53 protein-coding genes and 2 pseudogenes (2 of these 55 cut by a window edge) are annotated in these 56731 nt (G+C 70.3%); 26 read left to right on the plus strand and 29 right to left on the minus strand.

Annotation, left to right across the window (positions count from 1 at the left end; all coding sequences use genetic code 11):
• Together OG385_RS30150 and OG385_RS30155 are read right to left on the minus strand one after the other, a co-directional pair.
• Window positions 1–534, minus strand: the 5' portion of a protein-coding gene (locus OG385_RS30150; RefSeq protein WP_266859466.1) for an endonuclease. Its footprint begins 150 nt before the window's first position; the window shows 534 of its 684 coding nt (coding positions 1–534); its start codon is at window positions 532–534; its stop codon lies beyond the left edge, outside the window.
• Window positions 535–746: 212 nt separating this feature from the next.
• Window positions 747–1373 (minus strand): TetR/AcrR family transcriptional regulator, encoded by a 627-nt coding sequence (locus tag OG385_RS30155; RefSeq protein ID WP_266859468.1) that lies wholly within the window; start codon window positions 1371–1373, stop codon window positions 747–749.
• A gap of 99 nt (window positions 1374–1472) precedes the next feature.
• On the opposite strand from OG385_RS30155, the gene OG385_RS30160 reads away from it, so the two are divergent.
• The 3 genes from OG385_RS30160 to OG385_RS30170 all read left to right on the plus strand — a co-directional run bounded on the left by OG385_RS30160 (window position 1473) and on the right by OG385_RS30170 (window position 5813).
• Entirely contained in the window at window positions 1473–2126 is a 654-nt protein-coding gene (locus tag OG385_RS30160) for a CatB-related O-acetyltransferase (protein WP_266859470.1), read from the plus strand.
• Between the two features lie 58 nt (window positions 2127–2184).
• On the plus strand, window positions 2185–3381 hold the full coding sequence (locus OG385_RS30165; RefSeq protein ID WP_323183877.1) for a macrolide family glycosyltransferase: 1197 nt from the start codon (window positions 2185–2187) through the stop codon (window positions 3379–3381).
• 191 nt (window positions 3382–3572) lie between these two features.
• Window positions 3573–5813: a serine/threonine-protein kinase gene (locus OG385_RS30170; protein WP_266859472.1), complete on the plus strand. Its 2241-nt coding sequence runs from the start codon at window positions 3573–3575 to the stop codon at window positions 5811–5813.
• Window positions 5814–5859: 46 nt separating this feature from the next.
• On the opposite strand, the gene OG385_RS30175 is transcribed toward OG385_RS30170, so the two are convergent.
• Window positions 5860–8622, minus strand: a complete 2763-nt coding sequence (locus OG385_RS30175; RefSeq protein ID WP_266859474.1) for a SpoIIE family protein phosphatase/ATP-binding protein — start codon at window positions 8620–8622, stop codon at window positions 5860–5862.
• A 323-nt stretch (window positions 8623–8945) separates the two neighbouring features.
• Between OG385_RS30175 and OG385_RS30180 the strand changes: the two genes are divergently transcribed.
• Both OG385_RS30180 and OG385_RS30185 read left to right on the plus strand, forming a co-directional pair.
• Window positions 8946–9566 carry a TetR/AcrR family transcriptional regulator gene (locus tag OG385_RS30180; RefSeq protein WP_266859476.1) on the plus strand — a complete coding sequence of 207 codons (621 nt, stop codon included), beginning with the start codon at window positions 8946–8948 and terminating at the stop codon, window positions 9564–9566.
• Window positions 9567–9602: 36 nt separating this feature from the next.
• Window positions 9603–11261 (plus strand): acyl-CoA dehydrogenase family protein, encoded by a 1659-nt coding sequence (locus tag OG385_RS30185; RefSeq protein WP_266859478.1) that lies wholly within the window; start codon window positions 9603–9605, stop codon window positions 11259–11261.
• A 114-nt stretch (window positions 11262–11375) separates the two neighbouring features.
• On the opposite strand, the gene OG385_RS30190 is transcribed toward OG385_RS30185, so the two are convergent.
• The 3 genes from OG385_RS30190 to OG385_RS30200 form a co-directional block, all read right to left on the minus strand.
• Complete coding sequence (locus tag OG385_RS30190; protein WP_266859480.1) at window positions 11376–11801, minus strand: DUF202 domain-containing protein; 426 nt, start codon at window positions 11799–11801, stop codon at window positions 11376–11378.
• A 236-nt stretch (window positions 11802–12037) separates the two neighbouring features.
• Window positions 12038–12319: a LapA family protein gene (locus tag OG385_RS30195; RefSeq protein WP_266859482.1), complete on the minus strand. Its 282-nt coding sequence runs from the start codon at window positions 12317–12319 to the stop codon at window positions 12038–12040.
• A gap of 87 nt (window positions 12320–12406) precedes the next feature.
• The gene (locus tag OG385_RS30200; RefSeq protein WP_266859484.1) at window positions 12407–13684 is read right to left on the minus strand and encodes a DUF2254 domain-containing protein; all 1278 of its coding nucleotides are present in this window, start codon (window positions 13682–13684) and stop codon (window positions 12407–12409) included.
• 681 nt (window positions 13685–14365) lie between these two features.
• Here OG385_RS30200 and OG385_RS30205 point away from each other — a divergent pair.
• From OG385_RS30205 to OG385_RS30215, 3 genes and pseudogenes are all read left to right on the plus strand, one after another.
• Window positions 14366–15580: a cation:proton antiporter gene (locus tag OG385_RS30205; protein WP_266859486.1), complete on the plus strand. Its 1215-nt coding sequence runs from the start codon at window positions 14366–14368 to the stop codon at window positions 15578–15580.
• Window positions 15581–15802: 222 nt separating this feature from the next.
• On the plus strand, window positions 15803–16609 hold the full coding sequence (locus OG385_RS30210; protein ID WP_266859488.1) for a class I SAM-dependent methyltransferase: 807 nt from the start codon (window positions 15803–15805) through the stop codon (window positions 16607–16609).
• A pseudogene (locus OG385_RS30215) lies at window positions 16606–17043 on the plus strand (phosphotransferase); the annotation flags it as partial. The gene OG385_RS30210 and the pseudogene OG385_RS30215, both read left to right, overlap by 4 nt.
• Before the next feature lie 79 nt (window positions 17044–17122).
• Here the strand turns inward: OG385_RS30215 and OG385_RS30220 are convergent.
• Window positions 17123–17257: pseudogene (locus OG385_RS30220) on the minus strand (LysR family transcriptional regulator); the annotation flags it as partial.
• A gap of 227 nt (window positions 17258–17484) precedes the next feature.
• Between OG385_RS30220 and OG385_RS30225 the strand changes: the two are divergent.
• Both OG385_RS30225 and OG385_RS30230 read left to right on the plus strand, forming a co-directional pair.
• On the plus strand, window positions 17485–18675 hold the full coding sequence (locus OG385_RS30225) for a mandelate racemase/muconate lactonizing enzyme family protein (protein WP_266859490.1): 1191 nt from the start codon (window positions 17485–17487) through the stop codon (window positions 18673–18675).
• Between the two features lie 530 nt (window positions 18676–19205).
• Window positions 19206–20336, plus strand: a complete 1131-nt coding sequence (locus OG385_RS30230; RefSeq protein ID WP_266859492.1) for an LCP family protein — start codon at window positions 19206–19208, stop codon at window positions 20334–20336.
• Between the two features lie 10 nt (window positions 20337–20346).
• On the opposite strand, the gene catC is transcribed toward OG385_RS30230, so the two are convergent.
• From catC to OG385_RS30300, 14 genes are all read right to left on the minus strand, one after another.
• Window positions 20347–20646: a muconolactone Delta-isomerase gene (catC, locus tag OG385_RS30235; RefSeq protein WP_266859494.1), complete on the minus strand. Its 300-nt coding sequence runs from the start codon at window positions 20644–20646 to the stop codon at window positions 20347–20349.
• Window positions 20647–20689: 43 nt separating this feature from the next.
• The gene (gene catA, locus OG385_RS30240) at window positions 20690–21571 is read right to left on the minus strand and encodes a catechol 1,2-dioxygenase (protein ID WP_266859496.1); all 882 of its coding nucleotides are present in this window, start codon (window positions 21569–21571) and stop codon (window positions 20690–20692) included.
• A 61-nt stretch (window positions 21572–21632) separates the two neighbouring features.
• Window positions 21633–22736 (minus strand): mandelate racemase/muconate lactonizing enzyme family protein, encoded by a 1104-nt coding sequence (locus tag OG385_RS30245; protein ID WP_266859498.1) that lies wholly within the window; start codon window positions 22734–22736, stop codon window positions 21633–21635.
• A gap of 135 nt (window positions 22737–22871) precedes the next feature.
• Complete coding sequence (locus OG385_RS30250; RefSeq protein WP_266859500.1) at window positions 22872–23414, minus strand: flavin reductase; 543 nt, start codon at window positions 23412–23414, stop codon at window positions 22872–22874.
• Window positions 23415–23469: 55 nt separating this feature from the next.
• Window positions 23470–24423 (minus strand): PDR/VanB family oxidoreductase, encoded by a 954-nt coding sequence (locus OG385_RS30255; RefSeq protein ID WP_266859501.1) that lies wholly within the window; start codon window positions 24421–24423, stop codon window positions 23470–23472.
• A 41-nt stretch (window positions 24424–24464) separates the two neighbouring features.
• Entirely contained in the window at window positions 24465–25244 is a 780-nt protein-coding gene (locus OG385_RS30260; RefSeq protein ID WP_266859503.1) for an SDR family NAD(P)-dependent oxidoreductase, read from the minus strand.
• On the minus strand, window positions 25241–25765 hold the full coding sequence (locus OG385_RS30265) for an aromatic-ring-hydroxylating dioxygenase subunit beta (protein WP_266859505.1): 525 nt from the start codon (window positions 25763–25765) through the stop codon (window positions 25241–25243). Before OG385_RS30265 ends, OG385_RS30260 begins: the two co-directional genes overlap by 4 nt.
• Complete coding sequence (locus tag OG385_RS30270) at window positions 25755–27020, minus strand: aromatic ring-hydroxylating dioxygenase subunit alpha (protein WP_266859507.1); 1266 nt, start codon at window positions 27018–27020, stop codon at window positions 25755–25757. Before OG385_RS30270 ends, OG385_RS30265 begins: the two co-directional genes overlap by 11 nt.
• A complete protein-coding gene (locus OG385_RS30275) occupies window positions 27017–27388 on the minus strand; it encodes a hypothetical protein (protein ID WP_266859509.1) in 372 nt (123 codons plus the stop codon). Before OG385_RS30275 ends, OG385_RS30270 begins: the two co-directional genes overlap by 4 nt.
• 80 nt (window positions 27389–27468) lie before the next feature.
• Window positions 27469–28599, minus strand: coding sequence for an acyl-CoA dehydrogenase family protein (locus OG385_RS30280; protein WP_266859511.1), 1131 nt, complete (start codon window positions 28597–28599; stop codon window positions 27469–27471).
• Window positions 28600–28737: 138 nt separating this feature from the next.
• On the minus strand, window positions 28738–30216 hold the full coding sequence (locus OG385_RS30285) for a PAS domain S-box protein (protein ID WP_266859513.1): 1479 nt from the start codon (window positions 30214–30216) through the stop codon (window positions 28738–28740).
• 20 nt (window positions 30217–30236) lie between these two features.
• Window positions 30237–30533 (minus strand): hypothetical protein, encoded by a 297-nt coding sequence (locus OG385_RS30290; RefSeq protein ID WP_266859515.1) that lies wholly within the window; start codon window positions 30531–30533, stop codon window positions 30237–30239.
• 78 nt (window positions 30534–30611) lie between these two features.
• Window positions 30612–31265 (minus strand): response regulator transcription factor, encoded by a 654-nt coding sequence (locus OG385_RS30295; RefSeq protein ID WP_266859517.1) that lies wholly within the window; start codon window positions 31263–31265, stop codon window positions 30612–30614.
• Between the two features lie 169 nt (window positions 31266–31434).
• Complete coding sequence (locus OG385_RS30300) at window positions 31435–32178, minus strand: GntR family transcriptional regulator (RefSeq protein ID WP_266859519.1); 744 nt, start codon at window positions 32176–32178, stop codon at window positions 31435–31437.
• A 214-nt stretch (window positions 32179–32392) separates the two neighbouring features.
• On the opposite strand from OG385_RS30300, the gene OG385_RS30305 reads away from it, so the two are divergent.
• From OG385_RS30305 to OG385_RS30325, 5 genes are all read left to right on the plus strand, one after another.
• On the plus strand, window positions 32393–33712 hold the full coding sequence (locus tag OG385_RS30305) for an amidohydrolase family protein (RefSeq protein WP_266859520.1): 1320 nt from the start codon (window positions 32393–32395) through the stop codon (window positions 33710–33712).
• A complete protein-coding gene (locus OG385_RS30310; RefSeq protein ID WP_266859522.1) occupies window positions 33709–35211 on the plus strand; it encodes an APC family permease in 1503 nt (500 codons plus the stop codon). The genes OG385_RS30305 and OG385_RS30310 overlap by 4 nt, the downstream gene beginning before the upstream one ends.
• 302 nt (window positions 35212–35513) lie before the next feature.
• On the plus strand, window positions 35514–36779 hold the full coding sequence (locus tag OG385_RS30315) for an amidase (protein WP_266859524.1): 1266 nt from the start codon (window positions 35514–35516) through the stop codon (window positions 36777–36779).
• A 36-nt stretch (window positions 36780–36815) separates the two neighbouring features.
• Entirely contained in the window at window positions 36816–37397 is a 582-nt protein-coding gene (locus OG385_RS30320; protein WP_266859526.1) for a nuclear transport factor 2 family protein, read from the plus strand.
• A 38-nt stretch (window positions 37398–37435) separates the two neighbouring features.
• A complete protein-coding gene (locus OG385_RS30325) occupies window positions 37436–37984 on the plus strand; it encodes a GNAT family N-acetyltransferase (RefSeq protein ID WP_266859528.1) in 549 nt (182 codons plus the stop codon).
• 281 nt (window positions 37985–38265) lie between these two features.
• Here the strand turns inward: OG385_RS30325 and OG385_RS30330 are convergent, their stop codons facing one another.
• The gene (locus tag OG385_RS30330) at window positions 38266–38496 is read right to left on the minus strand and encodes a hypothetical protein (RefSeq protein ID WP_266859530.1); all 231 of its coding nucleotides are present in this window, start codon (window positions 38494–38496) and stop codon (window positions 38266–38268) included.
• On the opposite strand from OG385_RS30330, the gene OG385_RS30335 reads away from it, so the two are divergent.
• From OG385_RS30335 to OG385_RS30370, 8 genes are all read left to right on the plus strand, one after another.
• On the plus strand, window positions 38495–40060 hold the full coding sequence (locus OG385_RS30335; protein WP_266859532.1) for an NAD(P)/FAD-dependent oxidoreductase: 1566 nt from the start codon (window positions 38495–38497) through the stop codon (window positions 40058–40060). The genes OG385_RS30330 and OG385_RS30335 overlap by 2 nt on opposite strands.
• A 10-nt stretch (window positions 40061–40070) precedes the next feature.
• A complete protein-coding gene (locus OG385_RS30340) occupies window positions 40071–40541 on the plus strand; it encodes a RidA family protein (protein ID WP_266859534.1) in 471 nt (156 codons plus the stop codon).
• A complete protein-coding gene (locus OG385_RS30345) occupies window positions 40538–41212 on the plus strand; it encodes a DUF1028 domain-containing protein (protein ID WP_266859536.1) in 675 nt (224 codons plus the stop codon). Before OG385_RS30340 ends, OG385_RS30345 begins: the two co-directional genes overlap by 4 nt.
• Window positions 41212–42357: a M20 family metallopeptidase gene (locus tag OG385_RS30350; RefSeq protein WP_266859538.1), complete on the plus strand. Its 1146-nt coding sequence runs from the start codon at window positions 41212–41214 to the stop codon at window positions 42355–42357. Before OG385_RS30345 ends, OG385_RS30350 begins: the two co-directional genes overlap by 1 nt.
• Window positions 42354–42560, plus strand: a complete 207-nt coding sequence (locus OG385_RS30355; RefSeq protein WP_266859539.1) for a hypothetical protein — start codon at window positions 42354–42356, stop codon at window positions 42558–42560. Before OG385_RS30350 ends, OG385_RS30355 begins: the two co-directional genes overlap by 4 nt.
• 81 nt (window positions 42561–42641) lie before the next feature.
• Window positions 42642–44018: an MFS transporter gene (locus OG385_RS30360; protein ID WP_266859541.1), complete on the plus strand. Its 1377-nt coding sequence runs from the start codon at window positions 42642–42644 to the stop codon at window positions 44016–44018.
• 81 nt (window positions 44019–44099) lie between these two features.
• Complete coding sequence (locus tag OG385_RS30365; protein WP_266859543.1) at window positions 44100–45029, plus strand: LysR family transcriptional regulator; 930 nt, start codon at window positions 44100–44102, stop codon at window positions 45027–45029.
• A 96-nt stretch (window positions 45030–45125) separates the two neighbouring features.
• Complete coding sequence (locus OG385_RS30370) at window positions 45126–45665, plus strand: hypothetical protein (RefSeq protein WP_266859545.1); 540 nt, start codon at window positions 45126–45128, stop codon at window positions 45663–45665.
• Window positions 45666–45705: 40 nt separating this feature from the next.
• Here the strand turns inward: OG385_RS30370 and OG385_RS30375 are convergent, their stop codons facing one another.
• The 3 genes from OG385_RS30375 to OG385_RS30385 form a co-directional block, all read right to left on the minus strand.
• Window positions 45706–48108, minus strand: coding sequence for a SpoIIE family protein phosphatase (locus tag OG385_RS30375; RefSeq protein ID WP_266859547.1), 2403 nt, complete (start codon window positions 48106–48108; stop codon window positions 45706–45708).
• Window positions 48109–48275: 167 nt separating this feature from the next.
• Window positions 48276–49451, minus strand: coding sequence for an RNA polymerase sigma factor (locus OG385_RS30380; protein WP_266859549.1), 1176 nt, complete (start codon window positions 49449–49451; stop codon window positions 48276–48278).
• Complete coding sequence (locus tag OG385_RS30385) at window positions 49448–49855, minus strand: YciI family protein (protein WP_266859551.1); 408 nt, start codon at window positions 49853–49855, stop codon at window positions 49448–49450. The genes OG385_RS30380 and OG385_RS30385 overlap by 4 nt, the downstream gene beginning before the upstream one ends.
• Window positions 49856–50039: 184 nt before the next feature.
• Here OG385_RS30385 and OG385_RS30390 point away from each other — a divergent pair, with 184 nt between their 5' ends.
• Together OG385_RS30390 and OG385_RS30395 are read left to right on the plus strand one after the other, a co-directional pair.
• Window positions 50040–50381 carry an iron chaperone gene (locus tag OG385_RS30390; RefSeq protein ID WP_266859553.1) on the plus strand — a complete coding sequence of 114 codons (342 nt, stop codon included), beginning with the start codon at window positions 50040–50042 and terminating at the stop codon, window positions 50379–50381.
• Between the two features lie 240 nt (window positions 50382–50621).
• Complete coding sequence (locus OG385_RS30395) at window positions 50622–52091, plus strand: sulfatase-like hydrolase/transferase (protein WP_266859555.1); 1470 nt, start codon at window positions 50622–50624, stop codon at window positions 52089–52091.
• Window positions 52092–52248: 157 nt separating this feature from the next.
• Here OG385_RS30395 and OG385_RS30400 read toward each other — a convergent pair whose 3' ends face one another.
• Both OG385_RS30400 and OG385_RS30405 read right to left on the minus strand, forming a co-directional pair.
• Window positions 52249–53055: a VOC family protein gene (locus tag OG385_RS30400; RefSeq protein WP_266859557.1), complete on the minus strand. Its 807-nt coding sequence runs from the start codon at window positions 53053–53055 to the stop codon at window positions 52249–52251.
• Between the two features lie 244 nt (window positions 53056–53299).
• The gene (locus OG385_RS30405) at window positions 53300–54289 is read right to left on the minus strand and encodes a phosphatidylserine/phosphatidylglycerophosphate/cardiolipin synthase family protein (RefSeq protein ID WP_266859559.1); all 990 of its coding nucleotides are present in this window, start codon (window positions 54287–54289) and stop codon (window positions 53300–53302) included.
• Window positions 54290–54615: 326 nt separating this feature from the next.
• Between OG385_RS30405 and OG385_RS30410 the strand changes: the two genes are divergently transcribed.
• A complete protein-coding gene (locus OG385_RS30410) occupies window positions 54616–55563 on the plus strand; it encodes a LysR family transcriptional regulator (protein ID WP_266859561.1) in 948 nt (315 codons plus the stop codon).
• A 105-nt stretch (window positions 55564–55668) separates the two neighbouring features.
• Here the strand turns inward: OG385_RS30410 and OG385_RS30415 are convergent, their stop codons facing one another.
• Complete coding sequence (locus OG385_RS30415; RefSeq protein ID WP_266859563.1) at window positions 55669–56424, minus strand: SDR family NAD(P)-dependent oxidoreductase; 756 nt, start codon at window positions 56422–56424, stop codon at window positions 55669–55671.
• Window positions 56421–56731 carry the 3' portion of a hypothetical protein gene (locus tag OG385_RS30420; protein WP_266859564.1) on the minus strand. Its footprint extends 7 nt past the window's final position, so 311 of the gene's 318 nt are visible here — the last part of the coding sequence; its start codon lies off the right edge, out of view; it ends in the stop codon at window positions 56421–56423. The genes OG385_RS30415 and OG385_RS30420 overlap by 4 nt, the downstream gene beginning before the upstream one ends.

Here is a 56731-nt window from a genome sequence, read left to right on the forward strand (position 1 = left end):
GGGCAACCCGAGGCGCTCCGCCCCCTGGACCGCCTTTCCGTCGAGATAGGGCTCCAGCTCGGTCCAGATCCCCTGGACCTCACGCAGGAAGATGGCCGCGCCGGCCGGGCCGATCCCGGGCAGCTCCTGGAGGAGTTCCTTCATGCGTTCCGGATCGCCATCGGCTTTCTTGCGCAGACGCCTCAGGTCGCCGCCGTAGTGCTCGTGGAGAAATTCCGCGCTCCTGCCGAGGGTGGTGGACGTGCTCTCGTCGTACCGCCTGTAGTGGCCGGCGCCCAGTGCGTCCACACGCTGCTGCCAGGTGGCGTCCTGCATCCGGCGGGGGGTGCGCATGTCCGCCTCGAACAGTTCGTGGGCCGCGTCGACGGCGACCGAGGCCCGGATACGGGCGCTGAGGAGAGAAGCGAGGACCAGCAGCTGATAGAGCGGCTGGGGAGTGTCCCGGAGCCGGATTCCCGCCTGTGCGGCGTAGGTCTGTCCATGGGTGTCGAGCAGTGCGCGGGCCGTTTCGCGGCGCGTGGCCGTGGCGCTCATGGTGACGTCCTCCCTGAGCGAATGGTGTGGTGCCGTGCTTCGGACTCCGTTACTACTGAATTGTCCCAAAGCGGACGGGCAGGTGCATCCGGCCTCCGCGGACTCTCGTGGCGCCCCAGCGGCTCCCCGGTGTCCGAACCGCGGCGGCAGGACCGTGATCCAGGTGTTGTCGCGCTCGTGATGGCACTTGAGCTCGCCTCCCGTCCCCTCGATCACACGCTCTCTTCCCGACGGACGGAGAAGGCGCCCGCGGCAGCCGCCAGGACTGCCGCCTCCGCGGCCCGTTCCGGGAGTTGCGGGTCCTGATCGGCACGCAGAAGCACCAGCTGGTGGTAGAGGGGCGCCGTGGCGGCGATCAGCAGGCTCCGCGCGTCCGTGTGCTGTGCGGGGAGTTCACCGCGCTCGATGGCCCGCTCGACGAGGATCTCGCACTGGGCGTACCGGTCCGTCCACAACTGCGTCTGGGCCCGCGCGGCCTGTGCGGAGTGGAACGAGGCGGCCATCAGGGCGACGGCGAACGACGGCTGTACGACCAGGGATTCCTGGATCTCCTGGTTGAGGGCCGTCAGATCGCCGCGCAGCGAGCCGGTGTCCGGCGGCTGCCAGTCGATCTCGCCGGCGGCGTCGATGACGTCGACGAGCAGGCCGCCCACATCGCGCCAGCGCCGGTAGACCGTGGCGCGGTGCACTCCGGCCCGCGTCGCGACCCCCTCCATCGTGAGTCCTTCGTGACCGCGTTCGGTGAGTTCGGCGCGCACCGCATCGAGAACCTGGGCGCGGATGCGGGCGGTGCGACCGCCCGGGCGGCGGTCCGACGTCGTGTCCAGTGGGTCTGTCATCGGCAATCAGTATCCGGTTGATCAAGGCGGCAGGGCTGTGCCAGCATCTTAACGCGACAGTCGTCGCGCTAGGCTCACCAGAGAGGAACCGCCTCCACGATGCCGCCCGTTCCTGCCGACCCCACCGTGCTCCACCCGATGCCCGAGCACCCGCGCGTGGTTCTGCTCAAACCGCTGGTGAAGTCGCCGCTGATCGAGGTCGGTGACTTCTCCTACTACGACGATCCGGACGACCCGACCGCGTTCGAGACCCGCAACGTCCTGTACCACTACGGTCCCGAGCGGCTTTCCATCGGCAAGTACTGCGCGCTGGGGACGGGCACCCGGTTCATCATGAACGGCGCCAACCACCGCATGGACGGCCCTTCCACCTTCCCGTTCCCCACCATGGGGGGCTCCTGGGCCGAGCACTTCGACCTGATCACCAACCTGCCCGGCCGGGGCGACACGGTCGTCGGCAATGACGTGTGGTTCGGCCACGGCGCCACGGTCATGCCCGGTGTACGCATCGGCCACGGCGCGATCATCGCCGCCGGCGCCGTGGTCACCGCCGACGTCCCCGATTACGGCATCGTCGGCGGCAACCCCGCCCGGCTCATCCGCACCCGCTACGACGCCGCGGACATTGCCCGGCTCCTCGCCGTGGCGTGGTGGGACTGGCCTGTGCAGCACATCACCGAGCAGGTACGGACGATCATGTCGGGGACCGTCACCGACCTGGAGGAGGCCGCCGCGCGGATCGACCAGCCCTGACACCGCGTCCTCGCCACACCGCCCGCACCCGTCCCGCGCCAGAAACGAGTGATCGCCCATGTCCCGACGCCGCGTCCATATCGCGATGGTCGGCATCCCCGTCGTCAGCCATGTTCTGCCCAGCCTCGCGCTCATCCGTGAGCTGGTGGCCCGCGGGCACCGGGTCACCTACGCCAACGACCCGTTCATGGCCGACCGGATCGAGTCCGCCGGCGCGGAGCTGGTGCCCTGCACCTCCACGTTGCCCGTCGCCGGCAACGACTGGCCCGCCGATCCCATCGCCGCGGCGAGCCTCTTCCTCGACGACGCCGTCCAGGCGCTCCCGCAACTGCGCGCCGCCTACGACGACGATCCGGCCGATCTGTACCTCTACGACATCGGCGCCTATGCCGCGCGCGCCCTCGCCGAAGTGCAGGGCCGTCCCCTCATGCAGCTGTCCCCGACGTTCGTCGGCTGGGACGGCTACCAGGAGGAAGTCGCGGTGCATCTGCGGAAGCTGCCGGGCGCCGAGGCGTACCGGGACAGGTTCGCACGGTGGCTCGCCGGCTGCGGTGCGACCACCACGGACGTGGACACGTTCTCCGGCCCGCCCGCCCGAGCGCTCGCCCTGATCCCGCGAGCGATGCAGCCGCACGCCGATCGGGTCGACACCGGCGCGGTGACCTTCGTCGGCCCCTGCTTCGACAGCCGAGCGGACACGGACGGCTGGACCCGCCCGGCGACCGCCGACAACGTGTTGCTGATCTCGCTCGGCTCGGCGTACACGCGCCGGCCCGAGTTCTACCGCCAGTGCATCGCGGCCTTCGGCGACCTGCCCGGCTGGCACGTCGTACTCCAGATCGGCAAGTACACCGACCCCGAGGAGCTCGGCACCATCCCGCCCAACGTCGAGGTGCACTCCTGGGTCCCGCAGCGGGCGGTCCTGGAACAGGCCGACGCCTTCATCACCCACGCCGGCATGGGCGGCTGCGGTGAAGGGCTCCTCGCCGGCGTTCCCATGATCGCTGTGCCGCAGGGGGCCGAGCAGTTCATGAACGCCGACCGGCTCGTGGAACTCGGCGTCGCCCGGCGTGTGGACACAGCTGACGCCACCGCCGAGACCCTTCGCGCGGCGCTGAACGGCCTGGTCACGGATCCGGAACGCGTTGCCCGGTCCAAGCAGTTGCAGACCGCTGCCCGGGCCGAGGGCGGCACCCCGCGCGCTGCTGACCTCATCGAGAAGATGCCGGCCGCCGCCGGGGGCCCCGCGCTCTGAGCACTGCCGCTTCGCTTCCCCGCCCGGCACCGCGCCGTCCTCGTCCGGGATGTGCGGTACGGGAGCGGCTCCCGGCTCCCTGTTCGTCACCCGCATTGCTCTTCCGTACTGCCCAGCGGCTAGTTTGTGTGCAGGACAGGTACGCAGGCCCGTGGTGGCAGAGGTGCACGGGGGACGGGAGGTCGGGAAGAGTGTCGCTGCGCGGAGGTGACCCAGCCGAGATCGGCGGCTATCCGCTGGAGGCGCGGCTCGGCTCGGGTGGCATGGGCACGGTCTTTCTGGCCCGTACGAGCTCGGGGCGACCTGTCGCGATCAAACTCATCCACCAGCAGTTCGCGGGGGACGACGAGTTCCGCATCCGTTTCCGGCAGGAGGTGGCCGCGGCGAGGCGGGTGAGCGGCGCGTTCACCGCCGCCGTGGTCGACGCAGCGCCTGAGGCCGAGCAGCCGTGGATGGCGACGACCTATATCGAGGGGCACACGCTCGCCCAGCGCATCGCCGCTGACGGCCCGCTGGACGGAGCGGAGCTGCGGAGGCTCGCCATCGGGCTGGCGGAGGCGCTGCGCGACATCCACCGGGTCGGCGTCGTCCACCGTGACCTGAAGCCCTCGAACGTCGTGCTCTCGCCCGAGGGCCCGCGCGTCATCGACTTCGGCATTTCGCGCGCCGTGGACCAGCAGACACTGACAATGACCGGGCGGGTCATCGGTACGCCGCCCTTCATGTCGCCGGAGCAGTTGCAGGCGCCGCGTGGTGTGGGACCGCGGTCCGATGTCTTCTCGCTGGGGACGCTGCTGGTGTACGCGGCGACGGGGCAAGGGCCCTTCGACGCGGACAGTCCGTACATGACGGCGTATCAGGTGGTGCACGAGGAGCCGTCGCTGGACGCCGTCCCGGGCGCTTTGCGCGCGGTCGTCGAGCCATGCCTGGCCAAGGAGCCCGAGGGGCGCCCCTCGGCGGACGAACTCCTCGTACTGTTGCGGGACCTGCCGGCCGATCTCGGTGGGACCGACGCGAACGGGGTCGGCGCGGGCTGCACCCGCGATGTGAACACCCAGCATCACCTCGCGACGCCGGCCGCCCCGGCGTCGGCCGCACCGACCACCGCCCCGGCCGGTCCCGATACAGGGAGCACCGCGATCGGCCGCGGTCTGCGTCGCCGTTGGCGTCCTGTGCTCGCGACGGCGGTCGCGGTGGCAGCGATCGGCGGGGGAGTCACCGCACTCCAGGCGGGCGGCTTCGGGGGGAACAGCGGCGGAGACAAGGGCAACAGCGTCGCTGCGGCGCCGGGTGGCGCACTCCCGGACGGATTCCAGCCGTGGCGCAGGACCGTGCAGGGCGGCCGCAAGGACATTCCTGACGAGCTGCGTTGCGTCGCGCGCGGCGACGCGCTGTTCTGCGGGGGCGGCGGTGTCGTCGCGACCCGTCTCAGGGCCCGGGACGGCTCGCGGGTGTGGACGGCGAAGAGCCCGGGCGTCCCCGTCGAGGGCATGCACCTGGTGGGCGCCACCGACGACACGGTGCTCGGTTACCGCTTCGCCGCCCAGAACGCCCCGCAGGGCCCTCCCAACGAGGTGGTGGCGCTCGACGCGAACAGCGGCCGGGAGCTGTGGTCCGTGCCGTCCGGCGCCGAGTCGCAGGCCGTCACCGGCCGGTCGCAGGATGCCCTTGTGATCGGCTCATCCGTCGTGACGGTCGACTCTTCCAACTCCCGCTTGGAGGCCCGGGACGCGCACAGCGGCGCGGTCGCCTGGCGGACATCGTTCCCCGCGGGTACGCGGTGCGCTCCCGTCCCGCTGGGCCCACAGCTCCTCGCGATGTGCGCCCCCGACACGGAGGTGAACAACCTGGAGGTGCGCCACTCCACCCTGTACGTGGTGGACCGCGCCTCGGGGACACTGGGCAGGCCCATCGCGGTCAACGGCCCCGCCGTGCCGATGGGCGCCGCCAACGGCAGGCTCGTACTCCTTCACGAGCACATGGAGGGAACGGCGATGGCCGGCTACGACGGGGTGGCGCGGGTCGACCCGGCCTCGCGGAAGGTCACGTACTCCCGGCTGCCCAGGACTTACGCGGGGACGCCCGGCATGGCGGACGGCACCGTCTACGTGAGCGGGCAGATCGGTCTCGTCACGGCGCTCGACCCCGAGACCGGCCGGAAGAAGTGGTCGCGCCAGACCGGCGTGGAGGGTGCTTCGGGCCCCGTGGCGGGGGCCGGGGCGCTGTATTTCAGCTCGGCCACCGGCCGGGTCGTCGCGCTGTCACCGCGCGGTGGCGAACCCCTGTGGACAACAGATCCGCGGGCCGACGGTTTGACGGGCGAGCAGGGCGCAAGCCCGCGCGTGACCCTTGCGGGGCGTGCGGTGGTCGTGGCCGCGGCCAAGAACACTCTGTTCGCCTTCGACACGCAGAGGCCGCCGAAGTCGGGCTGACCCGGGTGGCACCGGTCGCCGGTGCCGCCCATGCCGTCGAGCACCGTCACGGACTCTCGTCATCGCCGAGGTCATCGGGCGGTACCCCGTGTTCGAGGAAGAGGTCGGCGAGGTCGAGGTTCACTTCCCCGGTGCCGTTGTGCAGAGCCTGTTCGGTCCAGATGACCTTGCCGGTCGGGGTGTACCGAGTGCCCCAGTGCTGCGCGAGTCTGGCAACCAGGAACAGTCCGCGGCCGCCCTCATCAGTGGACTTCGCCTGGCGCAGGTGCGGGGACGTGCTGGAACCGTCCGAGACCTCGCAGATCAGGGTGCGGTCCCGCAGCAGCCGTACCCGTACCGGAGGCGTGCCGTACCGGATGGCGTTCGTGATCAGCTCCGACAGGATGAGTTCGGTGGTGAAGGCGATCTCGTCCAGCCCCCAGTCCGCCAGCTGCCGGCTGGCGTCGTTGCGCACGGACGCGACCGCCGCCGGATCGGACGGCACCTCCCACTCGGCCACCTGTCCCGGGCCCAGCAGACGGGTGCGGGCCACCAGCAGCGCGACGTCGTCGCTGGGCTGCGGCAGCAGGACGGAGTCGATGACCGCCTGGCAGGTCTGCTCCGGGCCCCGCCCGGGGTGCCCGGTCAGGGCTTCCCGCAGCAGGTCCAGACCCGTGTCGACGTCCCGGTCGCGGTCCTCCACGAGCCCGTCGGTGTACAGCACCAGCTGGCTGCCCTCGGCAAGGGACAGTTCGGCGATCTCGAACGGCTGGCCGCCGAGCCCGAGCGGCGGGGAGAGCGGCACATCCGGGAACGTGACCGTGCCGTCCGGATGCACCAGTGCGGGCCCGAGGTGGCCCGCCCGGGCCACCCGGCAGTGGCCGGCCACCGGGTCGTAGACGGCGTACAGGCAGGTCGCCCCGGTCACCCCGGGCCATTCGTCGCCTGTGCCCTCGTCGGCGTCGATCCGGACGACCAACTCGTCCAGGTATCCCAGCAGTTCGTCGGGCGCCAGGTCCAGGGCCGAGAAGTTGTGCACCGCGGTCCGTAGCCGGCCCATGGTGGCCGCGGCGTGCAGCCCGTGCCCGACCACGTCGCCCACCACCAGAGCCACCCGGGCCCCGGGCAGGGGGATGACGTCGAACCAGTCCCCGCCCACGCCGGTCTGGGCGGGCAGATAACGGTGGGCGGCTTCCACCGCCGTCTGCCCGGACAGCCCACGCGGCAGCAGGCTGCGCTGCAGAGCGACGGCCACGCCGTGCTCCCGGGTGAAGCGACGGGCGTTGTCCAGACACACGGCTGCCCGGGCGGCCAGCTCCTCGGCGAAGGACAGATCGTCCGCCTCGAACGGCTGCGCCTGCTCCGAGCGCCAGAAGCAGGCCCTGCCCAGCACCGTCCCGCGGGCCAGCAGCGGCACCGCGATCAGCGAATGGAGGCCGTGGTCGAGGATCATCGCCGCACGCTCGGGATCGTGGGTTCGCCAGTCCTGCTCGGTACGCAGATCGGCGATCAGGCCCCCTCGATCCGGGGCCGGCCCCTCCGTCTGCTGTGTCGTGGGGATCAACTGCACCACATCGCCGACCGGGGCCACCGGCGCGTCGGCCCGTACCCCGCGCAGGGCCACCCGGTGCATCTCCGTGCTTGCCCACCCCAGCTCCTGCCCCTGCACCACGGCATCGGCCAGGTCGACGGTGACGAGGTCCGCGAACCGCGGCATCGTCACCTCCGCCAGTTCCTCCGCCGTGCGCTTCGCGTCCAAGGTGGTCCCGATCCGTACCCCCGCCTCGTACAGAAGCGTCAGCCGGCCCCGTGCCATCTCCGCCCGCCCCGTCAGCGCCGCAAGCTCCGTGGTGTCCCGCAGCGTTGCCACATACATCGCCGGCCGTCCGCCGCCGTCCGCCGCCGGCCGCACATTGACGCCCAGCAACCGGTCCCCTGCCCGGTGCACCTCGTCGCTCGCCGGCCGCAGCGAGCCGAGCAGCTCCGCCACAGCCGGTGCCAGCCCCAACTCCGCGACGGGTCGCCCCTCCGCGTCCGCGGGCAGCTCCAGCAAGCGCCGCGCCTCGTCGTTGGCCAGCAGCAGCCGCCCGTCCTGGTCGACGATCACCACGCCCTCCCGCACCGCGTGCAGCACCGCGTCATGGTGCTCGTACATCCGCGTCATCTCCGCCGGCCCCAGCCCGTGGGTCTGCCGCCGCAGCCGACGCGACACCAGCACCGAGCTGCCTGCCGCCAACACCAGTACCCCCGCCGCCGCGCCCAGCAGCACCGGCAGCTGGCGGTTCGCCGCGCTCTCCACGTCCGCCACCGTGATCGCGACCGACACCAGGCCCACGACCTTCCCGTCGGGTCGCATGACGGGGACGATCGAGTCCACGGCGGGGCCCTGGCTCGCGGTGAAGGTCCGGGTGAAGGCGCCGTGCGTGATGGCTGACTTGTACGGGCCGACGACATGCTTGCCGATCAGTTTCGGGTCGGGATGGGTGTAGCGGATCCCTGTCGTGCTGAACACCACGACGAAGTCGATGTCGGTCGACTTACGGACTTTCTCGGCCCGCGGCTGCAGGATCGCGGTCGGATTGGCGCTGGTCAACGCCGCTGCCGTGCCGGGTGCCTGTGCGAAGGCCTGGGCCACGTCGAGCGTCCGGTGGCGGGCGTCCATCGTGCGGTTGCGCCGGACCTGCAGCGCGAGCGCCACCACCGCGGCCACGATCAGCACCGCCACGACGACCACCTGCAGGACGAACATCTGGCCCGCGACGCTGCGTACACCCGGCAGCGAGAAACGGCGCCCCCGCGAGGACCCGAACGACGCCTTGCGCTCACCCATGGGCCGGTCCTGCCGATCGTTTCTTCGAGAATCCGGAGGGTTGCTCCGTCCGTCGGGCGGTGGCCCGGACGGGCCCACAGACGGAATAACCCATAAGACCAAGAATCAGCCGTAATGTCTCCTTACCCAATTCCTTGGCCGGTCGGCCGTTCCCCCGGACGGCGCACGCCCGGTCGTGCGGGCCTGTGCCCCGGGTGAGGGGCGGCGCCGGCTGGGCGGACCGGGCTGCCCTGCGGGGTGCTGGGGTGCGGCACGTCTCCTGCCGGGTGGTGCCGGTGGTGGTGGCCATGGCGGGAAACTCTGAATGGTGGTTCACTTCTTTCATGGCCTACCGCAAGACCACCGCCGAAATCGACCGGCTCCAAGCCGCCAGAGAGCACCTCGTCGCATGTGCCACCTCGGTGGTCACGGAAGTGGGCTGGTCACAGGCGTCGGTGACCGCCGTCGCCGATGCGGCGGGCATCGCGGCCGGTTCGGTGTACCAGCACTTCCCGTCCAAGGGGGCGCTCGCCGTCGAGGTGTTCCGACGCGCCGCGGGACGTGAGGTGGAAGTCCTGGGCGAGGTGCTCCAGGGGCCGGGAACACCCGCCGAGCGGCTCAGCCGAGGCATCCAGGTCTTCGCCCGCCGCGCCCTGGAGAACCGCGGACTGGCATACGCGCTGCTCGCCGCACCCGCCGAACCGGCGGTCGGGGCCGAGCGCCTCGACTTCCGGCGCCGCTACCGGGCGCTGTTCGCCGAGGTCGTCCACGAGGGCATCGCGAACGGCCTGTTGCCCGCGCAGAACGGCGAGATCACGGCGGCAGCGCTCACCGGGGCGATCGGTGAGGTGCTCGTCGACCCGCTCGGCCACCACGACGAGAAGGCCACCGAGGAACTCCTCGCCGAACTCACCGCCATGGCGTTGCGCTGCGCGGGCGTCCCGGTCGACGCACAGCAGCCCTGAGCCGATCCGCGTACGTACGCACCCGGAGGGAAAACCGTGTCCACGACCGCCGCTCCCCGCAGCCGTCCCACCGCCCCCACCCACGAAGTGACCAATCAGCCGCCGCCGCTGACCGGTCACGACGCCGCCCAGGACGCCGTGCTGCTGGAAGGCATGTGCCGTGAGGGTGCGCCGTGGCACACCGCGGACCTCCACGACCTCGGCCGCTTCGTCGCGGGCGAGGAAGCCCAGGGCTGGGCCGACCAGGCCAACCGCCATGAACCGGTGCTGCACACTCACGACCGCTACGGCCACCGTATCGACGAGGTGGAGTTCCACCCCGCCTACCACCACCTGATGGACGCCTCCGTGGGCGCGGGCCTGGCCGGCGCGGCCTGGGCCGACGAGCGCCCGGGCGCCCATGTGGCCCGCGCCGCGGGGTTCATGCTGATGACGATGGTGGAGCCGGGGCACCTGTGCCCGGTCTCCATGACGTACGCGGTGGTCCCGGCGCTGCGCCACTCTCCCGGCCTCGCCGCCACGTACGAGCCCCTCCTCACCAGCCGCGTCTACGATCCCGGGCTGCGTACCCCCGCAGGCAAGCGAGGGCTGCTCGCCGGGATGGGCATGACGGAGAAGCAGGGCGGCACCGACGTGCGCGCCAACACCACATCGGCCACCGAAGAGCCCGACGGGACCTGGCGGTTGCGCGGTCACAAGTGGTTCACCAGCGCACCGATGAACGACCTCTTCCTGGTGCTGGCCCAGGCGCCCGGCGGGCTGTCCTGCTTCCTCGTGCCACGCGTGCTGCCGGACGGCAGCCGCAACACCTTCCGCATCCAGCGGCTCAAGGACAAACTCGGCAACCGTGCCAACGCCAGCAGCGAGCCCGAGTTCGACGACACGGTGGCCTGGCTCGTCGGCCCCGAGGGCAAGGGCGTACGCACCATCATCGACATGGTGACCTCGACGCGCCTCGACTGCGTCCTCGGATCCGCTGCGGGCACTCGTGCCGCGCTGGCCCAGGCCGCCCACCATGCCCGCCACCGCGCTGTGTTCGGCGCCAAGTTGATCGACCAGCCGCTGATGCGCAATGTGATCGGCGACCTCGCGGTGGAGTCCGAGGCCGCCACCACACTCGCCCTTCGCCTTGCCGGGGCGGCCGACCGGGGGCGGAGCGGCGACGCCCGGGAACGGGCGTTCCTGCGGCTCGCCACGGCAGTCGGCAAGTACTGGGTGTGCAAACGGCAGCCCGCAGCGGTCGCCGAGGCGCTGGAATGCCTTGGTGGCAACGGATATGACGAGGCATCCGGTATGCCGCGTCTCTACCGCGAGGCCCCGCTCAACGGCATCTGGGAGGGTTCGGGCAACGTCAACGCCCTTGACATGCTGCGAGCGCTGGCGCGTGAGTCCGAGTCCGTCGACGCCTTCCGTACCGAGATCGAGGCGGCCTCGGGCGCCGACCGGCGACTGGACGCCGCCTGGCAGGAGCTGCGCGGTCAACTCGTCCTCACCGAGGACGCCCCACTGCGGGCCCGCCGTCTGATCGAACGCGCGGCGCTCGTGCTCCAGGGATCGCTCCTCGTCCGCCACGCGCCGGCCGCTGTCGCCGACGCCTTCTGCGCGTCCCGGCTGGCCGGGGACCGGGGGCTGGCGTTCGGGACCCTTCCGCCGGACACGGATTTCGCGGGAGTGCTGGAGCGTCTCCCTGTCTGACCGCGGACTCGGGGACCCCGCAGGGCGTGGCCAACGACGTCCGGCTGCCGGTCTGGGAGCCCCACAACATCTGATCGCACGGGAGGGATCCCGTCCCACTGTTCACGCACTCGGTCAGTAGGGGCCGACGGCGACCACGGCGACGACGAGTGCCGCCAGCATCAGGAGCGCCAGCGCGAGGAAGGCGGGAAGTTCCGAGTGGCCGAACGCCTCACGGCGCCGCATGCTGGCCTGTCGCCGCCGCCACTGCCGGTAGCCGATGAGCGTCGAGCCCACGGACAGGGCGACCAGGTAGCTTGCCAGCGCCAGCCGCAGGGCGGTGGGGGAGATACGGACCAGTTGGAGGACGCCGAGTGCTCCGGCCAGGAGGGCCAGGGCGGCGCGCAGCCAGGAAAGCAGGGTGCGCTCGTTGGCCAGGGTGGCCCGGTAGTCCGGCTCCTCCCCGCTCTCCCACCAGCGCCCGGTGGCCGTGGCCGGCCGGTGGCCGTCCGCGCCGCCGTCCGGGTCGTCGGAGCCGGGAGTTCTGTCCGGCGCTGTCACCGGGCGGTGCCGTGGAGGCAGCCGGTGGCCTGCCGGGGACCCGTTCCCGTGCGGCCGCAAAGTACCGCGCACCCCTCTGGAAGGCCGGGATTCCTGGGCATGGGGATCTCCCTCGCAGCGATATGTCTCCGGGGCGGCCGCTGACAGAGGCGCGGGCCGCCCTCCCGCAAGTCCACAAGTGCGCAAGTCCGCAAGTCGGGCAGTCCGGCAGTCCGGCAGTCCGGCAGTCCGGCAGTTCAGTACCGCGCGCGCCGCCTCCTGCGGTTGCGGTTGTAGACCAGCAGGGCCCCGGCGAGGAGGCCGATCACGAACATGATCAGCAGCGCCGCGTACAGAGGCATGGTGACGACGGGAACCAGCAGCCGGATCTTCACCTGCCGGGTGTTCTCGGCGATGAGAGTGATCGCGACCGCGGTCAGCAGCAGGGCGAGGACGCGCGTAGGCGTCAGGGCCTGGCGCCACCGTGAGGCACGGCCGGTCGAGGCGCGCGGGGCGTCTGGAGCCTGGTGTCCGCTCATCTCGCCAGGATCGTCCCCGGGGGCACGGGATGCCGATTCGGAGTGAGCCATTCGGGTGGCGGGCGGCCTGTGCGTGCACCGGGCGGATCACGGATCCGACGGATCAGCGGCGAGGATTCCGCCCAGTCCCTGCCGGTCGGGGCGGGCCACGATGCGCTTCAGGAGAGGATCCGTGAGGGTCGCGGCCGCCAGCCGGTCCAGAGCATCCGAGCGTTCGGTCAGGGCCGGTTGGCGGTGGGCCGGTGCCGTGGCCAGCAGGCGCTGGAGAAGGGCGTGCAGGCGCCGCACCGTCTGGGGATTCGAGGCGCCGTAGAGAAGTGTCTCATCGAGTGCGAGGGAGAGGAGGCCGGCCCAGTCCGGGGCAGGGCAGAAGACGCGGGGTGTGCCTTTGGCGTCGGTCAGCCAGGCCGGGCCGAGGGGCCTGCCCGCCAGCCGCAGCAGGCTGTCCTCGATCTGGTCGAGTGCCTGCACTGCCGTGGTCGGGTCGTTGACGGCAGGGGAGAGCGCCCGGATCGCGATGTCGGCCAGGAGCCGGAACCCGTATCCGGTGTCCTGCTCGACGGTACGGTTCGGGCCGTAGTGGAAACACGCGGTGACGCGTCTGACGGTCCGGCGGCCGCAGTCCGTGCCGCCCGCCTCCAGATAGGCGACCGTTTCGCCGGACCTGATGAAGTCGCCCACGGGGTGTACGAGGACGACACGGACCCCGTGGCGAGCAGCGATCCGGGTGAGGACGGTCTCGTCGATGGAGAAGATGACAGCCGGACGGCCGCTGTGGACGATGACGGGCGCGCCCTCGCGGCCCTGGGGCGACGGGTACTGAGCCGCGTCCGCCCGCCCGGCGGGACGGGCCTGAGCGGGAGAGGCCCGGGTGGGAGAGGCCCGGGTGGGAGAGGCCTGAGCGGGGCAGGTCTGGTCGATGACCGTCCGAAGCCGCCGGCCGACCGCACGGGCGAGACCGCCGCCCGTCACGGCGTGCCGGAGCGAGGACAGCAGGTAGAGGACAACCGTGGCGTCGATGAGGACGAGAGCGATCGCCACGGTCACGCTCACCCGCGGGACGCTGCGCCCATGGACATGGCTCAAGGCGACGAGGGCGTACAGGGCGGTCCCGATCAGCAGACCGAACAGGACCAGATAGCGGCTGAAGTGGCCGAGCGCCCCGACCAGTCGGGGAGACATCGTCTGCACCGTCTGCACCACCAGAGTGATGGCGGTGACGACGAACCCCGCGAGTGTGATCATGCCGCCTGCGATCGCGGCGAGAGTCGCCTGCGCCGTGGAGGCGTCGAAGCCCAGGCCCGGTGTGGGCAGGTTCCGGTCCCACTCCGGCAGCACCCAGCCCAGCAGCGCTCCACCGCCCACCAGGAGCAGCGCCGCTCCTTGACTGCGGACACGACGAGCGCGGTGGGCGGCCCCGCCGCGCCGGGGCGGGCGCGTCCTCGCCTCCGGCGTCACAGCACGGCCGTGACCGCGGCGCACGTCGCCTCCCCGGTCCGAAGGGCCTTGACGGGTACCGATGGGGCCTCGACGGGTCGCAGTGGCTCCGAGCGGAGCACCTGCCGTTCGGACATAGGCATCCTTGGTCCTCATCTGCGCCGGGATCTCGATCGTCACGCGACGCGGGCGGCGCCGCGAGTCGGCCGCGCCGCGTGACACCCCGTCCACATCCCCGGGACCTCGCCCCGCCCGCTGACCTCCGTCCGCCCCGCCGGCCGCCGGCCCGCCCCTCCGATGGGCTATCCCCGCTCGTGACGCCCCGCTCGCGGGATGAGGGTGGGCAGCACCGGCCGTACCAGGTGTGCGGCCCGCCGTGTCCACGCCCTGCCAGGGAGGCCGTTGTTGTCCACCTCCGAAGCAAAGCCGGGCCGGCCGGGCATCGCCGAGGCGGTCCCGGCGGTGCGGAAGCACGCTCCCTCCTCCGACACGCAGGGCCCGCCCCTCTGCGACACGCGTGGCCCGGACGACGCGAGCTACGGCTGCACGGGTCCAGCCCGATCGGTCCGGCACGGTATGCCGGGCCGGGTCTGACCGCCGCCCGGATCCGTGTCACACCCCGGCACGCTGGTCCTGATCATGGCCGCCGCGGTGCTCGCCCCGCTGCTGGCCAACGTGGCAGCGCGACGTCTCGCCGTGCCGCTCGTCATCTTCGAGATCGCGCTCGGCATTCTCATCGGCCCCGACGCCCTCGGCTGGACGCATTCGGACCAGGTCATCGACACCCTGTCGAACCTGGGGCTGTCCATGCTGATCTTCCTCGCCGGTTACGAGATCGACTTCGCGGCGGTGCGGGGCAGGACCCTGCACCGGGCTGCCGGAGCCTGGCTGTCCTCGCTGGCCGTCGCCATCGCGGTGGCCTTCCTGCTCAGCGGTGACGACGTGTACAAGGCGTTCGTGATCGGCACGTCACTGACCAGCACAGCCCTGGGCACGGTCCTGCCGATGCTCAAGGACGAGGGGGACCTGCACGGCCGCTTCGGCACGGTGGTGACGGCCTTCGGAGCGGTGGGCGAGTTCGGCCCGGTCGTCGCCACCGCTCTGCTGCTCAGCGGCCGTAAACCCGGGGTGTCGGCCGCCCTCCTGATCGTCTTCGCGGCCGTCACGGCCGCGGCCCTCTTCTGGGCGCTGCGCCCCAGGCCGCCCTGGTTCTCCCGGCTGATCGACAAGACCCTGCACAACAGTGCCCAGTTCGCCGTCCGTTTCGTCATGTTCCTGCTGGCCGGGATGCTGGCCCTGGCGTCGGCATTCGGACTCGACATCCTGCTGGGCGCGTTCGCGGCGGGCATCCTGGCCCGCCTGGTCCTGCAGGGCGCCGCCCCCCACAGCAGCGCCGAAGTCCTGGGCAAGGTGGAGGCCATGGGCTTCGGATTCCTCGTACCGTTGTTCTACGTGGTGACCGGCATCAACTTCGACCTCCATGCCCTGCTCCACGACGTCCGTTCACTGGTACTGCTGCCGGTCTTCCTGCTCCTGTTCCTCCTCATCCGGGGAGGACCCGTATACCTGCTCGCCCCCCGCGACCTCGACCGCCGCGGCAGGAGGGCGCTCACCCTGTTCGCGGCGACCTGCCTCCCCCTTGTGGTCGCCATCACCACCATCGGCGTCAGCCAGAAGCTCGTCACCTCGGCCGTGGCGGCGGCTCTGGTCGGCGCCGCGATGATCTCGGTGCTGGTATTCCCGCTGCTGGCCAGGCGCGTTCGCGCGGGCAGCGACGCTGCACAGCCGGGTCCCCTGGACGCCGAGGAGTCGGAGGCGTGGTAACGGCTCTGCCGGCAGCTGATGTTGAGACGTACGGGGCCCCTGAGGCCGGGTCCGGATTCAAAGAGCCTTTCCGTACGGTCGGGAGCGCGGGCCGGCGCCGCATCCGAGGCGGCGGCCCTCAACTGCGCGGCCACACACGGAAAGGTCTGGTTGCCGGCTCGTCAGGTCGGTTACTGTCCGGTCCTGGCCGTGATCCGACGGGTCTGAGGGGTTGGTGTTGCAGTGACCGGATTCGATGAGACCGGGCGCTCGATCTGGTCGGGGCGGGCAGTCGCGTACGCGGAGTCCTTCGCGGCGGTGTGCGCGCATCCGGTCGATGAGCTGCTGGATGCCGTCGGGGCCGGTCCCGACACCGATCTGCTGGATGTGGGTACCGGGTCGGGGAACGTCGCCGCGGGGGCGAGCGCGAGAGGTGCCCGGGTCACAGCTGTTGATGCCGAGCCGGGGATGGTGGAGTTGGCCGCGAAGGCTGTGCCGCTGGCCGATGTCGGTGTCGCCGAGCTGCCCGCTCTTCCTTTCGCTGATGATGCCTTCGATGCGGTGACCGCCAACTTCGTTCTGGACCATGTCGGTTGGCCGCAGCGTGCGCTGGCCGAGCTGGGCCGGGTGAGCCGGCCGGGCGGCCGGATCGCGGTGACGGTGTGGTCCGTGCCGGCCGGGCCCGGGCAGGCACTGCTGGGACGAGCGATGGAGGCCGCCGGTGTGCAGCGACCTGTCCACCGGCCGGTCCTGGCGCCCGAGACCGACTTCCCACGCACTGAGCAGGGGCTTGAGGACTTGCTGCTGGCCGCCGGACTCTCCAGGCCCTCCTGCCGGACCATCGCCTGGAACCATCGGACATCCGCGCAGGAGTGGTGGCACGGCGCGGCGTCGGGTGTCGGCTTCACCGGTCACCTCATCGCCGCCCAACCGCCCCGCACCAGAGCGGAGATCAAGCGGCATTTCGATCGTCTCAGCGGAGAGTTCACCGGTCCGGACGGCCGGCTCGCGCTGCCGCACAGGGCACTGCTCGCCGGCGGAACAGGATGACCATGCACGATGATCAAGTGGACGTGACCACGGCAACGGTTGCGACCCTGATCCAGGAACAGTTCCCCCGGTGGAGCGGCAAGGAGATCCGACTCCTGCGGTCGGCTGGGACGGTCAACGCCATCTTCCGCATCGGGAACGACCTCTCGGCACGTTTCCCGCTGCGCCTGGCCGATGCCGCCGATGTGCTGACGGTTCTGCAGCGGGAAGCCCTGGCGAGCACGGAGCTGGCGCAGGTGTCCCGGTTCCCTGCTCCGGAACCCGTCGCCCTGGGAGAGCCCGGAGCGGGCTACCCCATGCCGTGGTCGGTCCAGACATGGCTGCCGGGCACGGTCGCATCGGATGCCGACCCGAGTGGGTCGGAAGCCTTCGCACAGGTCTCTCCGGCGGCACCTGGCGTACGGCGAGAGTGGCATGCTCGGCCTGGCGCACGATGCGGCGCGCCTCCGAGAGGAAGGCCCGGCCTGCGGGCATCAGCCGCACCGTTCGGTTGGTGCGGTCCAGCAGCCTCACACCCAGCTCGTTCTCCAGCAGCTGGATCTGCCGGCTCAGCGGCGGCTGGGTCATGCTCAGTCGCTCCGCGGCGCGGGTGAAGTGCAGTTCCTCAGCCACGGCCACGAAACACGACAGCTGAGTCAGCGTGAACAATGTTGCTCTCCTTGAATGGTCACATCCAAAACTTATGGTGGACGTGGATCAATCGTGACCGTAGCGTCGAACGTATTCGGCACGGCGGCACGGCGGCACGGCGGCACGGCGGCACGGCGGCACGGCGCACCGACACGATCCGGCATCGGCGGGAAGCCAGGGAAGAGAGAACGCACCGCGTCCCCACCATCCCAACCATCCCAACCGCACCGACCCAGGGACACGAAGTGGCGACCACGACGAACACGACACCCCGAGCCGCGCACGCCGCGCACTCCGTGGGCGCAGCCACCCTCGACCGCATCGCGTGGCTACGTCTCTCGTCGGTGACCCTGCCGCTGTCCACGCCGATCAGCGACGCGAAGGTCCTGACTGGACGTCAGGAGCCGATGACGGAGGTCGCCTTCCTCTTCGTGGAGGTCGCCACTGAGCAGGGGCACGAGGGCATCGGCTTCAGCTACTCCAAGCGGGCAGGCGGCCCTGGCCAGTTCGCGCACGCCCGCGAGATCGCCGAGACCCTGATCGGTGAGGACCCCAGCGACATCGGCAAGATCTGGACCAAGCTGGTGTGGGCCGGAGCGTCAGTGGGACGCAGCGGTCTGGCCACCCAGGCGATCGCCGCCTTCGACGTCGCGCTGTGGGACCTCAAGGCCAAGCGGGCCGGTCTGCCGCTGGCCAAGCTGCTCGGCGCCCACCGCGACTCCGTGCGCTGTTACAACACCTCCGGCGGCTTCCTGCACACGCCGACCGGGCAGGTCCTGGACAACGCCACCGCATCCCTGGACAGCGGCATCGGCGGCATCAAGATCAAGGTCGGTCACCCCGACGGCACATACGACCTGGCCCGTCTCACTGCGGTGCGCGAGCACATCGGCGACGAGGTGCCGCTCATGGCCGATGCCAACCAGCAGTGGGACCGGCCCACCGCACAGCGCATGGGCCGCGCCATGGAGAAGTTCAACCTGGTCTGGATCGAGGAGCCTCTCGACGCCTACGACGCCCAGGGCCACGCCGCGCTCGCCGCCTCCCTGGACACTCCCGTCGCCACCGGCGAGATGCTGGCCAGCGTCGCTGATCATGTCGAGCTGATCCGGCAGAACGCCGCCGACGTCATCCAGCCCGATGCCCCCCGCATCGGGGGTATCACCCAGTTCCTCAAGCTCGCCGTTCTCGCCGAGCACCACCAGCTGCAGCTCGCACCGCACTTCGCGATGGAGATCCATCTCCACCTGGCCGCCGCGTACCCGATCGAACCCTGGGTGGAGCACTTCGACTGGCTGGAGCCGCTGTTCAACGAGCGCCTGGAGATCCGGGACGGACGCATGTACGTCTCCGCGCGCCCCGGCCTCGGCTTCACGCTCAGTGATCAGGCCCGGGCCTGGACGATCGCCGAACACGAGGTCGGCGCCCGCCCCTGACCCGGCCTGATCCAGGCGTAAGGCGCCTGGCCCCCGACAGGAACCGCGCCGCCGCACCGGGCCCGGCTGCGCCCGTGCGGGGCGAGTGGCCGGACACGCAGCCCTGCCGCTTCTCGAAGACCGCAGAGAGTGATGGATGGTCGGCAGAGCGTCGGCATCCGCTGCTCCGGGACGGCTGCGGGGCACCGCGACTGTGAGCCCGCCCATAGGACGTATGTCATGTACGAGGCACGGCAGTAGGGGTGCGGAAGACGTGGCGGACCGCGCACCGGGGTCGTCGACGCCGCTGCGGGCCCGACTACGTACACAGGTAGTAAGGGGCCTCGTTGCCCCCGCCTTCCAGCGGCGCTAACCATGGTTCGAGTCCCGGGGAGCCGAGTGCCGGACCGGTCGGGCCCCGCCCGCTTCCGCTGCTCCGCCCACGACGCGTAGCTCCGTTCCGCTGTCGCCGGCCCCCGCGGCCTCGCACGACATCCCCGAGGTAAGAGGTACTTCCGTATGCCCGCCACCACTCGAAGGACTGATAGCTGATGGCGTACGAGAGCGGGAACGCGATACCCGGGCAGGACGGCCCGGGGCCCGCCGCCCCCGGGCCGGCAGGTGAGGAGCCGCACGGGCGGCGTCCGCGTCGCCGAGCACTGCGGATCACCGCCTGGGCCGCCCTCGGTGTACTGGCGGTGGGAGGAGGAGGCGCGGCCTACCTCTGGTCGCACCTCAACGGCAACGTCAAGGGCGTCGACATCAACGCCGCCCTCGGAAAAGACCGGCCCAGCGACGCGCACAACGGCGCGATGAACATCCTCCTCCTCGGGTCCGACTCGCGTGCGGGAACGCACGGCGAGTACGGAAAGGGCGTCAGCGGCGCCCGGTCCGACACGACGATGGTTCTCCACGTCGACAAGTCTCACCGCAAGGCGAGCGTCGTCAGCATCCCGCGGGACACGATGGTGGACCGCCCGGCGTGCCCGAAGCCGCACGGCGGTACCGTGCCCGGAGCGCACCAGGCGATGTTCAACGACTCCTACGCCGTGGGTGGCCCGGGGTGCACCGTGAAGACGGTCGAGAAGATGTCCGGTGTCCGCATGGACCACTACGTCGAAGTCGACTTCAACGGATTCAAGAAGCTCATCGATCAGCTCGGTGGTGTGAACATCACCACCAGCAAGGCGATCGACGACAGCGACAGCCACCTCGACCTGTCCGCCGGGAAGCACACGCTCAAGGGCGAGCAGGCACTCAGTCTGGTACGGACCCGGCATGGTGTGGGTGACGGCAGTGACCTCGGCCGTATCCAGCTCCAGCAGGCGTTCATCAAGGCCCTGACCGACCGGGTCGACAACATCGGCCTGCTCGGCAATCCGGCCAAGCTCTACGGCCTCGCCGACACCGCGACCCGGACCGTGACCGCCGACTCCGGGCTGGCGTCCGCGGACAAGCTGCTGGGTCTGGCCAAGGACCTCAGGGGCATCAGCCCGAAGAACATGAACATGGTCACGATGCCGGTGACCTACGACAGTCAGGCCCCGGACCGGGTCCTGCCCCTCACCAAGGCGTCCCAGCAGGTCTGGAAGGCGCTTCGGGACGACCGGCCGATTCCGAAGTCCGCCGAACAGAACTCGGTGGGCGACAAGGGCAAGTCCCCGGTCACCGCGAGCTCTTGACGCCGGGCCGTCAGGCCACCGCCGCGCCGGAACCGTGAAGCGCCGACGGATGGGCCGACAGCGGCGTGACGGAGACCGACATGTAGCGGAAGAGCGGCAGATTCCACAGGACGCTGTGCAGCTCGTCGTTGTCCGCGACGTCGAAGACGCTGAGGTTGGCGTACTGCCCGGTGCACCGCCAGATGTGGACCCAGACGCCATCCCTCTGGAGCGCTTGACAGTAGGCCTTCTCACGGGCTATCAGGTCCTCGCGTACCTCGGGGGCGAGGTCGTGCGGGATCGCGACATCCATGTTCACTGCGAACAGCATGGTGTTTCCTCTGCTGGTGGAAGGTACGGGGCGCGGCGGTACGTCAGGCTTTGTCGAGCGCGAAGTCGTACGTCACTTCATTGCCTTCACCGGAATCGGCCGGCGCCGGGGCGAGGATCAGCTCTGGTTTCACAGCCGAGGCGATGTCGTCATCGAGGTGACTGCCGCTCTCGAAGTACAGCTGGGTGGTGATGAGTTGGTGGCCCGGCACGGAGACTTTCAGATGCAGATGAGCCGGGCGCCAGGCGTGCCAGCCGGCCGCGGCTATCAGCATTCCGCAGGAGCCGTCGGTGGGGATCCGGTACGGGGCCGGCTCCAGGGTGTGAATCTTGAAGTGCCCCTGACCGTCGGCGATGACGGTGCCGCGCAGGTTCCACTCCGGCAGGCCGGGGGCGAACTGCGAGTAGAGGCCGTCGGCGTCGGCGTGCCAGATCTCGACCCTGGCACCGGGCAGCGGCGCGCCGCCGACCGCGGTCACCTGGCCCTGGAACAGCAGCGGTGTTCCGGCTTCGCCCACGCGCATGGGCAGGGTGGCTTCCGCAGGAAGGACCGGCGCACCGGGGACGTAGTAGGGGCCTTCGATGGTGCCGCTGGTGCCCTCACGGTTCTCGTTGGCGACCTCCTCGACGACGTGCTCGATCCACACGTCGAGGAAGAGGGGCCATTCGCCGTCCTGGCCGACCTGGATGAGCCAGGACTTCAGCGCATCGTATTCGGCGTACGTGACCTTGTGCCTGCGGATGACGTCGTGCACGGCGGCGATCGCCTCGGATGCCAGCAGGCCGACGCGCGCGGTGCCGGCGACGGGGGCCTCCGTGTGCTGCTTGCCGCGGAACCGCTCGGTGGCGGCGGCGCCGGACGCTGCCGCGGTGGCCTGGCCGGCGGGGGTCTGCGCGGCGGGGGTCTGCTGGGTGGCGTCGGTCATGTCCCGGTCCTGTTCTGGTGGTTGTGGTGGCTTGGCTTCTTCGGGGTGGGGCGTGGCCTCTTCAGGTGTCCTGGCGGTAGCGCGCCAGCTTGTCCGGGTCGATCGCCACACCGAGGCCGGGCAGGTCCCGTACCGTGAGCCGGCCGTCGCTGATGGTGAGCGGCTCGGTGAGCAGGTCGTCCCTCATGTCCAGGAAGTTGGAGAGTTCCCCGGCGCGGTGGGACGAGGTGGCGTAGGCGGCGCCGAAGGCGACGGTGCACGCGGTGCCCAGCTGGCCGTCGATCTGATTGCCCATCACGACTTCCGCGCCCATGCCCTCGCACTGGAACAGCACGCGCTGGGACGTGGTGAAGCCGGTGCGGGCGGTCTTGATGCTGATCGCGGTGGCCGCGCCGTCCAGGAGCGAGCGCGTCACCTCGGCGGGTGTGACGGCCGATTCGTCGGCCACGAACGGCACCGGGCTCTGCCGTACGAGCCACCGTCGCCCGAGCACGTCGTCGGCGGGACACAGTTCCTCGGCGAGCGTGATGCCCAGCGGGTCGAGCGCACGCAGGGCCCGGGCCGACTCGGACGCGGTCCAGCCGCGGTTGCCGTCGACGTACAACTCGGCTTCGTCACCCAGTACTTCGCGCAGTGCCCGGCACACCTCGACGTCGAGCCGTACGGGGCGGCGGCCGACCTTCACCTTGAAGACGCGGATGCCGTACCTGTCCCGCATCCGCTCGGCTTCGGCGGCCATCTTCGCCGGTTCGTCGAATCCGAGCATGTGAGAGACCCGCATGGAATTGCCGTGCCCACCGAGCAGCGTGGTGACGGGAAGGCCGAGCGCTTGTCCCGCGAGGTCCCAGAGCGCCATGTCGATCGCCGACTTGGCGACGGGGTTGCCGACGGTACGGCGCAGGTGCCCGTGAACGGCCTCGCGGGCCAGCACGTCCAGGCCCACGAGGTTCGGGGCGAAGATCTTCTCGATGACGGCGATCACGGACTGCTGGGTCTCGCCGTAGGTGAAGGGGCGGGGCGGTGCGTCCGCCACGCCGGTCAGCCCGCTGTCGGTGTGGACGCGGACCAGGACGTGCTCGGCAGTGTGTACTTCACCGCTGGCGAAGCGCAGGGGCTTGGCGTACGGGATGGCGTAGGGGATTGCCTCGATCGCTGTGATCTTCATCGGTGCCTGCTCGCGGTCGTGCGGATGGTCGTACGGCTGGTCGTGCGGATGGTCGTACGGAGGGGGGCTCGGTGCGCGCGGATTCCTCGGCGGCCGTACTCGGTGTCCGCCGGGTGCACGCCGAGCACCGGCAGGTCAGCAGGCCACCGGCGGGGCCGAGTCCAGGCGGTGGAAGGACCGGTTGAAGTAGACGAGGCTCTGGCCGCCGGTTCGGGTGCGGACCTGCTCGATCTCCACGAACAGCACGCTGTGTGATCCCATCGGCTTACGGTCCTTGACCGTTCCGACCACGGCCACCAGCGCATCCTCCAGAACCGGCACGTCCTGGCTCCGGTCCCAGATGTCCCAGCTGAACCGTTCGGCCATGGACACCTCGGTGGCACCCGCGAAGTGCAGCGCGAGCTCCTGCTGGTCTCCGCCGAGCACATTGAGGCAGACACGTCCGTTGGCGCTGAACACATCGTGCATCGCACTGCTGCGATTGACACAGACCAGGACGGTCGGTGGGTTGTCGGTCACGGAGCAGACGGCGCTGAGGGTGATGCCGCAGCGGCCGCTCGGCCCGTCCGTCGTGAGGATGTTGACGGCGGCGGGAAGATGCGCCATCGCTTCCCGGAACGCGTCCCTCGATGGGATGCCAGGGGCGTCGTTGACACTCATGGCTGGATTCACACTCATGGCTGGTGGTTCCTCTCTGCGCCGACTGGCGCGTCTGACAGGTGCGGGGTGCGGGTCACCACAGCTCGACCACCAGGCGAGGTGACCTGGAACGGGACACGCACGCCGCGATCTGGTCACCGGCGGCCTTCTCCTTCGCGGTGAGGCAGTGGTCCCTGTGGTCGGGATCGCCGGACAGGACCTGGAGTACGCACGTGCCGCAGATGCCCTCGCGGCAGGAGGTGTCGATGGCCACCCCGTTCGCCTCCAGGACGTCGGCGATGCTCCTGTCGGGTGGCACGGTGAAGACCTCACCGGTGTCGAGCTCGACCTCAAAGCTGGTGCAGGGGGCGGCGTCCTCCTGTTCGCCTGCCTGGAAGAGCTCCGAATGGATGTGGTCCGCCGGGAGTCCGCGACCCGCGAGCGCGGCCGTCTGCTCCATGAAGCCCGGTGGCCCGCAGGTATAGACGTGCGCCTGTGCGGGGAGCCCCGTCAGTTCGTCCGCGAGCACCGCCGTGGTGCCCGCACGGCCCAGCCCGAAGTGGAACGTGACCCGGTCCGCGAAGGCGGCTTCTTCGAGGAGCCCGGCGAGAGCCGCCTCCGAACGGTCGCGCGCCACATAGTGCAGCCTGAACTCGGCGCCTGCCGCGTGCAGTTCGTACGCCATGGCCAGCAAGGGAGTGATGCCGATGCCTGCCGCCACCAGGTGGTGCTCACTCGCTTGCGGGACGACGCCGAAGAGCCGGCGCGGTTCACCGACGAGGAGTTCGGTGCCGGTCGTGACCTTGTCGTGCAGGGCCAGTGAGCCGCCGCGGGAATTCTCCTCGCGTTTGACTGCGATGGTGTAGAAGCCGATGTCGCCGGGCGGGCCGCACAGCGAGTACGGGCGGGTGACACCGGTGGGGCCGGTCACGTCGATGTGGGCGCCGGCCGCGTAGGGAGCGAGGGGACGGCCGTCGGAGCGAGCCAGTCGGAGCACCTTGACCGCCGCCGTCTCCTGGGCGGTCTCGGTGACGGTGACAGTGAACATCCGTCTGCCTTCGTGAGGGTTGGGGTTGTTTGCGGCGCTGCTCAGCGCATGTACAGGCCGCCGTTGGCGTCCCAGCAGGCTCCGGTGACGGCGTCCGCGTGCTCGGATGCCAGGAGGACGGCCATGTCCGCGATGAACTCGGGCCGTCCGAGCCGGCCCACCGGGATCGATGCCTCGATCTGCGCGAGCCTGTCCGGCGCGACGCTCTCGCGTACGACCGGCAGGTCCTGCGGTCCGGGCGACACGGCGTTCACCGTCACACCCCGGGGGCCCAGCTCACGGGCGAAGACCTTGGTGAGCGTGGCCACTCCGCCCTTCGCCGCCGCATAGTGCGCGCCGGTCGCGGTGCCCCCGTTCTGTCCGGCGAGCGAGCCGATGTTGACGATGCGTCCGTAGCCACGTCCGGCGAAGTAGGAGCCGAGGACCTGGCAGCCGAAGAACGTACCGTTGAGGTTGGCGGAGACGACCGAGGCGAAGCTCTCCGGGCCGATCTCCATCAGCTGCTCGACCTTCGAGTAACCGGCGTTGTTGACCAGCACATGGATCGCGTCCCACCGCTCGACGAGAGCGTCCCGTGCCTGGACGAAGGCGTCCTTGTCGCGGACATCCAGGCGGAGTCCGAGCGCGGACTGCCCGCTCGGGTCCAGCGATGCGGCGGCCGCGACCGCGGCGTCCCCGTCCAGGTCGGTCAGCGCGACCCGGTAGCCCCGGCCGTGCAGACGGGCCGCGATGCACGCCCCCAGACCGCGGGCCGCCCCGGTCACCAGCGCGACCCGGGGGGAAGCGCTCTCATCGGGCCGGTACGTCCCCGGCGCGCTCACAGCAGGAACCCCGACGCCGTCACGGCGTCCTCGGCGTTGACCAGGCGTACGACCTTGCGTGCGATCCGCGGACCTCCGGCGGTGAACACGATGCGGTGGCTGACGTCGGCGGCGAGCACGGACGTCTCCTCCCGCTTGTAGGCGACGAGGATCTGGCCGGAGTCGATCTCGACCGTGTCCGCGTCCCGGCCCGTGACCACGAAACGTGAGGCGGACCGGACCGTGCGGGCCGCAGCCACCGCCGAGATGGAGAACTCTCCGCCGAGGCGCTCGATCCGCATACGGCGCATCCGGTCGTCGTCATAGACGAGATTGAGGGTGGCCGCGAAGTCGGTCGTCTCCCGGGCGATGGGGATCACGTACTCCCCGCCCTCGGCCCACAGGGCGTCCCACTCCTCGTACCGCCGGGCGTCCAGCAGATGGGCCTCGTGCCAGATCAGCGAGACCGAGTCCAGCGCCCGCCGGTCGTCGAACGGCAGCCCCGTCTCCCGGGCCATCGCGCTGAAAGTGTCACTTGTCATCGGCCATCATCCTTTTCCACTTGCTGTACGCCTCCCGCATACCGGTCTCGTCCGTCGCATGGGAGGTGGGCTGCCCGAGGTCGTCGGTTGTCTCGCGGCCGAGACCCCGGTTGACGAGGATCGGCATGTCGGCGCCGCCGGCGACGCCCCGCTGCACCCGGCTCCACGCCTCGGCGTCGTCGGGACTGCCGAACCCGAACGGGCCCTGGAAGTGCTCGTGGATGCGGAGCCGTTCGCGGTTGACGATCTCCGGACCACCGTCCAGGCCGAGGGCGACGTGCCTGATCTCCGTCTCGTTCACGGAGAGGGGCCGCAGCACCCGGAAGAACGACATCGACATGGCAACGTTCGGGAACAGGTTCAGGTTGAAACCGACGCCGTGCATCGCACGGACGATCCGCCGGACCTTCTCCGGTGGCATATCCTTGGAGAGTTCCTCAACGATGTGGCTGAAGCGGTCCTGGAGCTTCTCCGTGCCGTCGTCGACATCGAAGTCGACATGGTCGGAGACGCTGACGGCGACGCTGTGACCGTTGCCCAGCGCATGGGTGACCGCCGTCTCGTCGGTCATGATCGACAACATGCTCGCCGTCTCGGCGTCCACCGACGACATCCAGGAGCGGTGCACGATCGGGAAGTGGTACCAGTCGGTGGTGTTCTCCAGCTGGATCTTCCAGTTGCCCTGGAAACGGAACTTGTGCTCCCCCTGCACCTTGACCGGATAGCCGGCGCCCTGCTTCATGAACCGGTCGATCCACAGGCGGGCGCCGCCGAGGAAGTCCTCCAGAGGCTCGACGTCCGGGTTGAAGCTGGCGAAGATCATGCCCGCGTAGATGCCCACTTCGAGGCGCTGGAGCGGCAGATCCTTCTTCTCCGCGACGCCCTCATAGCCTTCGGGGTAGGGAATGCCCCGCAGCTTCCCGTCCAGGGCGTACGACCAGGCGTGGTAAGGGCAGGTGAAGCCGTTGCTGTTGCCCTTGGGCAGCTCGCAGACGCTGGCGCCGCGGTGTCGGCAGCGGTTCAGCAGGACATTCACACCGCCCTTGCGGTCACGAGTGACGATGACGGGCAGCCGGCCCACCCAGGCCGTCTTGAAGTCACCGGCCTCGGCAACCTCGCTCTCGTGCGCCACCCAGACCCAGGTCTTCTGGAAGATCCTGTCCATCTCCTGCTCGAACAGCCGGGGATCGGTGTACAGCGTGCCGGAGACGCGGTCGTTCCCGACGAGCGCCGGGAGATCGGGGACCGTGGTCATCGGGTGACCTCCGGCTCCGGCAGCGAGCGGCCCATCCGGGCTTCGATCTTCATGTAGCGCCACAGGCCGTGCTCGCCTACCTGGATGGTGCGGAACAGATTGCAGGCGGCCGCGACGGTGGGCTGGTCGACGACGTCGGCGAGGACGTACGAGGTCCACGGCCAGGAAGCGGACGGCCCGACCATGTGACAGTCGTCGTCGAAGGTGCCGAGGACTTCGACACCTGGCAGGGCGGCGAGGTCGGCGAGCATGGTGGTGAAACCGTTCCAGACCTCCTTGCCCCGGCCGGTCGGCAGGTCGAAGAAGTTCTGGTTGACGCCTATGCAGAAGAGCACGCGCAGAGGCTCGGACGAGGCGGGCTGGGGCATGAGGAATCCTTCTGTGTGACGGGAGATGTACGAACGCGTGACGGGAGACGCACCGACAGGAACGTGGGGGAGAAGAGGCGTCAGAGGTAGCCGGGGAAAGGCGTGACACCGGTGAGGACCGCGCCCGCGCCGTCGTACATGCCCTCCTGAAGGAAGGCATGCTGCGGGACGACAGAGGCATCCCGCAGATAGCGCTGCATGGGGCTGCCGTCGGTGATGGCGGGAATTCCGCACAACTGGTACGCGGAGCGCACCACTTCGAACGAGACCTTGGCGACGTGGGCCGACGCGAGGCGCAGCAGGCTGGTCTGTCCGGGCGTCGCCGGGTCGCCGGCCTCCACGCTCGCGTACACCTCCTCGGTCGTCTCGTAGAAGAAGGCGCGGGCGGACCGCAGTTCGGCCTCCGCCTTGCCGAGAGCGATGCGATAGGTGGCGCGGTCGGCGGGCTTGGGCGCGCCCGTGTAGCCGGCCCGGCCTCCTCTGGCGATGGCCAGGTCCAGCGCGGACCGGGCGACGCCGAGACCGACGACAGCCAGGACCTGCGCCGCGTAGGCGACGGCCGGATAGCGGTAGAGCGGCTCGTCCACGGTCGGTTCGCCGCCGCGGACGAACGTCCACTCCTCCGGCACGACGACGCCGTCGACCTTGAGGTCGTGACTGCCGGTGCCCCGCATACCCAGGACGTCCCAGTTTTCGACGATCTCGACCTGGGCGGGGTCCAGCAGCGCGGTACGGGGCCGTCCGGCGTGGTCGTCGCCGACGCTGATGCCTACGCCCAGAACGTCGGCTCCCTTGCAGCCACTGGCGAACTTCCACTGCCCCGCGATCCGGTATCCGCCGTCCGCGCGCTCGGCCTTCCGTACCGGGAAGAGACCGGCGGCGAAGGCCACATCCGGGCCGTCCGCGTACAGTTCCGCCTGCGTCGGGAGCGGCAGCGCCGCCAGATAGACCAGCGACGAGCCGAAGCTCGCAACCCAGCCGGCCGACGCGTCGACCTGCGAGATCCGCTCGATGCGGTCGAGGAATACGGCCGGTGGCAGCGCGTCTCCGCCGAAACGTCGCGGTACACCTGCGCGGTAGATGCCGGCCCGCTTGAACTCGGCGATCATGTCGCGCGGCACATGCCGGTGTTCTTCGAACTCGGACCGCCGTTCGGCCACCAGGGCGAGTACCTTCTCGAATTCCTTCCGGTCGCCGGAATGATCCGGCATCCGGGAATCCAGTATCGAGGTCAATGGAAACTCTCCTCGCGTTGACGGGTGGATTTCCTGTTCCACCGCGTTCTCACGCTATTCGCGTCGGCGAGGGCGTCGCAATCGGGGTTTTGCCGCGTCCTGTAGGGGATTCCCTTACTCGGAGAGCAGCGGCAGAGCGAAGCTGAACGCCGCGCCCCTGGGGGAATTCTCGGCGGCGTGGATCGTACCGTGATGGCGCGTGATGATGCGATGGCTCAGGGCCAGTCCGATGCCGCTTCCGTTCTCTTTCGAGGTGAATGCGCCATCGAATATCAGGCCGTCCGGGAATGCGGTAAGGCCTTGCCCGAGATCACGGACGGTCAGTTCGGCCAGGGAGCCGTTCCGCGCCGTTGAAACAGTCACCGACCGGCGATCCGCCGGCCAGCGCGTCATTTCCTCGATGGCGTTGAAGGCGAGGTTCATCACGACCTGTCCGATCAGGACTTTGTCACAGCGCACCGGAAGCGGGTCCGTGCTGGGCAGCCAGGCGACGGCCACCTCGCTCTGGCGTGCTCTGACGTCGATGAAGTAGAGGCAGTCGGTGACGATGTCATTGAGATCGATGAGCTGTTCCGACTGTTCCAGCCGTACGACGTACTGCCGCAGGCTCGAAAGGATCTGTGCCGCTCGGTCGATCTGGAGGGTGGCGTTCTTGAGGCCCCAGTCGAGCGCTTCGTGGTCGGCGCCGCCGCCCAGACGCCCGCGTACGCCCGCGACGAAGTTGTGCGCGGCGGCGATCGGCTGGCTCACCTCGTGGGCGATGGCCATCGCCATGTCGCCCATGGCGTTGTAGCGGGCCAGGTAGTTGAGGTACTGGGCGTCCCGGCGGTGCTCCTCCTCCACCTGGACGCGGTCGGTGATGTCGTGGAAGAGGAGGAGCAGGCCGCGCAGGTCGCTCTCGATGTCGATGTACTGCCAGCGGCCCGCGAACCAGCGTTTCCGGCCGTCGGCGGTGCGGAGCCGGTACTGCCCGTCCGTGGGCGGGCCGTCCCGCTCCGTCATGGCGAGTACCTCGCGCAACGCGGCGGCGGACTCCTCGTCGCAGAAGCGGGTGAAGTCACCTCCGGTGAGCTGCTCGGCCTCCAGATGCAGCAGGGAGCCCGCCGATGAACTCGCGTACAGCACACGGGCGTCGTCGTCGAGCACCACGATGCCCTCGTCGAGATTCCGCAGGAAGGTCTGCAGTCGGCTCTCGGTCCGCAGCAGGTCCAGGCGGGTTGCCTGCTCCGCCGCGATGTCGCGGAACTGGACCATCACCACAGGGCCCTGCGCCAGTTCCACCCGGAAGGCGATCGCCTCGGTGAGGATGTTCTCACCGGCCTTGGACCGGTAGCACCACTCGATGGAGCTGCTGCCGTGGTCGGCGGCCCGTTGCAGCCAGTCGACGCCGATCTCACGGGCGTACTGGTGCGCGTTGGAACTCATGTCGGGTGCCTTGAGCGGCTTCAGTTCGTCGAGGGTGAAGCCGAGCACGTCACACGCGGCGGGATTGGCCCAGAGGATGTCCTTGCTGACCGAGTCGTGCACCAGAACGCAGCACTGGAGGGCCGCGAAGAGCCTGCTGAAGTCCAGGGAAACGGGCTGCTCATGCACGCGGACCGGTCCTCCTCGTCTCACTGGCCCCACACGGCGGGCGCAGTCCAGTACTCGCTGCCGTCGGCGCTGACCCCGTGCTGCCAGGCAGCGGTGCGGCGCAGGGTCGGCTCGACCTTCGCAGTGGCGGCGTCCGCCCCTGCGGGACCGTCCTTCTCGACCTGCCAGTGCACCCAGTCGAGTTCGCGCCCCCGGCTGTCGTGGACGAACAGGTCCACATGATGCCAGCGGTACCCATGGGTGTCGGCGTAGCAGGTCAGCAGCATGCTCCGGCCGTCATCACCGGACTGCTCCGGTGTCTGTGCCGCCTTGCTCATCGTTGACAACTCCTGCCTCTCGTAGGTCCGTACGCGGTGGGGGCCACCGCCGGGCGCTGCGCGGAACCGCCCTTCGGTTCAGCGCGACGGCAGCTCCAGCCCGGCCTGGAGCACGTCCCGGACGAGGGTGGTGATGCTCACCGCCCCTGCCTTCTCGCGTATCCGCGTCCGGTGCACGTCGACGGTCTTCACGCTGATCCCGAGCCGGGACGCGATGCTCTTGCTCGGCAGACCGTCGGCGACCAGCCCGAGGATCTGCAGCTCGCGATCGGTCAGGCTGTCCAGACGTGCCCGGAGCTCGCTTTCCCGGGCCGAGCGGGCGAACCTCTCCCGTGCCGTCCGCAGCGTCTTCTGTACGACGTCGAGCATGTGCTGCGGATCGTAGGGCTTCTCCAGGAAGTCGACGGCGCCGTGCTGCAGGGCCCGTACCGACATCCTGATGTCACCGTGCGCGGAGACGAAGATGATCGGGACGGCCGAGCAGGTCCGGTTCAGCATGTCCTGCAGTTCGAAGCCACTGGCCTCGGGCATGCGCACATCCAGCACCAGGCAGGCCGGCTGCTGCGGGTCGTAGGACTGGAGGAACGCGCTCACGCCGGGAAAACAGACCGACCTGATGTGCACCGATTCCAGAAGCCAGGCCAGTGACGCGCACAGCTCCTGGTCGTCGTCCACGATGTAGACGACGCTGTCGTGCGCCGGCCCGTCCGCAAGGCTGCCGTTCGCTGTCACCCTCACCCCTAGAGGTCACTCGTTCCGGTCCGCCGAGGCTAGACAGCCGGGGGACGGGCGGGCAATGCGAGTTGTCCGCGCGCACCCCCGGGGAATCGCCCGGCGGTGTAAGGGTTTCCCCTACGCGGTGCTCGGACTGTCACGCGGTGCTCAGGCTGTCACGCGGTGCTCAGACTGGGCCTGCGACCGGCCCCGCGCCGGCGTCACCCGATCTGTCCTCCGCCGCGCTCCGCGCACCCGCGGCGGAGAAGTAGCGCAGGGCCGAATCGCGGGTGCCTGCCACGTGGCGCCTGGCCACTTCCTCCGAGCGGGGCGCGTCGTGCTCGCGGATCGCCTCGTACAGGCGCTCGTGTTCGCCGCACATGGGATCGCCGTCGTCGAGGTCGGATGTCAGGTGGAAGAGGCGGCGCAGGCGGGCGTCCAGGGGTGCCATCAGTTCCTGGAGGAGGGGGTTTCCCGACGCCTCGACGATCTGCTGGTGGAAGTCGGCGTTGCAGGTGACGGCCTGGCGCAGCCGGCCCGCGTCGGCGGCTGTGCGGCCTCGGGTCAGGAGGCTCTCCATCGTGCGCAGCTGGGCGGGCGTCGCATGGCGCGCGGCGAGTCCCGCCGCCAGGCCCTCCAGGCTTTCGCGGACGTCGAAGAGGTACGCGGCGTCCTGTGCGCCGAACTCCGTGACCACGGAGCCCCGCCGGGCCTGCACGGTGAGGAAGCCGTCCCGCTCCAGCCGCTGCATGGCCTCTCTCAGCGGGATGCGGGAGACGCCGAGCTGTTCTGCGAGGTCGCGCTCCACCAGTCGCAGCCCGGCCGCGTACGTTCCCTCGATGATCCGCTCCCGGAGTTCCGCGTAGACCCGTTCACGCAGGGACTGATGGGTCTCGCCGATCGTGGGGCGGCGGCCGGGGCGGATGGTCATCGAATCCTCTCGACTGACGTACGGGCCCGGCCATGACCGGCCCGGGGTTCATCCGATCATCGCAGACCGCGGAAACGAGTGGCGACAGACCATTGATTGGTATTCGGTATACCAGCTAACTTGTCAGTGCCCGCCTCCCACCAGCAGCGTTTCACCGGTCTTGGCACCGGCTGGTCAGTCGTGGCGGGCGTCGAACGAACAGTTGGAGGAAGACGTGTCGCAACCCGCCGACGCCCCGCCGGTACCGATCGCCCCCGAGGTCCTCAGGAACGCCACCCTGCCCGGCGGCCGGCGTGCCGACATCCATCTCGCCGACGGCCGTGTCAAGGCCGTGACGGACCCGGCTGTCTCCGGCAGGTCGGCCGCCCCCGAGCCCGCCGGTGTCGACGTCGGGGGCGCACTCGTCCTGCCCGCGCTCGTCGACGGCCACGCCCACCTGGACAAGACACTGTTCGGCGCACCCTGGCAGCCGCACCGCGACTCGGCAGGTCTGCGGGAACAGATCGCGAACGAACGGGCCCTGCGCGCCTCGGCCGACGTCCCCGTGGCGGACCGGGCCGCGGCCCTGGCGCATCGCATGGTGTCCCTCGGCACCGGCCATGTGCGCTCCCACGTCGACATCGACCCCGACGTGCGCCTGGACGGACTGCACGCGCTGCTGGAGGTGCGGGAGAAGTTCCGTGACCGGCTGGGGATCCAGCTTGTGGCGTTTCCGCAGAGCGGCGTGGTCAGCTCCCCGGGTGTCGCCGACCTCCTCGACGCGGCCCTCGCGGAGGGCGCCGACCTCATCGGCGGGCTCGATCCGGCGGGTTTCGACGGTGACGTGGACGGGCAGCTCGACATCGTCTTCGCACTGGCCGAGCGGCACGGCGCCGGGGTCGACATCCATCTGCACGACGGCGGCGTGACCGGCACCCGGCAGTTGCGCGCCATCGCGGAACGGACGGCGGCGCTCGGCCTCGGCGGGACAGTCACCGTCAGCCACGCCTACGCCCTCGGTGCGGTCGAAGGACCCGAACTGGACCGCACCGCCACTGCCCTGGCCACGGCCGGTGTGGCGATCATGACGAACGGGCCCCGGACTTCCATGCCGCCCGTCCTGCGCCTGCACGAGCACGGCGTCCTCGTCTTCGCCGGATCCGACAACATCCGCGACACCTGGTGGCCCTACGGCACGGCGGACATGCTCGAACGCGCCACCATCATCGGGCTGCAGGGCGACCTCATGACGGACGACGAGCTGCACCACGCGGCCTCGATGGTCACCGACCGGGCCGCCGCGGCCCTCGGGCTCGCCGGCTACGGCCTTGCCCCCGGCTGCCGCGCCGACCTGGTCGTCATCGCCGCCGGCGGAGTCCCGGAGGCCGTCGCGGCCCACCCGCGACGCCTGCTGGTTCTGCACGGCGGACAGGTCGTCGGCCCCGCACCCGAGGCGGACTTCCCCTCGTTCGCCGTACCGGGCGGCTCATCGTCCACGCCCCGCGCTCCGCTTGCCGGCCCGGGCGGCGCCGCTGCCCCGCGGGGGGCCCGATGAGCGCCCGGCCGCCCGCTGCCGACCGCGCACGTGAGGCACCCGGCAGACCTCAGTCCCCCGGCGCCGCCCACGAGAAGGGGGCTGGTCTCTCCGCCGGCCGGATCGGCACGTTCGACCTGGTCTTCTTCGTCGTCGCCGCGGCCGCACCGCTGACCGTGCTGGCCGGTGTGGCGCCCGTCGTGATCGGTATCGGCGGCCCCGGTGCGCCGTTGGGCTATCTGATCTCGGGCGCGCTGCTCGTCCTCTTCGCCGCCGGCTTCACGGCCATGAGCCTGCATGTGCGCAACGCGGGCGCCTTCTACGCCTACGTGGCCCGCGGCCTCGGCCGCACCACAGGTGTCGGAATCGCCTACGTCGCCGTCGTGTCCTACAACCTCATCACGCCCGGAGTGGCGGCGGCCGTCGGCTACTTCGCGGCCGGATCGGTGCACGACGCGACCGGAGCGGACATTCCGTGGTGGATGCTCTCAGCGGTCTGCGTGCTCGTCGTCGGTGTGCTCGGCTGGCTCAGGGTCACGCTCGGCGCCAAGGTCCTCGGTATCGCCCTCATCCTTGAGGTCGCGTCGCTCCTCGTCATGGACGGCGGCATTCTCGGCGGCCGCGGTACCGCCGCACTCGACCTGGGGTCCTTCGACCCGAGCACGCTCGCCACCGGCGGGATCGCCGGGATGTTCGTCATCGTCATCGGTGCGTTCACAGGCTTCGAGGCCACGGCCATCTACGCGGAGGAGGCACGCGACCCGGGCCGCACGGTGCCGCGGGCCACGTTCATCGCCATCGGCTTCCTCGCCGTCTTCTACTCGGTCGGCGTGTGGCTGATCATGGGCGCGTTCGGCACGGACCAGGCCGTGGCGCTGGCCCGTGGCGCGGCCGGCCCCGAACTCACCTTCAAGGCCGGCGAACTGTACGTGGGAACCTGGCTCGCCGACACGATGCACGCCCTCCTCATCGTGAGCGCCTTCGCCGCCACGCTCGCGTTCCACAACGCCGCCGCACGCTATCTGTACGCCCTCGGCCGTGAAGGCCTCCTGCCGCGGCGCCTCGGTATTGCCTCCGCACGACACGGCTCCCCAGGGGTCGCGGTGGGCGCCCAGACGGTCTTCAACCTGCTGGTGATCCTGGCCGGTGCCGCACTGGCAGCCGACCCGTTCTCGGAGGTCTTCATCTGGACCAATGGCACCGCGGTCCTCGGCATCATGGTGATGCAGGCGCTGGCCGCCCTCGCGGTGTGGGCCTTCTTCCGCCGGGACCGGCGGGGCATGCCGGCGTTGCGGGTGGTCTGGTGCCCACTGATCGCGTTCGCCGGTCTCACGCTCCTGGCCGTCCTCGCTGTCCTGCACTTCGACCTTCTGACGGGTGCGCCGGACGCGGTGAACGTGGCCCTCCTGGCGCCGCTGCCCGTGGCTCTGCTCGCGGGCGTGTGCGTCGCCCTGAGCATCCGGCGAAGGGACCCCGAGCGGTACGCCCAGCTGACGAACGTCGATGTCGAAAGGGACTGACGCCACGGGTCGACCGCCCGCGGCGAGCGGGCGGTCTCCGCGCTGAACCGGCTGAACCATCAGCCGGTACGCGCGTCTCCGCCGGCCGGTGCATACGACGCCGGGCCGGCTCCGGGAGCGGGCCGATCGGGAGCGGCCCCGCCCGGCGTAGGGGAAACCCTCAGCGGCGGCAGAGGAAATCTCCATACCGCAGACCCGCCACCGCGCCCTACCGTCGAGGTGCCCGGGGCCGGACCGGAACGCTGGGACGTGAACTGGCCCTCCGGCCCTTCGCGGGAGGCGTACGCCGAATGGGAGAAAGCATGAGTCTGTGGCAACCCTGGTCGCTGCGGGAGCTGGTACGGGACCTCGCCGCCGGGCGGACCACCGCGACGGCCGCGCTGGATCGGTCCCGCGCCCGCATCGCCGCGACAGAACCGGAGGTCATGGCCTGGGTCGGCCAGGCGGGCGACCCGGACGGCATCGCCACATCCGGGCCGCTGGCGGGCACCCCGTTCGGTGTCAAGGACATCATCGACGTCGCCGGCCGGTCCACCCGCTGCGGCTCGGCACTGCGCGCTGACGACGCTCCCGCAAGGGCGGACGCACCGATCGTCCGGGCCTGGCGCGACGCCGGAGCCACCGTCGTCGGGAAGACCGTCACCACCGAGTTCGCATACTTCGCCCCTGGCCCGACCCGTAACCCCGCCGCCCCGGGGCACACTCCCGGCGGCTCGTCCAGCGGTTCGGCCGCCGCGGTCGCCTGCGGTCACGTCCCGCTCGCCATCGGCTCCCAGACCGCCGGATCAGTCACCCGCCCGGCCTCGTACTGCGGTGTCGCGTCTCTGGTCATGACGCACGGACGGTTCCCCCTGGACGGTGTGGTCGGCCTCAGCCCCAGCTTCGACAGCCACGGGTTCTACGCGGCGGGCGCGACCGACCTCGCGGTCGCCTGGGAAGCCCTCACCGGCAGTGGGCCCGCGCCTTCCGGCCCCGCGCCCTCCGACCCCGCGGCGCCGCCCCGCGTACTGCTGTGGACGGCGGGGCCGATCGGCGGGCTGAGCGACGACATGCGGCAGGCGCTTGAGACAGCCGGCAAGCGGCTGGCTGCCGCGGGTGCCGAGGTGGAGGCCTTTCCCGAGGAGCGGCTCATCGCCGACGTGACGGCCGCGCATCCCGTGATCATGGCGTACGAGGCCGCACGCGAACGCGCCGCCGAACGCGCCGTCGCCGACCGGCTGAGCGCGCCGCTGGCGCTGTTGCTCCGCGACGGCGCCGCGACTTCGGACGCCGGTCTCGCGGCCGCCCGCAGCACTGTCGCAGCGGCCCGTCCCAGGATGGCCGCGCTGCTGGCGTCCTATGACGTCATCGTCGGACCCGCCGCCCTGGGCTCCGCCCCGGCCGGGCTGGACGCCACCGGAGACCCCGTGCTCAGCAGGGCCTGGCAGGCGCTGGGCCTGCCCGTTGTGACGGTGCCCGGGCTGTATGACACGGCAGGGCTGCCACTCGGAATTCAGGCGGTCGGCCCGGCGCACGGCGAATCCGGCCTGCTGGCCAGGAGCGCCTGGATCGAGGCGGTGCTGTCCTGAAGCCCGATGGGCGAGCGACACGAGAAGGAGCTGTCCGTGCGAGACGTGAAGGAGCCACCGGTGACCGGCCAGGACACGATTGCCGCGCTTGTACAGCGCATCGAGACACTGGAGGCCGAGGCCGATATCCGGCGGCTCCAGACGCGCTACATGTTCCTGTGCGACACGCCCTGCCCCGAGTTCGGTGTGCGGGACGACAGCCACCGTATCGACCTGATCATGGAGCTGTACGCGGAGGACGCCGTCTGGGAGGGCGTCGGCGAGTACTACGACGGCCAGTTCGGCCGCGCCGAGGGGGCCGCCCGGATACGCGCCCACTTCGAAGGGTTCTGGGGTGAGAAGCGGGACCCCGAACTCCTGCTGAACGCGCACTATGTGACGTCGGAACAGATTCATGTCGACGGGGCCGAGGCCACGGGCCAGTGGATCCACATGCAGCCGTGGCTCTTCGCCGACGGCACCGCGCTGTTGCGGTCGAGCCGTCTCAACAACGCCTTCCGGCGCATCGACGGCACATGGCGGATCACCCGGACCCGGACCGAGAACGTGTTCGTCGCGCCGCTGCCGCAGCACTTCACCGGTGACTTCCCGTCCGCCTCCGTGCTGATGCGGCCGTAGTGGAAGCGCGTTCGCGGGCGCGCGATAGGTTGCCGGCCATGACTGAACCAGGGTCCGTCAGCTGGCCACCTGCCCCGATCAGGACCGAGCGGCTCGTGCTCCGGGAGCCCGAGGCCCGGGACCGTGCGGCGTGCATCGAGCTGTTCACCTCGCCTGAGGTGGGCGCCTTCATAGGCGGGCCTCGGCCGCGTGATGAGCTGGAACGCACAGTGCCCGAGACGCCCGGGGGGCGCCCCGGCCTTTTCGTGATCGAGCTCGACGGAGCGATGATCGGCACCATCGAACTCAACCGGCGCGACGCCGCGCACCGGAGTCAAGTCCGTCCGGATGCCGGAGAGTCCGAGCTCGGCTACCTGTTCCTGCCGGAGGCGTGGGGGCGCGGGTACGCCTTCGAGGCGTGCACGGCTGCGCTCGGCTGGTTCGCCGACGCGCTACCCGGAGAGCCGGTGGTGCTCTGCACCCAGACCGCCAACGACCGCTCGATGCGCCTCGCGGCGAAGCTGGGCTTCACCGAGGTGCAACGGTACGAGGAGTGGGGCGCCGAGCAGTGGTTCGGCGTGTGGTCCCCGATCACGCCGTCCGGTTGAACTCCTGCTCCACGGCGCTGATTCACCAGACCGAGGGCGGTGGACCGACAGCCCTTCGCGCTGCTGGGGACGTTGTTCGGCGCATACGCCGAAACCGTCCCCGAATTCGCTCGCAGCTCTGCGACGCAGGCGCAACTCCGCACCCCGCGCAGCAATATGACGGGCCGTCGGAGCCTTCGGGGCTCCGACGGCCCGGTCGTGCTGTCGCTGCACGAGGCGTCGGCCACAGGTCGTGAGGGCTGTACCTGGAAGGCCGGCTCCTCCGGCGCAACGGGGTGATGTCACTCCACCGCGGAAGCCAGGCTGAGTACCGGCGCGGCCTGGTCGGTGAGCTGGTGCAGCTGGTTCAGTTCGTTCAGGTGGTTCAAGCCGGCCAGCTGATCCTTCACCTTCGGGAGCCGGGCGGCGTACGGCGCGGGGATGCCGGTCGTGGCGATGGCATCGAGCTCGCCGATGGGATTCAGCTTCGAGCCGGCCCGGCCGGACGAGTCAGCGGCGTGCGCCGACGACATGGCAAGGCACGGGAGGGCGGCGGCCAGAGCGAGGCATGCGGCAATTCGTCGTGTTGTGGTCATACATGTGCAAACGCGCCGATGCGTCTATGGACACGGCGCAGGCCGGCTGCGGCGTAGCGCCCCCGGAGTTCCTGAGGTTTCTGAATCTATAAATCAGATCGCCTGCAACGGAAACATCTGTTGGACAGAATTTCCGGCACGCCCCAGGATTTCCCGTGCGGTAGCGCAGTCAACGCGACACAGGGATGAACTACCGCCTGAGTGGAGGCTGAAAGTGCCAAGTGAAGAGACCGAAGTAGTCATCGTCGGGGCGGGCCAGGCGGGCGTGGCGATGAGTGAGCACCTGGGAGCCTGCGGCGTACCGCACATCGTCCTGGAGCGGCACCGTATCGCCGAGCGGTGGCGCTCGGAGCGGTGGGATTCCCTGGTCGCGAACGGGCCCGCGTGGCACGACCGGTTCCCGGGGCTGGAGTTCGCCGACGTCGACCCCGACGGCTTCGCGTCGAAGGGACAGGTCGCGGACTACTTCGCCGCGTACGCCGAGAAGATCGGTGCCCCGGTCCGGTGCGGTGTCGAGGTGACCTCGGTGCGCAAGCACGCCGGCCGGCCCGGCTTCCGGGTCGAGACGTCGGACGGCACCATCGACGCGCGCTTCGTCGTGGCTGCGACCGGACCCTTCCAGCGGCCCGTGATCCCGCCCATCGTCCCGGACGGCGCCGGCCCCGTGCAGATCCACTCCAGCGGGTACCGCAATCCGGAGCAACTGCCCGAGGGGGCGGTCCTCGTGGTCGGGGCGGGCTCATCCGGGGTGCAGATCGCCGACGAACTCCGCCGGTCGGGGCGCCAGGTCTTCCTCTCCGTCGGCCCGCACGACCGTCCTCCCCGCGAGTACCGCGGACGTGACTTCTGCTGGTGGCTCGGTGTGCTCGGGCTCTGGGACGCGGAGACGCCTCCGCAGGGTGCCGCACATGTCACCATCGCGGTCAGCGGCGCCCGGGGCGGCCACACCGTGGACTTCCGTGCCCTGGCCGGCACCGGCATCCAGCTCGTCGGCATGACCGCGTCCTGCGACGACGGCGTACTGCGCTTCGCGCCGGATCTCGCCACGAACATAGCCCTCGGCGACGCCAAGTACCTCGCACTGCTTCAGGCGGCCGACGCGTACGTCGAGCGCAATGGGCTCGACCTCCCCGAGGAGCCGGAGGCACATGTCCTCGGCCCGGACCCGGAATGCGTGACCGACCCGCTCCCGGAGCTCGACCTGGCCGGGGCCGGCGTCACCTCGATCGTCTGGGCGACGGGCTTCGCCACCGACTACAGCTGGCTCGACGTCGACGCTTTCGACGAGAACGGCCGGCCGGACCAGCGACGAGGAGTGTCCTCCGAACCCGGCGTCTACTTCGTGGGCCTGCCCTGGCTGTCCCGCCGCGGGTCGAGCTTCATCTGGGGCGTCTGGCACGACGCCAGGTACATCGCCGACCACATCACGACCCAGCGGGGCTACCTCGCGTACAGCACCACCGACCGGCCCGGCGCCGTGCCGGCGACCCGGCAGAACTGAGGAGCAGAAGATGACCTCCACGAGCAACGGCCGCCCGGCGAGGGGCCCGGTCACCGCGGGCGGGCACACCCGGATCAGGCCGTTCAACACCCGCGACACCTATCCCGAGCAGAACCTCGACAACGACCTCTGTCAGGCCGTCGTGGCCGGCAACACCGTCTACGTCCGGGGCCAGATCGGTCAGGACCTCGACACCAGCGAGTCGGTCGGAATCGGTGACGCCGGGGCCCAGGCCGAGCAGGCGATGGCCAACATCAAGATGCTGCTCGAAGAAGCGGGCAGCCGCATGGAGCACCTCGTCAAACTGACGATCTATCTGATCGACCCGCGCTACCGCGAGGCCGTGTACCGCACGGTGGGCCGCTGGACCAAGGGCGTGCACCCGATCTCCACCGGCATCGTGGTGTCCGCTCTGGCCCGTGCGGAGTGGCTGTGCGAGATCGACGCCGTCGCGGTGATCCCGGAGGGGGAGCGGTCATGACTTTCTCCCTGGTGGTCCGTGACGGCGAGCGGTTCGGTATCGCGGTCAGCTCGTCGAGCCCGGCGGTCGCGGCCCGCGTCGCCCATCTCGCACCCGGTGTCGGCGCGGCGGCGTCGCAGAACGTCACCGATCCCACCCTCGGCACGAGCCTGCTGGCCGGGCTCGCGGAACACGGCGACGGACAGCGCGCCCTGGCCGACGTCACCGGTGCGGCGCGGAACGCGAAGACCATCGGCTACCGGCAGTTGACGGTGCTCGGCCGCTCCGGCCCCGGATTCGCGTACAGCGGTCCGGGGACGCTGGGCACACACGCGTCGGCCACCGGGGACGGTGCGGTCGCGGCGGGCAACATGCTGTCGGGCGAACACATCCCGCAGGTGCTCCTCGACGCGTACACGACGGCCACCGGCGAGTTGGAAGAGCGTCTGATCGCCGCCCTGCGTGCCGCCGTGGCGGCCGGCGGGGAGGAAGGGCCGGTGCACTCCGCGGGCCTGGCGGTCGTCGCGGACGTGGACTGGCGGGTCACCGACCTGCGCGTGGACTGGGCCGACGACCCCGTCGACCGGCTCGCCGAACTCCTCGACGTCTGGCTGCCGCAGCGCGACGACTACGTACGGCGCGGACTCGACCCGCAGGCCGCGCCCTCGTACGGCGTCCTGGGCGATCTGTGATGGGCGCGCTGAAAGCGGCCGCCCGGCGCGAGATCGACCGCCAGGCCGACGAGCTGGTCGGTCTCTCCGAGCGGCTGCACGCCGACCCGGAGACGGCCTGGGAGGAGCACCGGGCCGCCGCAGCCGTGCCGGAACTGCTGGACCGCGCCGGATTCGAGGTCACCTCGTCCTACCTGGGCCTGGAGACGGCGTTCCTGGCCCGGTTCGGCAGCGGGCCCACGAGGATCGCGCTGTGCGCCGAGTACGACGCGCTGCCCGGCCTCGGCCATGCCTGCGGGCACAACCTCATCGCGGCGAGCTCCGTCGGGGCCGCGCTCGGTCTGGCAGCCGTCGCCGACGAAGCCGGCCTCACCGTGGAGGTCTACGGCACACCCGCCGAAGAAGGCGGCGGCGGCAAGATCGAGATGCTCGACCGGGGAGCCTTCGCCGGAGTGGACCTCGCCATGATGGCGCACCCGGCGCCGGTCGACGTCGCCGAGGCCCGTCCGTTCGCGGTCATCCACTCCAAGATCGCCTACACCGGGAAGTCCGCCCACGCCGCGGCCTATCCCGAAGCCGGGGTCAACGCGGCTGACGCCTTCACCGTGGCCCAGGTCGCGATCGGGCTGCTCCGGCAGCAACTGCCGCCATCGGCCCGCGTGCACGGCGTGGTGACCCACGCGGGGGACGCGCCGAACGCCATCCCGGACCGGACCACCGGCCGGTGGTACGTACGGGCGGAGACGCTCGCCGAACTGGCCGAGCTGGAACCACGCGTCATGCGGGCCTTCGAAGCGGGCGCCCTCGCGACCGGCTGCGAGCTGGAGATCGAACCGGAGAGCAAGCCGTACGCGGAGTTCCGCACGGACGAGACCGCTCTCGGGCACTACCGGGCGAACGCCCTCGCGCTGGGACGCGAGTTCGCGCCGCCCGGCCAGGCGGCACGGATGAACCGTGCCTCCACCGACATGGGCAACGTGTCGCAAGTGGTGCCGGCCATCCACCCCTACATCGGCATCGGATCGCTGCCGGCCACCAACCATCAGCACGAGTTCGCCGCGTTCTGCGTGGGCGGAAAGGCCCAGCGGGCTCTGCTCGACGCGGCGATCGCGCTGGCCTGGACCGGCCTGGACCGAAGCGGGGCGGCCGGGGGGACGAGGTCATGACGGGAGCGGCCGGCGCCGTGGCCACACGGATCGATCCCGTGCAGTGGACGACCCCGGTCGCCACCAGGCCCGGGCCCGGCCCGGCCGCTTCCCCCGTCGGCCGGTTCGACGGCATGCGCCGCGGCCGTCAACCGCTGCTCACCGCCGCCCGGTGCCGCGCCGGCACCCCCGGCGCACCGGCCGGGCCGGCCCCGCCCCCCTGACCGGCCTGCCCGCGCTCCGACGGCACACGCCGACGGTGCCCGCACAGCTCAGCTTCTCCCCCCATCCCCAAGGAGGTGTGTATGCCCACACGTAACACCGGCACCACGACGACCGAGGCCGAGGTGGCCACCGATGTGGTCGCACTGCGCAGGAACGTCGCCGCGGGAGCCATCGGTGTGTTCGTGCACTGGTTCGACTGGGCTGCCTACGCCTACCTCGCCGGCACCGTCGCCACCGTGTTCTTCCCGGCAGAGGACAGCACCACCGGGCTGCTCGCCGTGTTCGGCGTGTTCGCGGTGTCGTTCGGCGTCCGGCCGATCGGCGCCATGGTCTTCGGGCCGCTCGGCGACAGGATCGGCCGCAAGCGCACCTTGTCACTGGTCATCTTCATGATGTCCGGCGCGACCCTGACGATCGGTCTGCTGCCCGGTTACGCGACGATCGGGGTCGCCGCCCCGGTGCTCCTGCTGGTCCTGCGCCTCATACAGGGCTTCGCCGCGGGCGGCGAGTTCGGCAGCGCGGCGAGCTTCCTGGCCGAGAGCGCCCCGCGGCGGCGCCGCGGATTCGGGGTCAGCTGGCTGGAGGTCGGCTCCCTGCTGGGCTTCCTCGCCGGATCGTTCGTCTTCCTGCTGCTGTCCTCGGGGCTCGACGACAGCCAGCTGACGTCTTGGGGCTGGCGCATCCCCTTCCTCATCGCCGCGCCCCTGGGCGTCATCGGCTTCATCATCCGCAACAAGATCGAGGACACCCCCGAGTACCGGGCGCTCGAAGCCAACGACACCGTCCCGCGCAGCCCCGTACGAGAACTGCTCCGCACCGAGAAGCGGCAACTGCTCCAGGCGGCAGGCCTCATGACCGCCATGCACGTGCCCTTCTACATCGTGCTGACCTATCTGGTGACGTACGAGACCGACCACCTGGGGCAGTCGTCCGACAACGCGGCCCTGCTGTCCACGGCGATCTCGCTGCTGGGGCTGTTGTTCGTTCCGCTGTTCGGCCTGCTGTCCGACCGGGTGGGACGTAAACCGGTCTTCGTCGGAGCGACGGTGGCCCTGCTGGTCCTCGCCGTCCCCGCGTTCCTGCTGATGCGGACCGGGCTCGTCGGAACCTGGGTGGCGGGGCTCGTGCTCGGCGTGATCCTCGCGGCGATCCTCGGCACCTACGCGGTGTGGTCGGCGGAGATCTTCCCCACCCGCACCCGCCAGAGCGGCCTGTCCATCGCGTACAACATCACCGCCGCCCTCTTCGCCGGCACGGTGCCCTATCTGATGACCGTGCTCATCTCCGCGACCAGCAGCACCCTGCTGCCCGGCTTCTACCTGATGGTGTTCGCCGTGGGTGGCCTCGTCGCCGCGCTGTCCCTCCGGGAGACAGCAGGCTCCGCCATGCTGCGCCCCGAGGACGTGCCCGACCCGGCACCCGAGGACGTGCCCGTGCCGGCCGCCGAGCACTCCTAGCGGCCGCCGCATGAGGGCGGGCACGTCGGGCACGTACACGATCGTCCGGCGCGATGTTCACACCCGGCGCGAGGTGCGGAGATGACGGCACCGGTGGGTTTCACCCTCGTCCAGCTCCGCTATTTCCTCGTCGCCGCCGAGTGCGGTTCGATGACGGCGGCATCGGCCGAGCTGCATATCGCGCAGTCCGCGGTGTCCGCTGCCATCCACAGTCTGGAAGGCAACCTGCGGGCACAGCTGTTCATCCGCCGCCGGGGCCGCGGGCTGGTCCTGACACCGGCGGGGGAGAGGCTCCGGCACCAGGCACGCGAACTTCTGGCCCGTGCACGTGAGTTGCCGGGGGAGGCGCGCGGCAGCGGGCGGGTCCTGTCGGGGCCGGTGAGCGTCGGATGCTTCATCACGCTGGCCCCGTACTACCTGCCCGCCCTGTTCAGCGCATGCGCCGGCCGGTACCCGGGGATCGAGATCGACGTCGTGGAGGCCGAGGCCGAACAGCTGCTCCAGGCACTGCGTGCGGGACGCATCGACTTCGCCCTCACCTACGGCCTCGGCCTGTCCACCGGTCCCGAGGTGCGCGGAGAGACGATCGCCCGCGTGCCGGCCCATGCCATCGTCCCGGCCGGCCACCCCCTGGCCGGCCGGGGGACGGTGGACTTGACCGAACTGGCCGCGGAGCCGTTGGTGCTGCTCGATCTGCCCTACAGCCGGGACTACTTCCGCGCGCTCGTGGCAGCCACCGGCACCGCACCCGACGTGCGGTACCGCACCCGGAGCTACGAGACCGTCCGCTCCATGGTGGCCAGGGGCCTCGGCTACTCGGTGCTGAACCAGCGTCCGGCGACCAGAGAGACGTATGGCGGCGGCGAGGTGGTGGAGTTGGAGCTGAGCGAGCGATACCCACCGCTGGAACTCAAGCTGGCGACGGTCCAGGGTGTGACACAGACCGCCCGCGCCCGGGCCGTCATGGAGACGGTGCGGGACATGACGGCCGGCGGCGGCCCGGCGAACTGACGTACGCCAACCAGGGTTTGTCCCCCTTCCTGCCCATCGGCCGTCTACTGTCGGACTCGCCGCTCTGCCCGTCGCGGCCTCCTGAGGAGGAATCCTGTGTCATCGTCCTGCGGTCCCCAGCACGCTCCCGTCGGTGATGTGGGGGTGGCCCTCATGATGATCGACTCCCGGCTCAGAGGCATCCACGAGGGCAAGGCCGGGACCGACCCCGAACAACAGGTGCTGATCGACCAGTTGACCGCGTCACTGGGCCCCGAGGGAGCCGATGACGTACTGGACGGCGTGTGCACGCTCGTTCTCATGTTCATGACCTGGCTGCGGAAAGCCCATGAGGAACAGGACAAGGACGTCATCGAGTACGTGGTGCCCAACCTGGTGGCCACGATGCGCATGATGCCCAGGAGCGTCCGGCCCGAGACCATCCCCACCATGGCCGGCCTCGTCATCGCCGCGGGCACCGGGCTGAGCCCCAGCCTGTGGCGGAAACAATACGGATACTGGACCGAGGAGGAGATGACTCCCCTCGAAGTCACCGCGTTCCTGCTCGCGGAGCACATCAACCGCATCACCGACGACCCCGACTTCGCCACCCGCTTGATCAGCGAGGCTCTGGCCAGTTCGGAGGAGGACTGCTGAGCGGGCGCAGCAGGCGGTGCGGCGCCGGCCATGGGTGATCTCATCCCGTCGCGGGGAAGGCCTGTTCGGTCCAGATGGTTTTGCCGGAGCGGGTGTAACGCGTTCCCCACCTCTGGACGAGTTGCGCGACGATGAACAGACCGCGCCCGCCTTCGTCGTCCTCGCCGCTGTGGCGCAGATGCGGTGAGGTGTGGCCCGAATCCGCGACCTCGCACAGGAGGGTCCGGTCGCGGATGAGGCGTACGTGGAGCGGTCCTTCGGCGTATCTGACCGCGTTGGTCACCAGCTCGCTGACGATCAGCTCGGTCGCGAACGACAACTCCGCGAGGCCCCAGTGGTTCAGCTGTCCGATGGCCAGTTCCCGGGCACGGCCCGCGGCGGACGGCTCTGCGGGCAGCTCCCATTCGGCGACCTGCGAAGCGTGGAGTTCGCGGGTGCGGACCAGCAGCAGGGCGGTGTCGTCGGCGGTTGTCCCGCCCGGCAGGAGTTCTGCCACCGCCCGGTCGCAGAGCTCTTCGAGCGATGCGTGGCGGTCGCGGAGCACACGGCCCAGGGTGTCGAGTCCTTGATCGATGTCGCGGTCGCGGGCCTCGACCAGTCCGTCGGTGAAGAGAGCCAGCAGGCTGCCCACCGGCAGCTCGATCTCCAGGGACTCGAACGGCAGACCGCCGAGGCCCAGGGGCGGGCCTGCCGGCAGGTCCGGGAAGAACAGCCGGCCGTCCGGCTCGACGACCGCCGGTGGCAGATGCCCGGCCCTGGCCATGACACAGCGCCGCGAGACCGGGTCGTAGACCGCGTAGAGACAGGTCGCCCCGGTGGTCACATCGGCGTAGGTGCCGTCGGGTGCGCCCAGCTCGTCCGACTGCTCGTCCGCCGACTGCCCCACCAGATCGTCCAGCCGCGACAGCAGCTCGACGGGATCCATGTCCATCTGGGCGAAGGCACGTACGGTCGTACGCAGCCGTCCCATGGTGGCGGCTGCCTGCAGGCCGTGGCCGACCACGTCCCCGACCACGAGTCCGACCCTGGTTCCGGACAGGGGGATGACGTCGAACCAGTCACCGCCGACCCCTGTCACGGCGTCCGTGGGCAGGTAGCGGTAGGCCAGGTCGACCGCTGACGGCTCCGGCACGTGTTGCGGCAGCAGCTGGCGCTGGAGGGCCAGGGCGGCGGTGCGTTCACGGGCGAAGCGGCGGGCGTTGTCGATGGAGACCGCCGTACGGGCGACCAGCTCGTCGGCCAGTGCCACTTCGCCGCTGTCGAAGGTGGCCGAACCGGTGTCGCGGATGAAGGTGACGAGTCCCAGCATGCTGCTTCCGGTCCGCAGCGGCACGACCAGGGTTGTGTCGTCGAGTACGAGCCCGCCCGAGGCGAGGCTGCGGTCCTGCGGCGAACCGGGCCGGTACTCCACGGGCGAGTGGTTCACGACGGAAGGGGGAGGCGGCTGCTGTCCCGGCTCCCCCCGGCCGGCTTCCTCGGCCGGGCGACGGGCGACCCGTACGAGAGAGATCGCCGCCGAGTCGCTGGTGGCCGGCAGCTCGCCCTCCAGTACCGGCCGCGAAAGGTCGACCGTGACAGTGGCGGCGAACTCCGGTACCGCCACCTCGGTGATCTTCTCGGCGGTGACCAGCACATCGAGGGTGGTGCCGATCCCGCGGCCCGCCTCGACGAGCAGGGCCAGCCGCCGCTGGGCCCGGTAGCGATCGGAGATGTCGAATGCGTCCTCGCACACTCCGAATACGTGTCCGCCGGCGTCCTGGAGCCGGTAGTAGGCGCAGGACCAGAGGTGGTCCGTTTCCGGGTCGGTGGGCGGCCGGCCCAGGAAGTGCAGGTCCAGAATTGGTTCTCCGGTGTCCAGTACGTGACGCATGACCCCGTCCAGAGTGGGCGGGTGCCCCTTGGACACGAATTTCCCCTCGGAGTACAGGTCGTCGGGCCGAGAGCCGCGGAACTCGGCGAACGGGCGACCGATCTCCTGTTCGTACGCCGCGTTGCACCAGGTCAGGTGGAGGTCGGTGTCGTAGATGGCCAGGCCGACGGGCGACTGGGTGGTCAGTCCGTGCAGCAGGGCCTGCTGGGACTCCCACAGCCGGAGATCCTTCAGCTCCGTCGCGACGAGCACACGCTCCGCCGTGCCCGCGCCCGGCAGCGGACACACCGCGGTGGCGACGATCAGCTCACGCCCGTCGCGGTGCCGGGCGACGCGGATCTCACTTCCGCGGAGCCGGGGAGGGAAGGGGCGCGCGGAGGGTGTCGGGCCGGGCGACAGGAACGTGGTCAGGGGCCGGCCGACGATCTCGTGCGGCCGGTACCCGAGGAGCTGCTCCGCCGCTGCGCTCCATCCGATGACCGTGTCCTGGGCGTCGATGACCGCCGTGGCCGCCCTGGTGATGTCGAGGGGACTACGAAAGTCGGCACTCTGCTCCGTGTTCCATGCCGTCATGGCGCCATATCAGCCCCGTTCATCCCTTCCAGAATCCGCTGTCCCGGGGGCAGGCACAACCGCGGGCGGACCATCCAGGGCGGGACGGGGCTCCTGGACTGCTCATCGTGCTCGGCGGGCTGCCCCTGAGCACCATCCGCACGACCGCGCCACCGAGGGTTCGCCGCTCAACCGCGTAGCCGCGCGTTGAGCCGGGCGGCCTGTCGCACGAGGTGATCGCGTTCCGGGATGTTGGGCGCCGCCCGGGCGGCCTGGGCGTAGAGCCGTGCCGCGGTCACCGGATCACCGTCACGCTCGTGCAGGTACGCCGCGACGGCGGCGTGCCGTGGCAGAGAAGGGTCGAGCTCTGCCAGGGCGGCCAGCCCGGCCCGCGGGCCGTCGGCCTCGCCCACCGCGACGGCCCGGTTGAGGCGGGCCACCGGGCTGCCGGTGAGGCGTACCAGTTCGTCGTACCACTCGACGATCTGTACCCAGTCGGTCTCCTCGGTGGTCCGGGCGTCGGCGTGGAGCGCGGCGATGGCCGCCTGGGCCTGGAATTCGCCCAGGCGGTCGCGGGCGAGGGCGCTCTGGAGCAACTCGACGCCCTCGGTGATCAGCTGGGTGTTCCACAGGCCGCGGTCCTGCTCGGCAAGCGGCACGAGCCTGCCGTCGGGGCCGGTCCTCGCCGGGCGCCGTGCGTGGTGGAGCAGCATGAGCGCGAGCAGGCCCGCGACCTCCTCATGGCTGGTCCTGGCTGCCAGTTGGCGGGTGAGCCGGATCGCTTCGGCGGCGAGGTCGACGTCGCCGGAGTAGCCCTCGTTGAACACCAGATAGAGCACGCGCAGCACCGTGGCGACATCGCCGGGCTGGTCGAACCGGACGTCGGAGACGGTCCGCTTGGCCCTGCTGATCCGCTGGGCCATGGTCGGTTCCGGCACGAGGTAGGCCTGCGCGATCTGCCGGGTGGTCAGACCGCCGACCGCGCGCAGCGTGAGCGCGACGGCCGAGGCCGGTGTCAGGGACGGGTGCGCGCACAGAAAGTACAGCTGAAGGGTGTCGTCCACCGCCTCGCTCGCATCGGGCAGGGGCTCGGCATCGACCAGTTCCTCCCGCCGCCGCCGGGAGGTATCGGCGCGTACGGCGTCGAGGAACTTGCGCCAGGCCACCGTGACCAGCCAGCCCTTGAGGTCCCGCACGGGGTGTCCCCCGCTCGAAGAGGGCGGGGAGGAGCCGTCCGGCCACCTGCGCACGGCCTCGACCAGGGCGTCCTGCACGGCGTCCTCGGCCTCCGCGAAGTCGGCTCCGCGACGGACGAGAACACCGATCACCGCGGGCACCAGCTCCCGGAGCAGCGACTCGTTCACTCGGTGGCCGTGGGCTGCTCGGCGTAGAACGGGCGCACTTCGAGCCACTCGTGGATCGGCTTCCCACCCGCACCCGGAGCCGCCGACAGCTCGCCGGCCAGTTCGAGCGCGCGCTCGTAGGTCTCGACGTCGATCACCATCCAGCCGGCGATCAGGTCCTTGGTCTCCGCGAAGGGGCCGTCGGTGACCGGCGGCCGCCCCTCGCCGTCGTAGCGGACGAACGTGCCGTCCGGGGAGAGAGCCTGACCGTCGACGAACTCGCCGGTGCCCTCCAGCCGGGCAGCGAAGTCACGCATGTACTGCACGTGGGCCGAGACCTCCTCCGGTTCCCACTGGTCCATCGGCACGTTGTTGACGGGCGCCGGCGCGCCCCGGTAGTGCTTGAGCAGCAGGTACTTGGCCATCGTGTTCTCCCCGGTGAGGTACGGCCCATTGTGGCCGTGTTCACTCCTGGGACGGAGCCGCGCGCGGGTTCTCGACATCCCGTGGCGGAATTTTCTGGCGGATTCGGGGCTCCGCGCTTCGGCCGACGGCCGACGGCTGGCGTCCGCAGTTGCGGGCGGTGACCGCGCGGCCAGAATGAGCTGCATGGACGCCGAGGTGCAGACGTACATCGCCGGGATCGCATCCGGACACCGCCCGCTCTTCGACCGGGTCGACCGGCTGATCCTGGAGGTTCACCCCGAGGCGTCCCTGGTGCTGTCCTACGGGATGCCGACCTACCGGGTCGGCACACGCAAGCTGCACGTCGGGACCTGGCAGCACGGGCTCTCGATCTACGGGTGGGGCAAGGACCGGGACGCGGGCTTCACCTCCCGCCACCCGGCGCTCGTCAGCGGGAAGGGAACCATCCGGCTGCGTCCCCAGGACGCGGCGGACGTCACCGACGACGAGCTGCGGGATTTCATCCGCGCCGCACTGGAAGCCTGAGCCCCCGCCCTATTTATTCTCAAGGGTTGACTAAAAAGTTGACGGCCTCGTACGGTGCCGATCGGCGCGCCGTGCGAAGAAACGCTCCGAGCGCATCGGCGAGGGGCGGACGGAGCATGAGCACACGCAACACCCTGTCCCTGACGGCCGGTCAGCGCCGAGTGGACGACGAGTGGACACCCACGGCGCCTGCGACAACTCGCCGGCCGGGGCCCCGGCCTGCCCACCCTGGAGACGCCCATGGCAAGCCGTGATCCGCTGCACCCGAACATTCTGGTCATCCTCAGCGACGACCAGGGCCATTGGGCTCTGGGCTGCGCGGGCAACGACGAGATCATCACTCCCCGGCTCGACGCGCTCGCCGCCGGAGGCACCCGCCTGGAGAACTTCTTCTGTACCTCCCCGGTCTGCTCTCCCGCGCGGGCCAGCCTCTTCACCGGGCAGATACCGTCCCGCCACGGGGTGCACGACTGGCTCTCCGGCGGTCACGCGGGGGAGGACGGTGTCGACTTCCTGGCCGGGCAGCGCCTGTTCACCGACGACCTGGCCGCAGCCGGGTACCGGCTGGCGCTGTCCGGCAAGTGGCATCTCGGTGCGAACGACCGGCCCCGGCCGGGGTTCACCCACTGGTACTCCCACGAAAGCGGCGGCAGTCCCTATCACGGTGCACCCATGTACCGCGACGGCGTACCGGCCCCGGCCGATGGCTACCTCACCGATCTGCTCGCGGACGACGCCGCGGCCTTCGTACGGGCCGAGGCCGACAGCGACGACGCTCCTTTCTACCTCTCTCTGCACTTCACTGCTCCGCACAAGCCCTGGAAGGACCAGCACCCGCCGCACATCGAGAGTCTGTACGCCGACTGCGCCTTCGACAGCTGCCCGCAGGAGCCCGCGCACCCCTGGCAGCCCCTGGTGGACGGGGTGCCCGTCGGAGGCGAGCCGGACGTGCGTGCGGCCCTTGTCGGCTACTTCGCCTCGGTCACCGCCATGGACGCCGGTATCGGGAGGGTGCTCGACACACTGGCCGAACAGGGGCTGACCGACAGCACCCTCGTCGTCTTCTCCAGCGACAACGGGTTCAACTGCGGTCACCACGGCATCTGGGGCAAGGGCAACGGCACCTTCCCGCAGAACATGTACGACAGCTCGGTCAAGGTGCCCGCGATCATCTCGCAACCGGGGCGGATCACCGCGGGTCAGGTGCGCCAGGAGCTGCTGTCGGCCTACGACTTCGCGGCAACGCTCATGGAATGCGCAGGCTTGGACCCCGAGCCGTACGAACAGGGTCCGGGCAACTCCTTCGCGGGTCTGCTCCTCGGCGACGGAGTGCGGCGGGCCGGGGCGCAGCGGTCCGCACCGTCCCGGCCTGTGGTGGTCTACGACGAATACGGGCCGGTACGCATGATCCGGACCACGGACTGGAAGTACGTCCACCGCTATCCGTACGGCCCGCATGAGCTCTACCACCTGGCCGCGGACCCGGGCGAGCGGGTCAATCTGGCCGGGGACCCGGCCCACCGCGAGCAAATCGGGGCTCTGCGGCAGCGGTTGGACGCCTGGTTCCTGGAGCACGGAGAACCTGAACGGGACGGGAGCCGCCTGCCGGTCACCGGGGCGGGGCAGTCCGCACCGCTGGACGGCGACCCGACAGGAGCGTTCGACGAACCGGAGTGGCAGCTGCGGTATCCGCCGGTCAGCCCTTCCTGAAGCGTCCGGCCTTCCAGGAGCGTCCGGCTCCCGGTAAAAGGGGATCGCCCGCAACGCGATCTGCCGGCGCATCGGGAACGCCCCGGTCACCGGCTTCGCCGTGTACGACTGCTCGTACGTGAGGCCGGCCGACAGGCCGGGGCCGGGGCGGGCGGACTCAGGCCGCCTCGGGCCCGGTCGTGTTGATGACCCCGAAGACGCCGCCCTGCGGGTCCTGCACAAGAGCCATCCGGCCCGCCATCATGTCGAAGGGGGGCTTGAGGACGTTGCCGCCGGCCCGTACCAGCGCATCGACCGTGCTGTCGGTGTCGTCGACGGAGAAGTACGTCAGCCAGTGCGAGGGCCCGGCCGGTCGCGGCTCCTCCTTGTTCGCGAAGCCCTGCATACCGCCGACCGTACGGCCGTCCACGGACAGCGCGAAGTAGTCGGGCGCGCCCTCCATGGGGGCCGCCTTGACGCCCAGCACCTTGGCGTAGAAGGGCGCGGCGGCGGCCGGGTCGGTGGTGTTGATCTCGTTCCAGATGACCGCGCCCGGCTCGTTGACGATTCCGGCGCCGTGGAAGTCCCGGGCCTGCCAAAGACCGAAGGCAGCGCCCGTCGGGTCGGTCGCGACGGCCATCTGGCCGAGCGTGAGCACGTCCATGCCAGGCATGATCACCTGGCCTCCGTTGGCCGTGATCGCTCTCTCGGCGGCAGACAGGTCGGTGGTGGCGAGGTAGGTGGTCCAGGCGGTCGGGGGCGCCGGGTCGGGTGTGCTGCCGTCCGGGTTCATCGCTTTCATGATCCCGGCGACCGGCTTGCCGTTCAGTGTGCAGACCGCGTATCCCCCGGTCTCGGCCCCTCCGGCCTCTCCCTGCCAGCCGAACAGGTCACGGTAGAAATCGAGCGCAGCCTGCTGGTCGGGGACCATGAGATCGACCCAGCAGGGGGTGCCGGGTGTGTACGGACTGGTGACATCGGGCATGACGATCCTCCGTGGTGGTGGTGTTCCCACCCCTACCACTGCCCTGGCAGGGACCCCGGCGACGTGGGATCCCGTAAACATCACCCGACCGTGGACCGGTCGTGCCCCGGCCCGTGAACAGCTGACTTCGCGGCGCCGGCCGGGAGTGCTTCCCGGCCGGCCGACGCGGCCAGGAGTCCGGCCCCGGCCGCGCGGGCCGGGGCCGGACTCCTGCAGAGCTGCTGTGGTCCTGATCCCGACGGGGTCAGGCCGTGCCGGAGCTCTTGAGGAAGTCGGCGTCGAATGCCTTCTCGATGCCGCTGACCACTGCGGAGTCACTGACGATGAGGCCGAGTTCGCGGTTGTGGTTGAGCGAGTTGTCGGAGAAGTTCTCCGAACCGGCAAACACCTTCGCGGAGGACATGCCGTAGTCGGCGACGATCGCCTTGGCGTGGATGTAGTAGCCGGTGGAACTCGTGTAGGTGGTCACCTTGCCACCCGCCGCAGTGACCTCCTGCAGCTCCTTGCTGTACTTCGACGACTGGTTCTCGGCGACGACGCGAACGGCGACGCCGCGCTTCGCGTCCGCGACGACCGCATTCACCAGCGCGGAGTCACCGAACTCCTCCTCCTGGACATCGAGGCTGCTCTTCGCGCCCGTGACCAGGGCCAGCAGATGGCTCTGCGAGTCGGTGGGCGACCAGACCAGGTCCGTACCGTCGGACGGGGTGACGGAGGTCTTCGCGTAGTCGGCGTCGAAGACCTTCTCGATCGCCGCGACATCGCCCTGGTCGGTGTCGAAGACGCCGTAGTCGCGCGAGGTCGAGTAGTACTCCGTGTCGAAGTTGCCGGTGCTGATGTACGACTTGGCGCCGTCGACGGTGATCGTCTTCTGGTGGGTGTACACGTACGCCGATGACGAGTACGTGACCCCGGCACCGGCCGCGGACAGGGCCTTGTAGGCGGCGCCGTCGATGGACGAATGCTGGGAGTCGAAGACCACGCGGACCTTCACGCCCGCCTTCTGCTGCTTCACCAGATCGTTGACGAGAGTGGTGTCGCGCAACTCGTAGATCGTCACGTCGACCGACTTCTTGGCCGAGTTGACGAAGTCGTAGATCGCGCCTTCCTTCTGGTCCGGCAGGACCACCAGGGAGTAGGCGCTCGCGGCATGGGCCGTAGCAGGGAGGAGGGCACATACGGCGGCCAGGGCGCCTGCGGCCAGGGTGGGCATGAGGCGGTGTGTGGGGTTCACCGGGGCTCCTGTACGTAGTCTCGTGGGGGCGCGCAACGCGCGTAGCGCATCCCAGTAGGGCATAGCGCCGAGGCTTGCTGAAGCTCAGTTGAGTGAACAGAGGGGAAGCGTTGTGCAAAGCGCCACAGGCTTTACTCCTGCATCAACTGTCCCAAAAGGGTGTGCAGTTGGCGCACGTCTGTCCGACGGATCCCGGTCGGCGGGCGCAGCCGCCCGCCGCGCAACTCCACCCTCGGCCACGGGTGGCAATGCGATCGGCGGGAACGGGTCGGACAACTGATGCGGCGCCGAGCCACAACCTCCCGTTGTACACATAGGGTGGCCGCATGGACCTCGACGCCGTTCGTACCTTCGTCGCCGCTGCGGATGCCGGGCAGTTTCAGGAAGCCGCCGCGGCGCTCTCGATCACCCAGCAGGCCGTCTCCAAGCGCATCGCCGCGCTGGAGAAGGACCTGGAGGCGCGTCTGTTCACCCGCACGGCCCGCGGAGCCCGGCTCACGATCGACGGCCAGGCGTTCCTGCCTCACGCCCGCGAACTCCTGCGGGCGGAAGAACGCGCCGACGCGTCGGTGCGTCCGGGCCGGCGCGCTCTGCGCATCGATGTCGTCAGCCGGCGGATCGCGTCGGCAGTGCTCCTGCAGGACTTCCACCGTATGCGTCCTGAGATCTTGCTGGATGTCGTGGCACTGCTGAGCGCCGACGTCGATGCGGCAGTCGCCGCTGTCGAAGCCGGCACGATCGACGCCACCTTCCACGCTGTGGCCTCGCAGCTGCATCTGCCGGATGCCATCAGGACCGCCCGGGTGATCGACGAGCCGCACCAGCTGCTCGTCGGGCCCCGCCACGCACTTGCCAACGCCCGTACCGTCACGCCGGCGCAGCTTGTCGGACACCGGATCTGGATGCCCGGTATCGCTGCCGGGACCGAGGTGGCCGCGTACTTCGACGAGCTCGCCGCCGCCTTCGGGCTCACCCTCGACTTCATCGGGCCGGTCTTCGGCAACGAGGCACTGCTGGCCGAGATCGCCGACTCCGCGGAGCTGGCCACTCTGGTCGGCGAGCGTACGCGGTATCTGTGGCCGGACAGCTACGACCTGAGGCGCATCCCGGTACGCGGCCCGGCACTGATCTACCCGCTGTCCCTGATCTGGCGCGACGACAACCCCCACCCCGCGCTCGCCGAATTCCGCGACTACCTCGGCTCCCGACGGCCGAGCCCGCCCAACACCGAGTCCTGGACACCGACATGGGCGCAGTGGTCGGCAAGGTCATGACCTGAACCGAGACCGGCCGCCGAACCGGCCCGGGCGCCGCCGTACGATCGCGGCCGGGCACCGGGACCGGTGTGCTCCCCGGCCGCGATGGCCTTCACGCGCGCCTCATGCCCGCCTGCCGCCGTCGACCGACATCGCGATCCCCGTGACGTAGGACGCGGCGTCCGAGCAGAGCCAGACCGCCGCCGCGGCGGCCTCCTCCGGCATGGCGAGCCGGCCGAGCGGCGTGATCCCCGCCTGCTGCGCGATCATGTCCGTGCCGTCCGCCACCTTCTCGAACCCGGCAGTGAGAGTCGGGCCGGGGCAGACGGCGTTGACCCGGATGTTGTCCGGCGCGTAGTCCACCGCGGCGGCCTTGGTGAGCCCGACGATGCCGTGCTTGGCGGCCACGTAGGCGGGGGCGTGCGGAATCGCGTACAGGCCGCCGTTGGAGGCGATGTTGACGATCGCGCCGCCTCCACGGAGCAAGGGCAGCTCGTACTTCATGCAGAGGAAGGTCCCGGCCAGATTGACGTGGACCACGCGCTCGAACTCGTCCAGGGTCATCCGGTCGAGCTGCTGGTGGTGCGAGGCCAGGCCGGCGTTGTTCACGGCGAAATCGAGGCCGCCGTAGGCCGTGACCGTGCGCTCCACGGCCGTCCGCACGGAGCGTTCGTCGGCGATGTCGACGGTGACGGCCAGCGCTTCCCCGCCGTCCTTTGTGATCATTTCGGTGGTCTCGGCCGCTGTGCGCTCGTCGATGTCGAGCACGGCGACCGCGGCGCCGCTCCGGGCCAGCTCCAGCGCCGTCGCGCGGCCGATCCCACTGCCGGCGCCGGTGACCAGTCCCGCCTTGCGGGCCTTTCGGGAGAGGTCGCTCATACCAGCGGCTCGTGGTTCGCCCAGGCGACCTTGTACGGGTGCCGTGACTGCCAGTGGCGGATGACCTCGTGCAGGCCGGGCGCGGTGAACGCCTTCGCGAGGGCGTCGGTGTCGGCCACGGCGACCTGCACGATCGCGGTCGCGATCAGCGCCGGAATGGCCTCCTCGCCGGGGACAGGGATGTGGCGCCGGGCCGCGATCGACTGGACGAGACCGGAGTCGAGCATGGCCCGTTCGATGTCTGTGAGGTATTGGTCGAGTTCAGCGGTGGGCAGCGGCTGATCGAAGGAGACGATCATTGTGTGGT

It is taken from the genome of Streptomyces sp. NBC_01306 (assembly GCF_026340465.1).
Taxonomy (GTDB): Bacteria; Actinomycetota; Actinomycetes; order Streptomycetales; family Streptomycetaceae; genus Streptomyces.

Bases quoted from the DNA above. Each gene is read 5' to 3' on its own strand.
- OG385_RS30155 (WP_266859468.1), bottom strand. From the start codon at position 1,373: ATGACAGACCCACTGGACACGACGTCGGACCGCCGCCCGGGCGGTCGC.
- OG385_RS30160 (WP_266859470.1), top strand. From the start codon at position 1,473: ATGCCGCCCGTTCCTGCCGACCCCACCGTGCTCCACCCGATGCCCGAG.
- OG385_RS30165 (WP_323183877.1), top strand. From the start codon at position 2,185: ATGTCCCGACGCCGCGTCCATATCGCGATGGTCGGCATCCCCGTCGTC.
- OG385_RS30175 (WP_266859474.1), bottom strand. From the start codon at position 8,622: ATGGGTGAGCGCAAGGCGTCGTTCGGGTCCTCGCGGGGGCGCCGTTTC.
- OG385_RS30180 (WP_266859476.1), top strand. From the start codon at position 8,946: ATGGCCTACCGCAAGACCACCGCCGAAATCGACCGGCTCCAAGCCGCC.
- OG385_RS30195 (WP_266859482.1), bottom strand. From the start codon at position 12,319: ATGAGCGGACACCAGGCTCCAGACGCCCCGCGCGCCTCGACCGGCCGT.
- OG385_RS30230 (WP_266859492.1), top strand. From the start codon at position 19,206: ATGGCGTACGAGAGCGGGAACGCGATACCCGGGCAGGACGGCCCGGGG.
- catC (WP_266859494.1), bottom strand. From the start codon at position 20,646: ATGCTGTTCGCAGTGAACATGGATGTCGCGATCCCGCACGACCTCGCC.
- catA (WP_266859496.1), bottom strand. From the start codon at position 21,571: ATGACCGACGCCACCCAGCAGACCCCCGCCGCGCAGACCCCCGCCGGC.
- OG385_RS30245 (WP_266859498.1), bottom strand. From the start codon at position 22,736: ATGAAGATCACAGCGATCGAGGCAATCCCCTACGCCATCCCGTACGCC.
- OG385_RS30250 (WP_266859500.1), bottom strand. From the start codon at position 23,414: ATGAGTGTGAATCCAGCCATGAGTGTCAACGACGCCCCTGGCATCCCA.
- OG385_RS30255 (WP_266859501.1), bottom strand. From the start codon at position 24,423: ATGTTCACTGTCACCGTCACCGAGACCGCCCAGGAGACGGCGGCGGTC.
- OG385_RS30265 (WP_266859505.1), bottom strand. From the start codon at position 25,765: ATGACAAGTGACACTTTCAGCGCGATGGCCCGGGAGACGGGGCTGCCG.
- OG385_RS30270 (WP_266859507.1), bottom strand. From the start codon at position 27,020: ATGACCACGGTCCCCGATCTCCCGGCGCTCGTCGGGAACGACCGCGTC.
- OG385_RS30275 (WP_266859509.1), bottom strand. From the start codon at position 27,388: ATGCCCCAGCCCGCCTCGTCCGAGCCTCTGCGCGTGCTCTTCTGCATA.
- OG385_RS30280 (WP_266859511.1), bottom strand. From the start codon at position 28,599: ATGCCGGATCATTCCGGCGACCGGAAGGAATTCGAGAAGGTACTCGCC.
- OG385_RS30290 (WP_266859515.1), bottom strand. From the start codon at position 30,533: ATGAGCAAGGCGGCACAGACACCGGAGCAGTCCGGTGATGACGGCCGG.
- OG385_RS30300 (WP_266859519.1), bottom strand. From the start codon at position 32,178: ATGACCATCCGCCCCGGCCGCCGCCCCACGATCGGCGAGACCCATCAG.
- OG385_RS30310 (WP_266859522.1), top strand. From the start codon at position 33,709: ATGAGCGCCCGGCCGCCCGCTGCCGACCGCGCACGTGAGGCACCCGGC.
- OG385_RS30315 (WP_266859524.1), top strand. From the start codon at position 35,514: ATGAGTCTGTGGCAACCCTGGTCGCTGCGGGAGCTGGTACGGGACCTC.
- OG385_RS30325 (WP_266859528.1), top strand. From the start codon at position 37,436: ATGACTGAACCAGGGTCCGTCAGCTGGCCACCTGCCCCGATCAGGACC.
- OG385_RS30335 (WP_266859532.1), top strand. From the start codon at position 38,495: ATGGCAAGGCACGGGAGGGCGGCGGCCAGAGCGAGGCATGCGGCAATT.
- OG385_RS30330 (WP_266859530.1), bottom strand. From the start codon at position 38,496: ATGTCGTCGGCGCACGCCGCTGACTCGTCCGGCCGGGCCGGCTCGAAG.
- OG385_RS30340 (WP_266859534.1), top strand. From the start codon at position 40,071: ATGACCTCCACGAGCAACGGCCGCCCGGCGAGGGGCCCGGTCACCGCG.
- OG385_RS30345 (WP_266859536.1), top strand. From the start codon at position 40,538: ATGACTTTCTCCCTGGTGGTCCGTGACGGCGAGCGGTTCGGTATCGCG.
- OG385_RS30350 (WP_266859538.1), top strand. From the start codon at position 41,212: ATGGGCGCGCTGAAAGCGGCCGCCCGGCGCGAGATCGACCGCCAGGCC.
- OG385_RS30355 (WP_266859539.1), top strand. From the start codon at position 42,354: ATGACGGGAGCGGCCGGCGCCGTGGCCACACGGATCGATCCCGTGCAG.
- OG385_RS30360 (WP_266859541.1), top strand. From the start codon at position 42,642: ATGCCCACACGTAACACCGGCACCACGACGACCGAGGCCGAGGTGGCC.
- OG385_RS30365 (WP_266859543.1), top strand. From the start codon at position 44,100: ATGACGGCACCGGTGGGTTTCACCCTCGTCCAGCTCCGCTATTTCCTC.
- OG385_RS30375 (WP_266859547.1), bottom strand. From the start codon at position 48,108: ATGACGGCATGGAACACGGAGCAGAGTGCCGACTTTCGTAGTCCCCTC.
- OG385_RS30385 (WP_266859551.1), bottom strand. From the start codon at position 49,855: ATGGCCAAGTACCTGCTGCTCAAGCACTACCGGGGCGCGCCGGCGCCC.
- OG385_RS30390 (WP_266859553.1), top strand. From the start codon at position 50,040: ATGGACGCCGAGGTGCAGACGTACATCGCCGGGATCGCATCCGGACAC.
- OG385_RS30395 (WP_266859555.1), top strand. From the start codon at position 50,622: ATGGCAAGCCGTGATCCGCTGCACCCGAACATTCTGGTCATCCTCAGC.
- OG385_RS30400 (WP_266859557.1), bottom strand. From the start codon at position 53,055: ATGCCCGATGTCACCAGTCCGTACACACCCGGCACCCCCTGCTGGGTC.
- OG385_RS30410 (WP_266859561.1), top strand. From the start codon at position 54,616: ATGGACCTCGACGCCGTTCGTACCTTCGTCGCCGCTGCGGATGCCGGG.
- OG385_RS30415 (WP_266859563.1), bottom strand. From the start codon at position 56,424: ATGAGCGACCTCTCCCGAAAGGCCCGCAAGGCGGGACTGGTCACCGGC.